54 protein-coding genes and 1 pseudogene (2 of these 55 only partly in view) are annotated in these 56,527 nt (G+C 60.0%); 20 read left to right on the plus strand and 35 right to left on the minus strand.

Annotated features, from left to right (window positions below):
* On the minus strand, positions 1–434 hold the 5' end (the start) of the coding sequence (locus tag ACHZCU_RS18590) for an LD-carboxypeptidase (protein ID WP_319520034.1). Its footprint begins 502 nt before the window's first position; only the first 434 of its 936 coding nucleotides appear in the window; its start codon is at positions 432–434; the stop codon falls past the left edge of the window.
* A 62-nt stretch (positions 435–496) separates the two neighbouring features.
* Positions 497–1,021 carry an invasion associated locus B family protein gene (locus tag ACHZCU_RS18595; protein WP_319520035.1) on the minus strand — a complete coding sequence of 175 codons (525 nt, stop codon included), beginning with the start codon at positions 1,019–1,021 and terminating at the stop codon, positions 497–499.
* A 268-nt stretch (positions 1,022–1,289) separates the two neighbouring features.
* On the opposite strand from ACHZCU_RS18595, the gene ACHZCU_RS18600 reads away from it, so the two are divergent.
* Genes ACHZCU_RS18600 through ACHZCU_RS18610 form a run of 3 tightly spaced genes read left to right on the plus strand, consistent with a single transcriptional unit; the run spans position 1,290 to position 4,486 of the window.
* Positions 1,290–2,555, plus strand: a complete 1,266-nt coding sequence (locus ACHZCU_RS18600; protein ID WP_319520036.1) for an efflux RND transporter periplasmic adaptor subunit — start codon at positions 1,290–1,292, stop codon at positions 2,553–2,555.
* Positions 2,556–2,559: 4 nt separating this feature from the next.
* Positions 2,560–3,288, plus strand: a complete 729-nt coding sequence (locus tag ACHZCU_RS18605; protein WP_106305335.1) for an ABC transporter ATP-binding protein — start codon at positions 2,560–2,562, stop codon at positions 3,286–3,288.
* The gene (locus ACHZCU_RS18610; RefSeq protein WP_319520037.1) at positions 3,278–4,486 is read left to right on the plus strand and encodes an ABC transporter permease; all 1,209 of its coding nucleotides are present in this window, start codon (positions 3,278–3,280) and stop codon (positions 4,484–4,486) included. Before ACHZCU_RS18605 ends, ACHZCU_RS18610 begins: the two co-directional genes overlap by 11 nt.
* A gap of 69 nt (positions 4,487–4,555) precedes the next feature.
* Here ACHZCU_RS18610 and ACHZCU_RS18615 read toward each other — a convergent pair whose 3' ends face one another.
* From ACHZCU_RS18615 to cysG, 5 genes are all read right to left on the minus strand, one after another.
* Complete coding sequence (locus tag ACHZCU_RS18615) at positions 4,556–5,368, minus strand: ferredoxin--NADP reductase (protein WP_106305341.1); 813 nt, start codon at positions 5,366–5,368, stop codon at positions 4,556–4,558.
* A 146-nt stretch (positions 5,369–5,514) separates the two neighbouring features.
* Positions 5,515–6,018, minus strand: coding sequence for a DUF934 domain-containing protein (locus tag ACHZCU_RS18620; RefSeq protein WP_319520038.1), 504 nt, complete (start codon positions 6,016–6,018; stop codon positions 5,515–5,517).
* 10 nt (positions 6,019–6,028) lie between these two features.
* The gene (locus ACHZCU_RS18625; protein ID WP_319520039.1) at positions 6,029–7,687 is read right to left on the minus strand and encodes a nitrite/sulfite reductase; all 1,659 of its coding nucleotides are present in this window, start codon (positions 7,685–7,687) and stop codon (positions 6,029–6,031) included.
* Positions 7,688–7,692: 5 nt separating this feature from the next.
* A complete protein-coding gene (locus tag ACHZCU_RS18630) occupies positions 7,693–8,022 on the minus strand; it encodes a DUF2849 domain-containing protein (RefSeq protein ID WP_319520040.1) in 330 nt (109 codons plus the stop codon).
* Positions 8,000–9,463: a siroheme synthase CysG gene (gene cysG / locus ACHZCU_RS18635; RefSeq protein WP_319520041.1), complete on the minus strand. Its 1,464-nt coding sequence runs from the start codon at positions 9,461–9,463 to the stop codon at positions 8,000–8,002. Before cysG ends, ACHZCU_RS18630 begins: the two co-directional genes overlap by 23 nt.
* Before the next feature lie 216 nt (positions 9,464–9,679).
* Between cysG and ACHZCU_RS18640 the strand changes: the two genes are divergently transcribed.
* The 4 genes from ACHZCU_RS18640 to ACHZCU_RS18655 all read left to right on the plus strand — a co-directional run bounded on the left by ACHZCU_RS18640 (position 9,680) and on the right by ACHZCU_RS18655 (position 12,018).
* Positions 9,680–10,267 (plus strand): nucleoside deaminase, encoded by a 588-nt coding sequence (locus ACHZCU_RS18640; RefSeq protein ID WP_319520042.1) that lies wholly within the window; start codon positions 9,680–9,682, stop codon positions 10,265–10,267.
* Between the two features lie 33 nt (positions 10,268–10,300).
* A complete protein-coding gene (gene mazG, locus ACHZCU_RS18645; RefSeq protein WP_319520043.1) occupies positions 10,301–11,134 on the plus strand; it encodes a nucleoside triphosphate pyrophosphohydrolase in 834 nt (277 codons plus the stop codon).
* Between the two features lie 112 nt (positions 11,135–11,246).
* Complete coding sequence (locus tag ACHZCU_RS18650) at positions 11,247–11,657, plus strand: MerR family transcriptional regulator (RefSeq protein ID WP_319520044.1); 411 nt, start codon at positions 11,247–11,249, stop codon at positions 11,655–11,657.
* Positions 11,617–12,018 (plus strand): carboxymuconolactone decarboxylase family protein, encoded by a 402-nt coding sequence (locus ACHZCU_RS18655; protein WP_319520045.1) that lies wholly within the window; start codon positions 11,617–11,619, stop codon positions 12,016–12,018. The genes ACHZCU_RS18650 and ACHZCU_RS18655 overlap by 41 nt, the downstream gene beginning before the upstream one ends.
* On the opposite strand, the gene hflX is transcribed toward ACHZCU_RS18655, so the two are convergent.
* From hflX to dusB, 8 genes are all read right to left on the minus strand, one after another.
* Positions 12,015–13,283 carry a GTPase HflX gene (gene hflX / locus ACHZCU_RS18660; protein WP_394706136.1) on the minus strand — a complete coding sequence of 423 codons (1,269 nt, stop codon included), beginning with the start codon at positions 13,281–13,283 and terminating at the stop codon, positions 12,015–12,017. The two genes, ACHZCU_RS18655 and hflX, sit on opposite strands and share 4 nt — an antisense overlap.
* An 80-nt stretch (positions 13,284–13,363) precedes the next feature.
* Positions 13,364–13,606, minus strand: a complete 243-nt coding sequence (gene hfq / locus ACHZCU_RS18665) for an RNA chaperone Hfq (protein WP_024706884.1) — start codon at positions 13,604–13,606, stop codon at positions 13,364–13,366.
* 175 nt (positions 13,607–13,781) lie between these two features.
* Complete coding sequence (gene trkA / locus ACHZCU_RS18670) at positions 13,782–15,158, minus strand: Trk system potassium transporter TrkA (protein ID WP_106305363.1); 1,377 nt, start codon at positions 15,156–15,158, stop codon at positions 13,782–13,784.
* A 64-nt stretch (positions 15,159–15,222) separates the two neighbouring features.
* Positions 15,223–16,587 carry a sigma-54 dependent transcriptional regulator gene (locus tag ACHZCU_RS18675; RefSeq protein ID WP_106305366.1) on the minus strand — a complete coding sequence of 455 codons (1,365 nt, stop codon included), beginning with the start codon at positions 16,585–16,587 and terminating at the stop codon, positions 15,223–15,225.
* Complete coding sequence (locus ACHZCU_RS18680; RefSeq protein ID WP_319520046.1) at positions 16,577–18,889, minus strand: PAS domain-containing sensor histidine kinase; 2,313 nt, start codon at positions 18,887–18,889, stop codon at positions 16,577–16,579. The genes ACHZCU_RS18675 and ACHZCU_RS18680 overlap by 11 nt, the downstream gene beginning before the upstream one ends.
* Before the next feature lie 167 nt (positions 18,890–19,056).
* Positions 19,057–20,511 (minus strand): nitrogen regulation protein NR(I), encoded by a 1,455-nt coding sequence (gene ntrC, locus ACHZCU_RS18685; RefSeq protein ID WP_106305371.1) that lies wholly within the window; start codon positions 20,509–20,511, stop codon positions 19,057–19,059.
* Positions 20,512–21,651, minus strand: coding sequence for a nitrogen regulation protein NR(II) (locus ACHZCU_RS18690; RefSeq protein ID WP_319520047.1), 1,140 nt, complete (start codon positions 21,649–21,651; stop codon positions 20,512–20,514).
* Positions 21,648–22,664, minus strand: a complete 1,017-nt coding sequence (gene dusB, locus ACHZCU_RS18695; RefSeq protein ID WP_319520048.1) for a tRNA dihydrouridine synthase DusB — start codon at positions 22,662–22,664, stop codon at positions 21,648–21,650. The genes ACHZCU_RS18690 and dusB overlap by 4 nt, the downstream gene beginning before the upstream one ends.
* Positions 22,665–22,810: 146 nt before the next feature.
* Between dusB and ACHZCU_RS18700 the strand changes: the two genes are divergently transcribed.
* Positions 22,811–24,022 (plus strand): bifunctional 2-C-methyl-D-erythritol 4-phosphate cytidylyltransferase/2-C-methyl-D-erythritol 2,4-cyclodiphosphate synthase, encoded by a 1,212-nt coding sequence (locus tag ACHZCU_RS18700; protein ID WP_319520049.1) that lies wholly within the window; start codon positions 22,811–22,813, stop codon positions 24,020–24,022.
* Entirely contained in the window at positions 24,019–24,513 is a 495-nt protein-coding gene (locus ACHZCU_RS18705; RefSeq protein ID WP_319520050.1) for a CinA family protein, read from the plus strand. Before ACHZCU_RS18700 ends, ACHZCU_RS18705 begins: the two co-directional genes overlap by 4 nt.
* 67 nt (positions 24,514–24,580) lie before the next feature.
* Here ACHZCU_RS18705 and ACHZCU_RS18710 read toward each other — a convergent pair whose 3' ends face one another.
* The 15 genes from ACHZCU_RS18710 to ACHZCU_RS18780 form a co-directional block, all read right to left on the minus strand.
* On the minus strand, positions 24,581–25,027 hold the full coding sequence (locus ACHZCU_RS18710) for a type II toxin-antitoxin system RatA family toxin (RefSeq protein ID WP_319520051.1): 447 nt from the start codon (positions 25,025–25,027) through the stop codon (positions 24,581–24,583).
* A gap of 9 nt (positions 25,028–25,036) precedes the next feature.
* Positions 25,037–25,600: an AAA family ATPase gene (locus ACHZCU_RS18715; protein ID WP_319520052.1), complete on the minus strand. Its 564-nt coding sequence runs from the start codon at positions 25,598–25,600 to the stop codon at positions 25,037–25,039.
* A 64-nt stretch (positions 25,601–25,664) separates the two neighbouring features.
* The gene (gene lipA, locus ACHZCU_RS18720) at positions 25,665–26,633 is read right to left on the minus strand and encodes a lipoyl synthase (RefSeq protein WP_319520053.1); all 969 of its coding nucleotides are present in this window, start codon (positions 26,631–26,633) and stop codon (positions 25,665–25,667) included.
* 62 nt (positions 26,634–26,695) lie between these two features.
* On the minus strand, positions 26,696–26,947 hold the full coding sequence (locus ACHZCU_RS18725) for a GlsB/YeaQ/YmgE family stress response membrane protein (RefSeq protein WP_106305396.1): 252 nt from the start codon (positions 26,945–26,947) through the stop codon (positions 26,696–26,698).
* A gap of 70 nt (positions 26,948–27,017) precedes the next feature.
* The gene (gene lpdA / locus ACHZCU_RS18730) at positions 27,018–28,463 is read right to left on the minus strand and encodes a dihydrolipoyl dehydrogenase (RefSeq protein WP_319520054.1); all 1,446 of its coding nucleotides are present in this window, start codon (positions 28,461–28,463) and stop codon (positions 27,018–27,020) included.
* Positions 28,464–28,537: 74 nt separating this feature from the next.
* A complete protein-coding gene (locus ACHZCU_RS18735; RefSeq protein ID WP_319520055.1) occupies positions 28,538–28,774 on the minus strand; it encodes a YdcH family protein in 237 nt (78 codons plus the stop codon).
* An 82-nt stretch (positions 28,775–28,856) separates the two neighbouring features.
* On the minus strand, positions 28,857–29,495 hold the full coding sequence (locus ACHZCU_RS18740; RefSeq protein WP_319520056.1) for an SGNH/GDSL hydrolase family protein: 639 nt from the start codon (positions 29,493–29,495) through the stop codon (positions 28,857–28,859).
* Positions 29,496–29,522: 27 nt separating this feature from the next.
* A complete protein-coding gene (locus tag ACHZCU_RS18745) occupies positions 29,523–30,884 on the minus strand; it encodes a pyruvate dehydrogenase complex dihydrolipoamide acetyltransferase (protein ID WP_319520057.1) in 1,362 nt (453 codons plus the stop codon).
* Between the two features lie 12 nt (positions 30,885–30,896).
* Positions 30,897–32,285 (minus strand): pyruvate dehydrogenase complex E1 component subunit beta, encoded by a 1,389-nt coding sequence (locus tag ACHZCU_RS18750; RefSeq protein WP_106305409.1) that lies wholly within the window; start codon positions 32,283–32,285, stop codon positions 30,897–30,899.
* Positions 32,286–32,302: 17 nt separating this feature from the next.
* Positions 32,303–33,325 carry a pyruvate dehydrogenase (acetyl-transferring) E1 component subunit alpha gene (gene pdhA / locus ACHZCU_RS18755; protein WP_106305412.1) on the minus strand — a complete coding sequence of 341 codons (1,023 nt, stop codon included), beginning with the start codon at positions 33,323–33,325 and terminating at the stop codon, positions 32,303–32,305.
* 147 nt (positions 33,326–33,472) lie between these two features.
* Positions 33,473–33,793 (minus strand): septum formation initiator family protein, encoded by a 321-nt coding sequence (locus ACHZCU_RS18760; RefSeq protein ID WP_106305415.1) that lies wholly within the window; start codon positions 33,791–33,793, stop codon positions 33,473–33,475.
* Between the two features lie 178 nt (positions 33,794–33,971).
* Positions 33,972–35,246: a phosphopyruvate hydratase gene (eno, locus tag ACHZCU_RS18765; RefSeq protein WP_319520058.1), complete on the minus strand. Its 1,275-nt coding sequence runs from the start codon at positions 35,244–35,246 to the stop codon at positions 33,972–33,974.
* 205 nt (positions 35,247–35,451) lie between these two features.
* Positions 35,452–36,291 (minus strand): 3-deoxy-8-phosphooctulonate synthase, encoded by an 840-nt coding sequence (gene kdsA / locus ACHZCU_RS18770; protein ID WP_319520059.1) that lies wholly within the window; start codon positions 36,289–36,291, stop codon positions 35,452–35,454.
* A gap of 1 nt (position 36,292) precedes the next feature.
* A complete protein-coding gene (locus tag ACHZCU_RS18775; RefSeq protein ID WP_319520060.1) occupies positions 36,293–37,183 on the minus strand; it encodes a VOC family protein in 891 nt (296 codons plus the stop codon).
* A 99-nt stretch (positions 37,184–37,282) separates the two neighbouring features.
* Positions 37,283–41,164 carry an autotransporter domain-containing protein gene (locus ACHZCU_RS18780; protein ID WP_319520061.1) on the minus strand — a complete coding sequence of 1,294 codons (3,882 nt, stop codon included), beginning with the start codon at positions 41,162–41,164 and terminating at the stop codon, positions 37,283–37,285.
* A gap of 295 nt (positions 41,165–41,459) precedes the next feature.
* On the opposite strand from ACHZCU_RS18780, the gene ACHZCU_RS18785 reads away from it, so the two are divergent.
* From ACHZCU_RS18785 to glp, 5 genes are read left to right on the plus strand one after another with little or no spacing between them, the layout of a single operon-like run.
* A complete protein-coding gene (locus ACHZCU_RS18785) occupies positions 41,460–43,355 on the plus strand; it encodes a SurA N-terminal domain-containing protein (protein WP_319520062.1) in 1,896 nt (631 codons plus the stop codon).
* A gap of 14 nt (positions 43,356–43,369) precedes the next feature.
* On the plus strand, positions 43,370–44,392 hold the full coding sequence (trpD, locus tag ACHZCU_RS18790; RefSeq protein WP_319520063.1) for an anthranilate phosphoribosyltransferase: 1,023 nt from the start codon (positions 43,370–43,372) through the stop codon (positions 44,390–44,392).
* Between the two features lie 10 nt (positions 44,393–44,402).
* Positions 44,403–45,218, plus strand: a complete 816-nt coding sequence (trpC, locus tag ACHZCU_RS18795; RefSeq protein WP_319520064.1) for an indole-3-glycerol phosphate synthase TrpC — start codon at positions 44,403–44,405, stop codon at positions 45,216–45,218.
* Positions 45,215–45,709 carry a cyclic pyranopterin monophosphate synthase MoaC gene (moaC, locus tag ACHZCU_RS18800; RefSeq protein WP_319520065.1) on the plus strand — a complete coding sequence of 165 codons (495 nt, stop codon included), beginning with the start codon at positions 45,215–45,217 and terminating at the stop codon, positions 45,707–45,709. Before trpC ends, moaC begins: the two co-directional genes overlap by 4 nt.
* A 6-nt stretch (positions 45,710–45,715) precedes the next feature.
* Entirely contained in the window at positions 45,716–46,939 is a 1,224-nt protein-coding gene (gene glp, locus ACHZCU_RS18805) for a gephyrin-like molybdotransferase Glp (protein WP_319520066.1), read from the plus strand.
* A gap of 54 nt (positions 46,940–46,993) precedes the next feature.
* Here the strand turns inward: glp and ACHZCU_RS18810 are convergent, their stop codons facing one another.
* On the minus strand, positions 46,994–47,314 hold the full coding sequence (locus ACHZCU_RS18810; RefSeq protein WP_319520067.1) for a DUF1476 domain-containing protein: 321 nt from the start codon (positions 47,312–47,314) through the stop codon (positions 46,994–46,996).
* Between the two features lie 293 nt (positions 47,315–47,607).
* Here ACHZCU_RS18810 and ACHZCU_RS18815 point away from each other — a divergent pair.
* The 4 genes and pseudogenes from ACHZCU_RS18815 to ACHZCU_RS18830 all read left to right on the plus strand — a co-directional run.
* Positions 47,608–48,226, plus strand: a pseudogene (locus ACHZCU_RS18815) (phosphoribosylaminoimidazolesuccinocarboxamide synthase); the annotation flags it as partial.
* Positions 48,227–48,385: 159 nt separating this feature from the next.
* Positions 48,386–48,634 (plus strand): phosphoribosylformylglycinamidine synthase subunit PurS, encoded by a 249-nt coding sequence (gene purS, locus ACHZCU_RS18820; protein ID WP_319520068.1) that lies wholly within the window; start codon positions 48,386–48,388, stop codon positions 48,632–48,634.
* A 22-nt stretch (positions 48,635–48,656) separates the two neighbouring features.
* Positions 48,657–49,331: a phosphoribosylformylglycinamidine synthase subunit PurQ gene (gene purQ, locus ACHZCU_RS18825; protein WP_319520069.1), complete on the plus strand. Its 675-nt coding sequence runs from the start codon at positions 48,657–48,659 to the stop codon at positions 49,329–49,331.
* A 221-nt stretch (positions 49,332–49,552) separates the two neighbouring features.
* On the plus strand, positions 49,553–50,059 hold the full coding sequence (locus ACHZCU_RS18830; protein ID WP_319520070.1) for an acyloxyacyl hydrolase: 507 nt from the start codon (positions 49,553–49,555) through the stop codon (positions 50,057–50,059).
* Positions 50,060–50,529: 470 nt separating this feature from the next.
* Here the strand turns inward: ACHZCU_RS18830 and clpA are convergent, their stop codons facing one another.
* The 3 genes from clpA to ACHZCU_RS18845 all read right to left on the minus strand — a co-directional run bounded on the left by clpA (position 50,530) and on the right by ACHZCU_RS18845 (position 54,773).
* Entirely contained in the window at positions 50,530–52,929 is a 2,400-nt protein-coding gene (gene clpA, locus ACHZCU_RS18835; protein WP_319520071.1) for an ATP-dependent Clp protease ATP-binding subunit ClpA, read from the minus strand.
* A 10-nt stretch (positions 52,930–52,939) separates the two neighbouring features.
* A complete protein-coding gene (gene clpS / locus ACHZCU_RS18840; RefSeq protein WP_024707881.1) occupies positions 52,940–53,293 on the minus strand; it encodes an ATP-dependent Clp protease adapter ClpS in 354 nt (117 codons plus the stop codon).
* A 433-nt stretch (positions 53,294–53,726) separates the two neighbouring features.
* The gene (locus ACHZCU_RS18845; RefSeq protein ID WP_319520072.1) at positions 53,727–54,773 is read right to left on the minus strand and encodes an extensin family protein; all 1,047 of its coding nucleotides are present in this window, start codon (positions 54,771–54,773) and stop codon (positions 53,727–53,729) included.
* 154 nt (positions 54,774–54,927) lie between these two features.
* Between ACHZCU_RS18845 and ACHZCU_RS18850 the strand changes: the two genes are divergently transcribed.
* Both ACHZCU_RS18850 and ACHZCU_RS18855 read left to right on the plus strand, forming a co-directional pair.
* Entirely contained in the window at positions 54,928–55,338 is a 411-nt protein-coding gene (locus tag ACHZCU_RS18850) for an acyl-CoA thioesterase (protein WP_106305461.1), read from the plus strand.
* Between the two features lie 2 nt (positions 55,339–55,340).
* Entirely contained in the window at positions 55,341–56,204 is an 864-nt protein-coding gene (locus ACHZCU_RS18855; protein ID WP_319520073.1) for an RDD family protein, read from the plus strand.
* A 60-nt stretch (positions 56,205–56,264) separates the two neighbouring features.
* Here ACHZCU_RS18855 and ACHZCU_RS18860 read toward each other — a convergent pair whose 3' ends face one another.
* Positions 56,265–56,527, minus strand: partial view of a DUF1501 domain-containing protein gene (locus ACHZCU_RS18860; protein ID WP_319520074.1) — the 3' end only. It continues 907 nt past the right edge of the window; the window shows 263 of its 1,170 coding nt (coding positions 908–1,170); its start codon lies off the right edge, out of view — the gene reads right to left on this strand; it ends in the stop codon at positions 56,265–56,267.

Below are 56,527 nucleotides of genomic sequence, written 5' to 3' on the forward strand. Positions count from 1 at the left end.
ACCGGGTTCCACGCAGCACCATGTATCCCTGGCACCGCACATTGTTGCCAGATCGAAAGGTGAAGGATGGTAATCTCACTGAAACCGATTAGAATCTTTGGGTCCGCACGCATGGCAGCGAAGTCGATGCCATCCGCGATCCGGTAGGCCCCCTTTCCGCCTCTGGTCGCTACGATGGCGCGGACATAAGGGTCTCGAATGGCATCATTCAGGTCCGAGAGACGGTCCTCATCCCGGCCAGCGAGATAACCTAGACGATCAAGAGCATGAGGCCCGACTTGAGGTTTAAGACCCAGCCGTTCAAGATATTTAACACAGATATCGACGTCGTCCTCGCTCGGGGTGCTCGCTGGCGAGACGAGACGGACGATGTCTCCAGCAACCAATCCTGCCACCTTCGGCTTCCGTGAAAAAACCATCCCGAGATCGTCCACATCAAAACTCTTTCAAGCACAGCGGTCGAACGATTTGTGCCGCTGGATAAATGCCCGGATCGTTACCGCAATGCATTCAAGCGGTTGAAGGCAGCGGTGAAGCCGTTGAGCGAAGCCTGTATGTCGACGCGATCGCTGCCGTCCACCGGCTTTGCCCTGACATGAAGAACACCGCCGTTTTTCAGGCGGTCCAGCATGGCTGCGTCAAACTGGATCGGCACCAGGCAGCCTTGCGGTAAACATGTCGAAAAGCCGAAGGTCGGCCCGTCGCTGTCCGTATCGATCGTCAGCGAGACGCCTTCGGCCAGCGCCAGCCCGAATGGCATGACCAGCACGCCTTGTGCCTGATCGGCAGCCGGAGCATTGAGCTCGACCGTCAGAACCCGCTGTCCGGAATCCTTGGCAACCTGATTGTGAACCATGGCGCAGCGGTCGTTCGTGCCGTCGGAAACACAGGTCACGCGCCAGTCCTGATAGGTCTCGTTCAGCGAACTTGCGCCATCCGGCAAGGCTGCAAATGTCTGACCGACAGGCGCGGCTCCAAACAGGACCGCCGCGATGACGGCTGTAAAACGACGATGCTTCACTGGAAACCTCCCAAAGATGTCTGCTGTATTGTTGCATTGGCATTCACGGGCGCACCGGAACATCAATAATTCACGTGTAAGCATAGCATGATTCGCCGACAGCGCCATTCGATGAAATCCACCTTTGGTTGTTGTCATGGGAAAATGCGACTGATTTTATCCCCGGCGAAATTGAAATTCATCCGGGCCGTGCTTGCATGCGCGCGGCTTCGTGGCCATAGTCGCGGCAAATCCCGAAACGAGCAGCCTCAGACAGGAGCTCCCATCAATGTCCTCTGATCTGGACAGAACCGGCCGACATGGCGGCGCGGGAGGTGATCATCGCCCTCACCCGCAAGTCCCTGATATTCATGCAATTCTCGGTGACGACAAGCCAAAGAGACGGTTCGGTATTCCCTGGGGCTGGATGATTGCCGTTATTGTGCTCGCCGGCGCCGGTTATACCGGTTACCGGTATCTGTCCTCAGGCGATATCCAGATCGTGTCGGCAAAGCCGAGCTACGTCACCGACGAGGTCAAGCGTGGCCCCATGACCGTGACGGTTGCCGCGACCGGCGCGATCGAGCCGACCGAGCGGGTTGATATTTCGAGCGAGCTTTCCGGCACGGTCAAATCCGTTCTGGTCGATTTCAATTCCGAGGTGAAAGCCGGTGAGGTTCTGCTCGCGCTGGAAACCGACGAACTGAAAGCCGACATACTGAGTGCCAAGGCCCGGCTTGCCGCGGCAGAAGCCGATGTTGCAGCCGCCAAGTCGGATCTCGAATCGGCCAAGGCCACGATGGAGCGCACCAGAACGCTGGCCGAGCGTGATGTGGCGCCGCGCCAGGAGCTTGAAGACGCCGAGTTCGCCCATGCCGCAGCGCAGGCCGAAGAGCAGAGCGCCGAAGCACGGCTTGCCGTTGCCCAGGCAGAGCTGGAACTTGCCCAGCTGCGCCTCAGCAAGGCAACGATCCGCTCTCCCATCGATGGCGTCGTGCTTTACCGCAATGTCGATGTCGGCCAGACGGTCGCGGCCTCGCTGGAAGCCCCTACCCTGTTCGTGATTGCCGGTAACCTGACCGAGATGGAACTCAGGGTGAATATCGACGAAGCCGATGTCGGACAGGTCGAACCGGGCCAGAAAGCGACATTCACGGTCGAGGCCTTTCCCGGAAGACGTTTTCCCGCGGAAATCAAGTCGATCCGCTATGCCTCCGAGGTCAACAGCGATGTCGTCACATACAAGGCCGTTCTGGTCGTGGACAATACCGATCGTCTGCTGCGCCAAGGCATGACCGCGACCGCCGACATTCTTGTCGATGAAAGCGAGGACGCCATTCTGGTGCCGAATGCGGCGCTGCGCTATACACCTGCAGGAGAGGCCGTGGCGCCGCTGGAGGACGACCAGCGCACCGTCTGGCTGCTCAGGAATGGCGAACCTGCGCCGGTTAAGATCACCGTCGGCGCCAGCGATGGTCGTTTTTCGGAGGTGCTGGAGGGCGATCTGCGCACCGGCGACAATGTCATCACCGGTTCCGGTATTCAGGCGAGGTAGGACAATGACGACTGCGCCGCTCATCGAGTTCAGAAATATCTACAAGACCTACGGCGCCGGCGAAGCCGAGATCGTCGCGCTGAACGGCGTCGACCTTTCCATACAGGCGGGCGAATTCGTCTCGATCATGGGGCCGTCGGGGTCGGGAAAATCGACCGCCATGAATATTCTCGGCTGGCTGGACCGGCCCACCAGCGGTCAGTTCTTCTTTCAGGGGGTGGACACAACCGAACTCAAGGCCGCCAAGCTGACGCTGCTGCGCCGGCATCTGCTGGCCTTCGTTTTCCAGCGTTATAACCTGCTGCCGCGGTCTTCGGCGCTCGAGAATGTCGAACTGCCGCTGATCTATCGCGGCATCGGCAGGCGGGAGCGGCGTGAACGGGCGGAACTCGCCCTCTCCCAGGTCGGGCTCGCCGACCGGCTTGACCAGCGCACCCAGGAACTGTCCGGCGGCCAGCAGCAACGCGTGGCGATTGCCCGCGCGCTGATCACCGAACCTGCCGTTCTGCTTGCCGATGAACCGACCGGCAGCCTCGATACCCGCACCAGCAACGAGACCATGGAACTGATCACCGGCCTCAATACCGAACTCGGCATCACCGTGGTCATGGTCACTCATGAGGAGAACGTGGCGCGTTATGCCAGCCGCCGTGTGCAGTTCATCGATGGCATGCTGGAACGCGGTTTCCGCCCCGGGCGCAGCGAAAGACAGGAGAACGGCAATGTTTCTTGAGATGCTCAAGCTCGCTCTCCGCGCTGTCCGTCGCAACCTGCTGCGCTCGTTTCTCACCGTTCTCGGTGTCGTCATCGGCGTTTCCGCCGTGATCGCCATGGTCACGATCGGCAACGGAACGGCCGAGCAAGTCCGCAGCGAAATTGCCCGTCTGGGCACCGATGTGCTGTTCGTCAGGCCCGGCCAGCGCGCGCCGGGCGCGCCGGCTGAAGCCGCCAAGGGCTTCAGCGAGCGCGATATCGCCGCGCTGCGCAACCAGGTTCCCGGTCTTCGCGCCGTGGCACCGCAGAATGTTTCGACCGTGACCGTCGTTGCCGAGGGCGAAAACCGCCGAACCACCGTGATCGGTACGAATGACGATTTCCTCGCGGCCCAGGACTGGACGATTGCCAACGGCCGTGATTTTTCAAGCGCTGCCGCCGGCGGCAGCGGCGATACGGCCTGCATTCTCGGCGAAACCGTCCGGCAGGAGCTTTTCGGAGAAAACGATCCGGTCGGCAAAAACGTGCGCGTCGGCAATGTGTCCTGTGCGGTGATTGGCACGCTCAGGGAAAAAGGCGAAAGCAGCATGGGGCGCGACCAGGACGATATCGTGCTGATGCCGATCAGCGCCTTTCAGCGCCGCGTCGGCGGCGACAGCTATATCGAAAGCATTCTGCTGGCCGCGCGTGACGGCGTATCGACCGGGCAGGTGGAAGCCGATGTCAATGCGCTGCTGCGCCAGCGCCGCAATATTCAGCCCGGTCGCGCCAGCGATTTCGAGGTCAACGACATGACCGAAATCGCCAATGCGGTCACCGGCACAAAAAGCCATCTGACCGGCATGCTGGCCGCCGTTGCGGCCGTCAGCCTGCTTGTCGGTGGCATCGGCATCATGAACATCATGCTGGTGTCGGTCACCGAACGCACCCGCGAAATCGGGCTCAGGCTCACCGTCGGCGCTCTGGAACGGCATGTGCTGCTGCAATTCATCGTCGAGGCCGTCGTGCTGTCATTGCTCGGTGGCCTTGCCGGTGTGATCATCGGCCTCGGCGTTGCCTATGCGGCCGTACAGTATCTGGCGGTGCCTTTCGTCGTCGCTCCCACGATGATCTTGGGCGCCTTCGCCTTTTCAGCGCTGATCGGCATCATCTTTGGCTATTTCCCGGCCCGCCGTGCCGCCCGGATGAACCCGATCGAAGCTTTGCGCTACGAATAGAAACAGCGGAAGCCGGGGTTTTCCGGTTTCCGCTGCAAATCTCATCTTGAAGTCAAAAGCAGGCTTTGTTCAGCCGACGAATGCGCGCTCGATCACGAAATCAGACGGCTTGTTGTTGGCGCCCTCGTCCATGCCGGCGGCTTCCAGAAGCGCCTTGGTGTCTTTCAGCATTTCGGCCGAGCCGCAGATCATGCCGCGATCGGTTTCCGGGTTGAGCGGCGGCAGACCGAGGTCTTCAAACAGCTTGCCGCTGGCAATCAGATCGGTAATCCGGCCGGTGTGCTCGTAAGCCTCGCGCGTGACCGAGGCGTAATGGGTCAGCTTGTCGCCGACCAGTTCGCTCAACAGTTCGTCGCTGCGGATCTCCTTGACGAGATCCAGACCGTACTGAAGTTCGGCGACCTCGCGGCAGGTATGGGTGAGGATCACCTCGTCGAATTTCTCGTAGGTTTCCGGTTCGCGGATCAGGCTGGCGAACGGCGCGATACCGGTTCCGGTCGAAAACATGTAAAGCCGCTTGGCCGGCGTCAGCGCGTCAAGCACCAGCGTGCCGGTCGGCTTCTTGCGCATCAGGATAATATCGCCGACCTCGATCTTCTGGAGATGCTGTGTCAGCGGGCCATCGGGCACCTTGATCGAGAAGAATTCCAGTTCCTCCGCCCAGGACGGGCTTGCAATCGAATAGGCGCGATAGACCGGTTTGCCGCCGACCATCAGGCCGATCATGGCGAATTCGCCGGAGCGGAAACGAAAGCCGTCCGGCCGTGTCATCGTAAAACTGAACAGGTGGTCGGTATAGTGTTTTACGCTCAGAACTTTCTCACCGTAGACTCCGGCGGGCAGTGTGGCGGCAAATTCCTCGGTCTTGGCTTGCACATTCATGTTGACGTCTCGTCCTGTCTGCTGAACGCCGGGATGGAACCGGCACAATCATAAAATCCACCTATTCGTGAAGTTCTAAGCGCTCAAATAATACTCCGCGCAAAATAATGCAAAGGCGCTTGCCTCAAAAAACTTGTCACGATGCATCATATTTTTGCGACGCGGCGCCATGTGTAGCCGCCGGAAGCGGTCGATGGCCGGGTCGCGGGCTGGTAGTGGCGGTTGACGGATGGAAGCCGCCCGGCTTTCAAACGCCGGATCGTCGTCTCGTTTTCCACGGTGAAACTGTCGAACCCGCAGCGCAGCATATAGACCAGCGGATCGATCAGCACATCGCCAACGGCCCGTATCTCGCCTTCATAGCCAAGCCGCTCGCGCAGCACCGTGGCTTGCGAAAACGCCCGTCCGTCATTGAAGGCCGGAAAGGTCAGCGCAATGATCTCGATACGGTCGAGCAGGGGTGCGAGTGCGACCGGATCGTCGAAGGGACCGAGGACGACTCCTGCCCCTTCATTGCCGGCCAGCCCGTTTTCCACGACCTCCGCAAAGGGAACAAGCGCGCGTTCGCCCTCACCCGCCTTGCGGTCCTCGGTTTCGATCACCCAGGGATCGTTTTCAACAAAACCTGTTTCTTTCCAGATGGCACTCATCGTCTGTTCCTCACGCGGCCTTGGCTTTTTCAGGGTAAAGCGCATCCTTGAAGGGTTGCATGCCAAGCCTGCGATACGCATCAATAAATGTTTCCGACTTGCTGCTTCTCAGGCTGAGATAGGTGTCGACGATGGTCTCGACTGCATCGGCAACCTTGTCCGGTTCGAAACCGCGGCCGATGATCTGCCCGATCGACGTATTCTCATCGCCCGATCCGCCAAGCGTGATCTGGTAAAGCTCCGCGCCCTTCTTTTCCACGCCCAGAAGCCCGATATGGCCGACATGGTGGTGGCCGCAGGCATTGATGCAGCCGGAAATCTTGATCTTCAGATCACCGATTTCCGCCTGACGCTCGGGATTGTCGAAACGCTCGGAAATCTGCTGGGCAACGGGGATCGACCGCGCATTGGCAAGCGCGCAGTAATCCAGCCCCGGACAGGCAATCATATCGGTGATCAGACCGGCATTGCCGGTTTCCAGCCCGGCCTCTTTCAGGGCCGCGTAAACGGCCGGCAGATCGGCGCGCGCCACATGCGGCAGGATCAGGTTCTGCTCGTGGCTGACGCGGATTTCATCGAAACCGTAGCGCTCGGCGATATCGGCAACCGCTTCCATCTGGCTGTCGGTGGCATCGCCCGGAATGCCGCCGATCGGCTTCAGCGAGATCGTGACCATGGCATAGTCGTTGCGCTTGTGCGCCGCGGTGTTGCGGGTCAGCCAGTTGATATAGCCGGCGTCTGCGGTGTCGGCCCGGTCACGCTCGCGCTCCGGCAGGTCCGGCAGGGCGAAATAGGAGCGGATTGCCGCAACATCGGCCTCCGGCAGAGCGAGTTCGCCATCCTGTTTCAGCGCTTCGAATTCGCGCTCGATATCGGCCTTCAATTCGTCGAGACCGGTTTCGTGAACGAGGATCTTGATCCGCGCCTTGTACTTGTTGTCGCGGCGGCCATTCAGGTTGTAAACGCGCAGGATCGCGGTCGTATAGGCCAGAAGGTCCTCTTCCGGCAGGAAATCGCGCACCTTCTTGCCGATCATCGGCGTGCGCCCCTGTCCGCCGCCGATAAAGACGGTAAAGCCGAGTTCGCCGGCCTCGTTCTTCTTCAGGTGAAGGCCGATATCGTGCACCTGGATCGCCGCCCGGTCGCGCTCGGCGCCAGTCACGGCAATCTTGAACTTGCGCGGCAGGAAGGAAAATTCAGGGTGCAGCGACGACCATTGCCGCAGGATTTCGGCATAGGGGCGCGGGTCGGCCACCTCGTCGGCGGCAGCGCCTGAAAAATGGTCGGCCGTTACATTGCGGATGCAATTGCCCGATGTCTGGATCGCGTGCATCTCGACGCTGGCCAGATCCTCCAGAATGGCGGGGATGTCCGCAAGCTTCGGCCAGTTGTACTGGATGTTCTGGCGTGTGGTGAAATGACCATATCCGCGGTCGTATTTGCGCGCGATATGGGCGAGCATCCGCATCTGCGCCGCATTCATCGTGCCGTAGGGCACGGCAACGCGCAGCATATAGGCGTGAAGCTGGAGATAGACGCCGTTCATCAGCCGCAGCGGCTTGAACTGGTCCTCGGTGATTTCGCCCGAAAGCCTGCGCTCCACCTGATCGGCGAACTGCGCAGTCCTCTGCCTTACGAAATCATGGTCGAATTCGTCGTAGCGATACATCGGTCTCAGGCCTCCACGCGTTCGGGGCTGGCAAAGGAATAGCCGGCGGCATAGGGAATTGTCGGGCCTTCGGCGCGGATGCGCTCACGCAGGCGAACAGGCCATATCCGGCCGTCCGGTCGCTCCTCGACATCGATGATATCGACATCGACGATCATGTTGGCGGAGAAGTCGCGCTTCCCGATTTCGTCGAGGCTGTCGATTGCCGCATCGTGGCGGGCGACCAGTGCGTGCTGCAGGTCTTCCGTCCAGCGGCCGTTCGCGTCGAGCCAGACAGCAATACCATCGGTCAGGCGATTGGCGGTCAGAACCTTAGCTGAGGTTTTCGCGGACATGAGCAGCTCCTGTCTTCGGGGTGAAGGCGGTGTTGTTGTTGAGCGCAAGCGCGCTCGACTGTTCGAGGCTGGCGCCGGCAACGGCATCGCCGATGATGACCATGACCGGTCCGGTCAGGTCTTCGCGCGCCTCCAGATCGGCCAGTTCGGAAAGGACGCCGTGAAACAGCCGCCGGTTCTTGCGGCTGGCATTTTCAACGACGGCGATGGTGGTATCGGCGGGCACCCCCGCCTCCTGCAACCGGGCGCCAAGCTTGGCGGCTACGGAACGGCCCATATAGACGGCAATGGTGGCACCCCGGACCGCAAGCGCGGCCCAGTCCGGCAAGGTTTCACCATTAAGGTCGTGGCCGGTCGTAAAAACCAGCGTGGATGCAACGCCGCGCAAGGTCATCGGCAGGCCGAAATCGGCGGCAGCGGCGGAGGCCGACGTGATGCCGGGAACAACCTCATAGGAAACGCCCGCCGCGCGCAGCGCCGCCATTTCCTCGCCGGCGCGGCCGAAGATCAGCGGATCGCCGGATTTCAGCCGCACGACGCGCTTACCTTCCCTGGCAAGAGAGACCAGCAGGTCATTGATTTCGTTCTGGGACTTTGAGTGGCAATTCTTGCGCTTGCCAACGGCGATGCGTTCGGCATCCCGACGGCCCATATCGACAACAGCCTGCGGCACCAGCGCATCATGGGCAATCACATCGGCTTCCATCAGCAACCGATGGGCGCGGATGGTCAGCAGGTCTTCAGCCCCCGGCCCGGCGCCCACGAGCGCAACATGGCCCGCAACGGACGAACCGTCGGCGATGATTTCATCAGCAAGACATTCGGCTTCAAGCAGCCTGCCCTTGTCGACGGCATTGGCAACGGAGCCGTTGAAGAACCGCGACCAGAAGGCCCTGCGGGCGGCGCCGCGCGGGATATTCACATCCACCTTGTCACGCAGGCGGTTGGCAAGGCGGGCGAGCGGTCCCAGCGAGCGCGGCAGAATGGTATCGATCTGTGCGCGGATCATCTGCGCCAGAACGGGTCCTGCGCCTTCCGTGCCGATGGCAACGGCGACCGGCGGACGGGCAACCAGTGCCGGCGTATAGAAATCGCAGTCTTCCTTCTGGTCGACGGCGTTGACGGGGATGGACAGCGCCCGCGCCGTTTCGGAAATCAGGTGGTCCTGCTCGGCTTCGCCGGTTGCGGCAAAGGCCAGAACCGAACCGTCCAGCTGCGCAGCCTCGAAACCGGCCTTGACCAGTACGTAGCCGTTTTCCGCCAGATAAGCCGCATAATCTTCAGCGGGATCATCCGCATAGGCTGTAATGGCGGCACTGGTTTTCACCATCAGTCGCGTCTTGGCAAAGGCCTCTTCGCCATTGCCGAATATCGCAACCTTGCGGTTTTCGACCCGGAAAAAAGCCGGGAATGTTGTCAGCAGTTCGTCTTTCGCGACCATTGCGGGCAGTCCTTTCACGATTGCCCGAATAATCGCTTCGTTTGTCCGGCGATTGAAGAAACGAAAATGCGTCGCCTGTATGCGGGGAAACATTTCATTCCTCAATTTTTCACCAATGGCAGTAAATTTGACCGGAACCGCATTCGCCGGCATTTGCGCTGATGGATGAATATGCCAATACTGCGATCAAAATTGGAAAAAACGGGAACCTGCTTCGTGCAAGACAGCAAACTGACGGACCGACTGCTTTCGGTCATTGAAAACGACATTCTGCCGCTTACCGAACGCGGCGTAGACAGCGGTAACAAGGTTTTTGGCGCGGCAATTCTGCGCAAATCCGATTTGTCGCTGGTGATCGCCGGCACCAATGACGAAACCACCAATCCGCTCTGGCATGGTGAGGTGAAGACGCTGAATCAGTTTTACGAACTGCCCTCCCCGCCGCCGACAAGCGAGCTTCTGTTCCTGTCGACGCATGAACCCTGCACCATGTGCATGTCGGCGATCACCTGGGCCGGGTTCGATAACTACTACTATTTCTTCAGCCATGAAGATTCCCGCGACAGTTTCGGCATTCCGCATGACCTGAAGATCATGAAGGAACTCTACGGGCTGGAACCCGGCGGCTATCGCCGCAGCAATGCGTTCTTCACCGCGCATTCCATTGTTCAGATGGCAGAGGACACCACGGGCCCCACGCAAACGCAGTTGATGAAGCGCATCGACGCGATCAGGCACCGCTATGCCCTTGCGTCGGACATCTACCAGTCGCATAAGAATACAACCGGCATTCCGCTCGGCTGAGAAATCTTGTTCACATATACGGAGCCTGCCACCGTGGAACCGTCACGCGATATCGCTCGCCTTATCGAAATCATGGCCGCCTTGCGGGATCCCCAGACCGGTTGCCCATGGGACATCAAGCAGGATTTCGCGTCGATCAAGCCCTATACGATCGAAGAAGCCTATGAAGTGGCCGACGCGATCGAGCGCAACGATTTTGACGATCTGTGCGATGAACTGGGGGACCTGCTGCTGCAGGTCGTGTTTCACGCCCGCATGGCGGAGGAACAGGGCCTGTTCAGCTTCGGCGACGTGGTTCATGCGATCACGGCCAAGATGGTTCGCCGTCACCCGCATGTCTTTGCCCGCAACGCGGCCGATACGCCCGAGGCGGTCAAGATCCAGTGGGACGAGATCAAGCGGCAGGAAAAGGCAGAGCGCGCCGAACGACGGGCGAAAGCCGGGATCACCGAGGATTTCAAGGCCGGTCATCTCGGCGGCGTCCAGCGTTCGTTCCCGGCGCTGACGGAAGCGCTCAAGCTTCAGGAACATGCCGCCCGCGTAGGTTTCGACTGGTCCGAACCCGAGCCCATTCTCGACAAGTTCGAAGAAGAGATCGGCGAACTGCGGCAGGCGCTTCAGTCAGGCGACACGGCTGCGATTGCCGATGAACTCGGTGATCTCATCTTCGCCGCCGTCAATCTCGGCCGCCATACAAAGACCGATCCCGAGCAGGCCCTGCGCGGAACAAATACAAAATTCAGACGCCGGTTCAATCACATAGAGAAATCTCTTGAACAATCCGGTGAAACGCTGGATGCCGCGACCCTGGAACGCATGGAAGCGCTCTGGCAGGACGCCAAGGCGATCGAGCGAAAACTGGGATAGCCGTTGAGGCCGCCCACCGTCGTTTTTTTCGTCTTTTGCGTTTTCGCTGTTGACCTCGAGTGCACTCGAACACCTAACTTCGCCAGCGTCGTGACCAAAACACAGGACTGTCATGAAAATCGGTGAACTGGCGAAGCGTTCCGGATTGTCGGTCTATACGATCCGCTACTATGAAAAGATCGGCCTGCTTCCCGAAGCCGACAGAGACCGGTCGGGCCATCGTGACTACGATCCGTCGACGCTGATCTGGATTGAATTTCTCGGTCGTCTGAAGATAACGGGAATGCCGATCAGTCAGATGCTGCAATATGCAGCACTCAGACAACAGGGAGCAGCGACGGAAGACCAGCGCCGCCGCCTGCTCGAAGCGCATCGCGCCACAGTGCGTGCCCATGTGCTCGAACTTCAGTCCTGTCTTGCGGTTCTCGACACCAAGATAGCCGGTTACGCCGGCGGTGACGAACAGCAGGACAAGACAACCAATGAACAACCATCAATCCACTCTCGAACAGACCCGGCTTGAGCGGGGAAAGCATGCGCTTGCCGAAATCGACGGCGAGGCCGGGGAAAAGGTTATCGAAGCGCTGGCGGATATTGCGCCGGATTTCTCACGCTATCTTCTGGAGTTCGCCTTTGGCGACATCTACAGCCGCCCCGGCCTTGGTCTGCGTGAACGCGAGATCGCAACCATCGCCGCATTAACGGCGCTCGGCAATGCAAGGCCACAGCTTGAGGTGCATATCGAGGCGGCCCTGAATGTCGGTGTGAGCAGGGATGAAATTGTCGAAACACTCATGCAGATGGCGGTCTATGCAGGATTTCCCGCCGCCCTCAACGGGCTCTTTGCCGCCAAAGAGGTGTTTGCCGACAGATCGCTGCTCTAACCTGCCAGCATGCTTTCCAGCCGCTGCGCTTCCGGACCGGGCACGCGGATGTCGAGACTGACGGAGCCGTCCTCAAGGTCGCGCCGTTCATCGACAAGCGCGTGCTCGTAGATCCACGGCAGGATGTGCAACTGGGCCGGCGACAGCGTGATGGTGGTTTCGGTCAGGATACCGGCAAGCCGGGCTGCGATCTGGTCCACCAGCGCATCGACGCCCTCGCCGGTGACGGCGGAAACGCCCATGACCGATGCGTTGGCAGCCGCCCGGGCCATCAGCGCGTCATGCTCCTCGGTATCCAGCAGGTCGAGCTTGTTCCAGACTTCGATGATCTTCTCGTTCTGCGCCTTTTCGTCGATGCCGAGGTCGCCGAGAATGCGCAGAACATCGTCCGACTGGGCATCGCGCGCCGGATCGGACATGTCGCGGACATGCAGGATCAGATCGGCTTCCAGCACCTCTTCCAGCGTTGCGCGGAAGGCTGCGACCAGATGGGTCGGCAGGTCGGAAATGAAACCAACCGTGTCGGAGAGGATAACCGTGCGGCCATGCGGCAGCTTCATCCGCCGAAGCGTCGGGTCCAGCGTGGCAAACAGCATGTCCTCGGCCAGCACCCCTGCCCCGGTAATCCGGTTGAACAGCGTCGATTTACCGGCATTGGTATAGCCGACGAGCGCGACAATCGGATGCGGCACCTTCTTGCGCTTCGAGCGGTGCAGCTGGCGGGTGCGCACGACCTGTTCCAGCTCGCGTTCCAGCTTGGTGATCCGCTCGCGCAGAAGCCTTCGGTCGGCCTCGATCTGGGTTTCACCGGGGCCGCCCATGAAACCGCCGCCGCCGCGCTGACGCTCAAGGTGGGTCCAGCTTCTGACAAGACGCCCGCGCTGATAGTTCAGATGCGCCAGTTCGACCTGCAACCGGCCTTCCTTGGTGGAGGCGCGCTCGCCGAAGATCTCGAGGATCAGACCGGTGCGGTCGATCACCTTGGCAACCCAGGCCTTTTCGAGATTGCGCTGCTGGACAGGCGACAGCGGGTGATCGACGATCACCAGGCCGATATCGCTGTTGTCGAGCAATTCGTCGATTTCCTGGATCTTGCCCGTGCCGATCAGTGTGGCCGGACGCGGCTCGTTGACCGCGACAATCTCGGAGGCGACGACATCCAGACCGATCGCGCCGGCAAGGCCGACCGCTTCCTGCAGACGGCTTTCGGGCGCGCGCGAAGAGGTTTCGCCATCACTGCCCCGCTGGGCCTTGATGACGGGCACAATAACGAGCGCCCGTGATGAATCGCGGTTCTCATATTCGCTTTCAGGAAAAAACGTATCGGGAATGGAAAATCACCGAATCAGGAAGCGTTGTCGTCGTTTTCAAACATCTGAACCGGCTGGCCGGGCATGATCGTCGAGATCGCATGCTTGTAAACCAGCTGGGAATGTCCGTCCCGACGCAGCAAAACGCAGAAATTGTCAAAAGATGTGACAACGCCCGTGAGCTTGACTCCATTGATCAGAAAAATCGTGAGAGAAATCTTCTGCTTACGGACAGTATTGAGGAAAAGGTCCTGCAAATTCTGAGAACGTTCCGCCATGGCGCCGCTTCTTTCTTTCTCTTGCCGGCCGAAAACCGGTGCCCACCTCATTGTAGTTGCCTTCGAAGAACGAGGGACAACCAGTCAATGACAGGTCGTAGCAAATTGGTAGCGCTTTCGCAACGACGAAAACCGATTGCCTGCAGCACGGCCGGTTGCAGGCTGATTTCGCATGTCAGAAATACTGAATTGAAACACGGAAAAGCTGCTCCACATGGCGCACGGCCGATGCCGCCGCAAACAGAATGACCCTGTCATGCGGCTTGATCTTGAGGTCACCGGTCGGGCGCAATGTCGTGTCACCGCGATAGACCGCGCCGATGCGAATTCCCTCCGGAAGGTCGAGGTCCCTGAACGGCGTTCCCACCAGGGGCGATGTCGTCAGCGCTTCCGCCTCGATCACTTCGGCCGCCCCCTTCTGCACCGCGTAGACCGAACGGATACGGCCCTTGCGGACATGCTGGAGCACGCGCGAAATCGTGACGGCGCGCGGATTGATATAGGCATCGATCCCGAGCGATTTGGTCACATCATGAAAGGACGGATTGTTCAAAAGCGCCAGATTGGACTTGCAGCCAAGCTGTTTGGCGATCACGGAGGCCAGAATATTGGTCTGGTCATTGTTCGTGAGCGCGACCATCAGATGCGCGTCGGGCACGTCCGCCTGGATCATGATGTTCTGGTCCAGCGCCGAGCCCTGAAGCACGATGCCATGATGAAGGGCATCGGAGACGGCAATCGCCTTTTCACGATCGAACTCGATCATCTTCAGTCGGGTTTTCGGCTGCAGTTCCTCGATCGATTTCGCGACGAAAAAGCCGATATTGCCGCCGCCGGCAATCACGATCCGCCGGGCTTCCTGCTCTTCATGCCCGAACAGCGCCAGCGTGCGGCGGATATGCTCCTGTTCGCAGACGACATAGACCAGATCGCCGGCGACGACCTGATCCGTCGAATGGGGAATGATCACTTCCTCGTTCCGGTAGATGCCGGTCACCGTCGCGTTGAGATCGGGAAACAGCTGGCTCAGCTGCATCAGCGGCGTGTTGAGAACCGGGCAGTCGTCATTGCACTCGACGGCCAGCATCGCGATCTTTTCGTCGGCAAAGCGGACGATATCGGTCGCGCCCGGAAAGGAAATGCGCCGGAGGACCATCTTGCCGACTTCGACTTCCGGCGAGATCGTCACATCGATCGGCATATGATCGCGCGAAAACAGATCGGAGTAGTGCGAATGCAGGTAGCTCTGGGAGCGTATGCGAGCGATCTTGGTCGGCACGTTGAACAGCGAATGGGCGACCTGACAGGCCACCATGTTGATTTCGTCGTGCAGCGTGACGGCAATGATCATGTCCGCCTGATCGGCGCCCGCCTTGGCCAGCACATCCGGATGGGCGCCGTGGCCGACATAGCCGCGCACATCGAGCAGTTCGGTAATGGCCGTGATCAGCGAGGCCGAAGTGTCGATAACGGAAACGTCGTTATATTCCTGGGAAAGACGCTCGGCGATGCCGAAGCCGACCTGGCCCGCACCGCAAATAATGATTTTCATCAGAACCCCTCTGGGGTTTTAAGATTCTGGTGGTTCAGCTGGCCGCAATCTGCCCGGTTTTGCATCAAATGCCAAGGGACTTCAGTTTGCGATGCAACGCCGAGCGCTCCATTCCGACGAATTCCGCCGTGCGCGAGATATTACCGCCGAAACGGTTGATCTGCGCCATCAGGTAATCGCGCTCGAAACGTTCACGCGCCTCGCGCAGCGGCAGCGTCATGATATGGGCGTCGCCCGAGGTCTGGATCTGCGGCAGCACATCGGAAAGATCGGCCGGCAGCAAATCTGCACCGATCGGCTGACCGGCATCCTCTTCCCGCGACAGGATCAGCAGCCGTTCCAGATTGTTGCGCAACTGGCGGATATTGCCCGGCCAGTCATGCGCCTGGAGAATGGCCATGGCATCATCGCCGATCTGCCGCTGGCGGATCCCCGCCTGCTCACAGAGCTGGCGCATGATGAAATCGGCCAGGAACGGAATATCCTCACGCCGCTCGGCAAGGCCGGGAATGACAACCGGCACGACCGCCAGACGGTGAAACAGGTCCTGCCGGAACAGGCCTTCTTCGATGCGCGATTTCAGATCGAGCGCCGTCGACGACAATATCCTGACATCAACGCTCACCCGCCGGCTGCCGCCGACACGTTCAAACTGCTGGTCGACCAGCACGCGCAGGATTTTTTTCTGGGTTTCCGGCGGCATTTCGCCGATCTCATCCAGATAGAGCGTGCCGCGATGCGCGCGTTCCAGCGCCCCGGTCTTGCGGGTCCGTCCGCCGCCCGCCTCGACGCCGAACAGCTCGGTCTCCATGTTTTCCGGCGTGATGGCTGCTGCATTCAGCGCCACGAACGGCGCCTGCGCCCGCAGGCTTTTCTTGTGCATCAGCCGCGCAACCACCTCCTTGCCGGAGCCGGAGCCGCCGAAAATCATCACGCGGCTGTTGGTCGGACCGACTTTCTCGACGGTCTGGCGCAACTGCGAAACCAGAAGCGACGAACCGACGAGTTCATCCGGGTCGCCGCTCTTGCGCTTCAACTCCTGGACTTCCGATTTCAGCCGCGAATTTTCCAGCGCTCGCTCGGCGATCAGCACCAGACGGTCTGCCTTGAACGGTTTCTCGATAAAATCGAACGCACCGCGCTTGATCGATGACACGGCGGTTTCGATATTGCCGTGGCCGGAGATCATCACCACCGGAATATCCGGGTAACGCTGCTTGATCTCTTCCAGAAGCGCCAGGCCGTCAAGCCGGCTGCCCTGCATCCAGATATCAAGAAAAATCAGACGCGGCACGCGGTCGTTGATCGCAGCCAGCGCGCTGTCGCTGTCATGTGCGACGCGGGTTTCATGCCCTTCATCGGAAAGAATGCCCGAGACGATATCACGAATATCCGCCTCATCATCGACGACGAGAATATCAGAGGCCATCTTGTTCTTCCTTGTCTGTTTCCTCGCGCGTGCGTTCACTGTCATGAACATGCGGCAGTTCAACGCGGATCATCGCTCCCCGTCCCCCGGCAAAATCCTGGGGAGCGTCATGCAATTCCAGCTTGCCGCCATGTTCCTCGATGATCTTGCGAACGATCGCGAGGCCAAGCCCGGTGCCTTTTTCGCGCATCGTAATATACGGTTCAAGGATCATGTGCCGATTTTCGACGGGCAGGCCCTTTCCATTGTCGATAAAGTCGATGACGTAACGGTCCCTCTGTTTGTCGAAACCGGCGCGCACGAGGATTTTTCGCTCTCCGTCTATTTCACTTTCCGGAACGTTTTCAATTGCCTCTACGGCATTCTTGATAATATTCCCGAAGGCTTGCCCGAGCATCCGGTCATCAAAGAAACCTTCAAGCGGTTCATCGCCCAGTTCACGCAGGAAGGTGATGTCGGTGCGCCCCATCTCCAGCAGGAACACCGCGTCGGACAGAATCTGACGCAGGTCACCGGCGGATTTCGACGGTTTGGGCATGCGCGCAAAAGATGAAAACTCATCAACCATCCGCCCGATATCGCCGACCTGACGGACGATTGTATCGGTACACTGGTCGAAGACCTTGCGGTCTTCCTCATTATCGATCTTGCGGCCGAAGCGCCGCTTGATGCGTTCGGCGGAAAGCTGGATCGGCGTCAGCGGGTTCTTGATCTCGTGAGCAATCCGGCGCGCGACATCGGCCCACGCCGTCGAGCGCTGGGCGATGATCAAATCGGTGATGTCATCAAGGGTGATGACATAGGAATTCGAAGCGTTGCGGGAATCCTCACGGGTCACCTGTACGGAGAGCGTGCGTTCCTTGCCGAGGCGGAAAAGATTGATCTGACGGCGGAAATTCTGACGGCGGCGACGCATGGCCGCTGTCATCACCATGTCGATCTCGGGGGAAAGATCGGCAAGCTTGCGGCCGATCAGCTCTTCGCTCCTGGCGGCAAGGAGCTGTTCGGCGGAAATATTGACGATGGTGATCGTGCGGCTTTCGTCGACACCGATCACGGCTGCGGTAACACCGGACAGCACAGCCTCGATGAAGCGCCGCCGGTCATCGACCTCGTCCTTGGCCAGCAGGATTTCACGCTGCTGAACGCGGATTTCCGAGATCATCTTGTTGAAGGTGCTGGAAAGCCTGCCGACATCGCCATCGATGGTGCGAACGGGAACAACAACCTTCATGTCGCCCGAGGCCACCTGGTCGGCAGCGCCAATCAGCAGCCGGATCGGCAGAACGATACGGTCTGCAACCGCAATACCGGTCCAGATCGCGGCCAGCAGCACGATCAGCGCGAAGCCGAGATAGAGCACCGCAAAGGCCACCTGAATTGAAAAACGCCCCTCCTCCATCGCCGAATATTCGGAGACATTATCCTCGATCATCCGCATCGCGCCCATGACATTGGGATCAACGGCACGGACGGTATAGAGCAGGCTGTTCGGAATGGCCTCGAGCGCGATGATTGCGCCCACAAGATTGGTATCACCCGGCGGAATCAGCGTTGGCGTGCCGGCCGCTGCCTTTTCAAGCGCATCATCGGGAATGTCGGGCAGCACGGTTTCGTCGCCGAGATCGGCCTGAACGACGACGCTGCCGTCGTCCTGCATCAGGAAGGCGCCGAGCATGCCGCGTCCGCGCGCCTGGCGGGTCATGAGGTCGGCAAAGCCGGTGCGGTCCAGAAAATAGAGCGAGCGGTTGCGCTCCAGGTCGTTGCCCATGGAGAGCGTCTGGCCCTGCAGATAGCTGGCATTCTCCATCATGTAGGCCTGAGCGACATTCAGCGAGGACTGCACGATCGACTGGGTTCTGAGCGCAAACCAGCGATCGAGGCCGGCATTGAGCGTCAGTGTGGCAAAGATCGCCACCACGATCGCCGGCGTCACCGCCACAATCGAGAAAAGCGCAACGATCCTGATATGCAGTTGGGCGGCCGCACGGCCGCGCCTGCGGGCCTTCAGCAGGGTGAGAACCTCCCGGCCGATCAAGAAGATCATCGCAAGAACGAAGAGCGAGTTGGCAGCCACAAGCCCGGCGACGACATGGCCGGTCGGCTTTATCGGCGTCAGCCCCAGAAGAATGAAAAGCGACAGGAAGGCGGTCAGCAACGCACCGACGACGAGAAACATGCCCGGCGATTTCAAGATGGCCCGTGCGCTGCCGCGCCCATAGGCTGAATCGCCGCTGGTCGCGCCATCATCCTCGACCTGCGCGTGAAAACTGCTTTGTGTCTCGCTGCCGTCTGCTGTCATGCCACCGTTCTCAAACGCCCTCCCGCCCTCATCGGCGAGAACGCTCAAGGACACGCGCGGTAAAGGTGAGCGCATTCACCGCGATTCCATCCTATGGTGAGGATATGCAACAGATTGTGGCACAAATGCAACGGAAAGCTGCCAGTCCCCTGTCAATCCGGGCAAAATCAGGACGCCGAGCGCGAGCTGCGATAGACCGAAACACCCAGCTCACGGATTTTCTTGCGCAACGTGTTGCGGTTGAGGCCGAGCAGGTCCGCCGCCCGGATCTGGTTGCCGCGCGTGGCCGTGAGTGCCGCCAGAATTAGCGGGTATTCGACCTCGTTCAAAACCCGCTCGTAAAGGCCGGAGGGCGGAAGGCTCTCGCCGAAACTGGCGAAATAGGTGCGCATGTTTTCCTCGACGGCCTGGGCGATGGTCGGCATGCCGCTGCGCACCTGTGCCCCCTCGGCAGGCGCTTCCGGCTGATCGGCCTGCAGCTCCTGCTCGACGATCTCACGGGTGATGACGTCCTGCGGATAGAGCGCCATCAGCCGGCGCACCAGGTTTTCCAGCTCGCGCACATTGCCGGGCCACGGATAGGTCTTCATGGCGTCGATGGCGGCCTGTTCGAACCGTTTGCCGCCAAGCCCCTCGACTTCGCCTTCATTGATGAAATGACGGACAAGGTCACCGATATCCTCGGCACGCTCGCGCAGCGGCGGCAGCCTGAGCGGCACAACGTTGAGGCGGTAATAGAGGTCTTCGCGGAACTGGCCCTGATGGATCGACTGTTTGAGGTCCTTGTTGGTGGCGGCGACGATGCGCACATCTGTACGGATCGGCGTGCGTCCGCCCACCGTGGTGTACTCACCCTGCTGGAGAACGCGCAAAAGCCGCGTCTGGGCATCCATCGGCATGTCGCCGATTTCATCCAGAAACAGCGTGCCGCCTTCGGCCTGTTCGAAACGGCCGGAAGAGCGGGTCTGCGCGCCGGTGAACGCGCCTTTTTCGTGGCCGAACAATTCCGATTCGATCAGATCACGCGGGATCGCCGCCATGTTGATGGCAACGAACGGACCGTTGCGGCGCTTGCCGTAATCGTGCAGCGCACGCGCCACCAGCTCCTTGCCGGTGCCCGATTCACCCGTGATCATCAGCGTCAGGTCGGTCTGCATCAAACGCGCCAGAACCCGGTAGATTTCCTGCATGGCAGCCGACCGGCCGACGAGCGGCATACCGTCCTGCATGTCGTCGCCAAGCGGCGCCGGCTTGCGTTTCGGTTCGGACAGCGCCCGGCCGACAATGGCGATCAGCTCGGTCAGATCGAACGGTTTGGGCAGGTAATCATAAGCGCCCTTTTCCGATGCCCGAACCGCCGTCATGAAGGTGTTCTGCGCGCTCATCACGATCACCGGCAGTTCGGGCCGTGATTTCTTGATGCGCGGCAGCAGGTCGAACGCATTTTCGTCCGGCATGACCACGTCGGTCAGCACCAGATCGCCCTCGCCCGAGGACACCCAGCGCCACAAGGTTGCGGCATTCGAGGTGATCCGGACATCGTAACCGGCACGGCTCAGCGCCTGGTTCAGCACCGTACGGATGGCTGCGTCATCATCTGCGACAAGTATCGTGGCTGTCATCTATTCAATTTCCATTTTCGGGTTGGCCTGCTCCTGCAGGACATCCTTGGAGACGGGCATCAGGATCCGGAATGTCGTGCGACCTTTCATGTTCTCGCATTCGATGATCCCGCCATGCGCGCCGATGATCTTCGCAACCAGGGCAAGCCCCAGTCCCGTACCGTTCGGTTTGGTGGTGATGAAAGGATCGAACAAATGCGGCATAAGATCGGGCGGAACGCCCGGTCCGTTATCCTGAACGCAAAATTCCAGCGGCAGCGAGATCTTTTCGCGGGTTCCCGCCACCGACATACGGATGCCGGGCCGGTAGGCCGATGTCAGGATGATCTCGCCATCCGGCTTGTCGGCAACCGCTTCCGTTGCATTCTTGACCAGGTTGAGGAACACCTGAACCATCTGGTCGCGATTGGCAAAAACCTGCGGCAGGGACGGGTCATATTCCTCGATGATCTTGATATCGCGCGCAAAGCCCGCTTTCGCCACCGCCTTCACGTGGTCGAGCACCGAATGGATGTTGAGCGGCACGCGGTCGATCGTCCGTTCGTCGGAAAACACTTCCATGCGGTCAACCAGCGAGACGATCCGGTCGGATTCGTCGCAGATCAGACGGGTCAGCGCCCTGTCATCGTCACTGGCATTGGTTTCAAGCAACTGGGCCGCACCGCGAATGCCGGAAAGCGGGTTCTTGATTTCATGCGCCAGCATGGAGGCAAGCCCCGTGACCGAGCGCGCCGCCGCGCGATGCACAAGCTGGCGATCGATCTTGTCGGCCATGGAACGCACCTGGAAAACCAGGACCACGGAGCCCTCCTCTCCCACCGGCGCGACATAGATATCCACCAGCTTGTCCTGGCCAAGACGCGGCGAGGACAGATCGACACGGTATTCATTGACTGGCGCGCGGCGTTCACGCACCTGCTCGATCTGAGCCAGCAAGGGGCTGTCGAAGGGGATGAAATCGGTCAGCGCCTTGCGCGCCAGATGCGCCGCACTTGCACCGAAAAACACCTCGGCTTCCCAGTTCGTATAGGAAATCCGTCCGTCTTTCTCGATCAGCACGACGGGATTCTGAATCGCGTTCAGAACTTCGAGAGCGACCATTTCGGCAGCCTTGCGCATACCGCCATCGGTGGTGGTCATGCGGCTTTCCTTTCCTCGCTCGCGTGCGTCAGCAGGGCATCCAGCCGGGCGATAACGCGATCCGGATTCGTTTCGGTCATGATCTGGGTTCTTTCAGCGGCATCGATACCGGGCACAAGCCGGCCGATATACCATCCAAGATGTTTGCGGGCGTGGCGTACGCCGACCTCGGTTCCGTAAAATGACAGCATTTTGCGATAATGTTCCAGTGCAATCCCGGCCTTGACGGCCTGCGGCAGGTCCGGCGCGCCGGCCAGAAAACCGGCGTGCCATGGCCGTCCCTGGCAGCCGCGGCCCGTCATCACCGCCGTGATGCCATTGCGCGACAGCAGGTTGTCGACATCGTCGCGGGTTTCGATATCGCCATTGGCAATGAAGGGGATGCTGACGACGTCGGCGACAGCAGCCACGGCATCCCAGTCGGCACTGCCTTTGTAAAACTGCATGCGGGTCCGGCCATGAACCGTTATGGCCTGAACACCGGCATCTTGCGCGCGGGCGGCAAGCTCGCAGGCATTCATGCTTTCATGATCCCAGCCAAGCCGCATCTTGACCGTGACCGGCACATTAACGGCGGCAACGGTGGCCTCGATAATGGCAAGCGCCCGCTCCGGCTCGCGCATCAGCGCCGAACCGGTATAGCCGCCGACAACCTTTTTGGCCGGGCAACCCATATTGATATCGACGATATCGGCGCCATTGGCCTCGGCGATACGGGCAGCCTCCGCCATGAAGGCGGGGTCGCGGCCGGCAAGCTGCACCACGTGGGGCTTGAGCCCCGCGCCCTTCAGGCGTACCCAGCTTTCGGCGGTATTGAATGTCAGCTCGCGGCTTGCGATCATCTCGGTCACGACAAGGCCCGCGCCATGGCGGAATGCGAGTTCCCTGAACGGCAGATCGGTAACGCCGGACATCGGTGCCAGAATGACGCGATTGCGAACCCGGACGTTGCCAATCTCAAAGGAATCCGATGGATTATTGCGAAGCAAATGGCTATCTTTCATGCAGCACATCATTTTGCCCTATTTTTAGACAAGCCGTGGCCGTTTGCCAAGCGATTTCGCTAATACTTCACAAAAATTAGGCATATGCTGGAAAATTGGCGCAATCCGGGTAAGTTCGCGCCAACTGGAATCAACAGACAGGTACATATCTGATCATGGCAGCAGGCAAAAGCTTCAATCCCGGTGTTGTCGTGGTTGCCGCAGGCCGTGGGGAAAGGGCCGGCGTTCCCGAAGAAGGCCCGAAGCAATACCGCCCTATCGGCGGCATGCCCGTGATTTCCCACACCCTGTCGGGCTTTGTCGAATGGGCCGGCGCAAGCGCGGGCATCGTCGTGGTCATTCACCCCGATGACGAGGCGCTTTTCCGTGACGCTCTGTCGCATGTGCGGCAGGCCGATGGCATTCAGTTCGTATATGGCGGCGACACCCGCCAGCAATCTGTCCTGAACGGGCTTGAGGCACTTCAGCGGGCCAATCCCAGCCATGTGCTGATCCACGACGCTGTGCGGCCCTTTTTCGATGCACCGCTGATCGAGCGGATCTGCGCGGCGTTGAAGGCCGGCGACGATGCCGTTTTGCCGGCGATTGCCGTGGCCGATACGCTGAAGCAGGCCGATGCGCATCACATGGTGGCCGGAACCGTACCGCGGGCCGGGCTTTTCGCCGCGCAGACCCCGCAGGCCTTCGATTTTGCCGTCATCTTCGACGCGCACCGCCGGGCAGCCGCCGAACAGCGCTTCGATTTTACCGATGACGCCGGCATCGCCGAATGGGCCGGTCTTGGCGTACGGCTGGTCGACGGACTTGCCGACAATGTGAAACTGACCTTCCGGAGAGACCTTGCCATGGCAGACGAAAAGCTTTCCCAGAACCTGATTGCCGATATCCGCACCGGAAACGGCTATGACGTGCACAAGCTGGTGCCCGGCGACGGGGTGACGCTTTGTGGCGTGCGCATCCCCCATGACATGACGCTTTCCGGCCACTCCGATGCCGATGTCGCCTTCCACGCCCTGACGGACGCCCTGCTCGCCACCTGCGGCGAAGGCGATATTGGCGATCATTTTCCGCCGTCCGATCCGCAATGGAAGGGAGCGGCATCCAACATCTTTCTGGCACATGCGGCGAAGATCGTACGCGGCCATGGCGGCGTCATCCTCAATGCCGATGTCAGCCTGATCGCGGAGGCGCCGAAGATCGGCCCGCATCGCAATGAAATGCGGCAGAAAATCGCAGATTGCCTCGGCATCGATCTGACGCGGTGCTCGGTCAAGGCCACGACAAACGAAACCATCGGCTTCGTCGGCCGTGGCGAGGGGATCGCCGCGATTGCCACGGCGAGCGTCAGTTACGGAAACATGCGATGATCAACGCGGATATCGAAGAACGGGCCCGGCTTCTCATCGACCATTGCATCAGCGCCGGCAAGACCATTGCCACGGCCGAAAGCTGCACCGGCGGAATGATTGTCAGTGCGCTGACCGATATCGCCGGCTCCTCGGCGGTCGTCGACCGGGGCTATATCACCTATTCCAACCAGGCGAAGATGGACATGCTCGGGGTCAGCGCCGAAACGCTGGCAACGGTCGGTGCGGTCTCGCGCGAAACAGCGCTGCAGATGTCGGCCGGTGCACTCTGGCGATCGGGCGCCGACCTGGCCGTCGCCGTGACCGGCATCGCCGGTCCTTCCGGCGGAACTGCGGAAAAGCCTGTCGGCCTCGTCCACCTTGCAGCGCGTGACCGCAAGGGACGCCTCCACCACATCGAAAGCCGCTATGGCGATATCGGCCGCGACGGTATCCGCATTGCCACGGTGCAGACCGCGCTGGGCATGCTCGAAGGCCTGATTCAGTCGTAATACCCTCGCCGTAGCGATGGCTACGATTTTCGCCTAGCCGCTTTCAAAATCGTTCCGGTCCTTAGGACTAGGTATAAATCCTGTCGGCGCGCGATTCGAAGGCTTCGGAAAACTTGCGGAAGGCCCGGTCGAACATCGAGCCCATCATCGCGCCGAGAATGCGGTTCTTGAATTCGTAGTTGATGTAGAACTGAACGGCGCAGGCGCTTTCGCCCTCCGGCTGGAAATGCCAGCAATTATCCAGAAACCGGAACGGGCCGTCGATATAGCTGACATCGATGCGGCGCTCCTCGTTGTTCAGGAGCACCTGCGTGGTAAAGGTCTCGCGAATACCCTTGTAGCCGACCGTCATATCGGCGATCAGCAGGGTCTTGCCGTCCTTTTCCCGCGACGAGCGGATCGACAGAGCCTCGCAAAGCGGCAGAAACTCGGGATAACGTTCAACGTCGGCAACGAGGTCGAACATCCGGTCGGCTGAATGGTGGACATGTCGTGTTGTCTTGAACTCTGGCATGGTTTTCAGCTAATGGTCCCGAGCGGAAAGCGCAAGCAATTCGTTGTTTTCGGCATATGATTTCAACACGCAGACCGGAATATCGCCACCGTGAAGATCGAGCATTCGCTCGACACGCGGCGCGAACTTCTGTTCGAAAGTCCACACGTAACGGATGAAGTCCCAATTCAGTCGTTCGGGACAACCCTCTGCCATATCGGGTCGGCTCCGCCCCGCATAACGGAACCGCCTTTTGACAATGCCACGCACAGAGGTCCAACGCGGCGGCCTGGTCCAGATCACCAGTTCGGCGCGCGCGAGCCGCGCCTGCATTGTGCGCGGGCTCGTTCCGTCCATGATCCAGCTTGGCCGCTTCACCGCCTCCGCCACAAGTCCTTCCATTTCGGATTTCCCACGCACCTGCCAGCCCGGTAACCAGAAAAATTCCCGATCCATGGAAATATAGGGCAAGCCATGGCGATCTGCGAGCTGCCGTGAGAGCGTCGACTTGCCGCTGCCCGAACAACCGATCACCATGATCCGCCGTGCCGATTTCAGCCGCGCCGCAGCGTCGGCAATCTCTATCGTGTTCATGAAAAATCCCCCGACCTCGAAGGACGGGGGACATACACCCGGAAAGGGTCTCCGGGCAAGTCTTCTATTCGGCAGCCGCCTGTGCCAGCTTCTTCGCGCGGTTTGCCCGAAGCTCTGCGAAATCCTCGCCGGCATGGTGCGACGAGCGGGTCAGCGGGCTGGCCGAAACCTTGAGGAAGCCCTTGGTGTAGGCCACCGTTTCATAGGACTTGAACTCTTCCGGCGTGACGAACTTGACCACGCGGTGGTGCTTGCGGCTCGGCTGCAGATACTGGCCGATGGTCAGGAAGTCGACATCGGCCGTCCTGAGGTCGTCCATCAGCTGCAGCACTTCGTTCCGCTCTTCACCGAGACCGACCATGATACCGGACTTGGTGAACATGTTCGGGTCCAGTTCCTTGACCCGCTGAAGCAGGCGGATGGAGTGGAAATAACGCGCACCGGGGCGCACCGTCAGATAATTGGACGGCACGGTTTCCAGATTGTGGTTGAAGACATCGGGGCGTGCGGCCACAACGCGCTCTAGCGCGCCGGGTTTGCGCAGGAAGTCCGGCGTCAGCACCTCGATCGTGGTCGAGGGCGATGCCGCACGGATGGCGCGGATGACCTTTTCGAAATGCTCCGCACCGCCATCGGCGAGATCGTCTCGGTCCACCGAGGTGATCACCACATGTTGCAGGCCCATCTGGCTGACGGCCTTGCCGATATTTTCCGGCTCGCTCTGGTCGAGCGCGCCGGGCTTGCCGGTCGAAACATTGCAGAAGGCACAGGCACGGGTGCAGATTTCACCCATGATCATGAACGAGGCGTGCTTTTTCTCCCAGCACTCCCCGACATTGGGACAGCCCGCTTCCTCGCAGACCGTCACCAGCCTGTTTTCCTTCACGATCCCGCGGGTTTCCTGATAGCCCTTGGAGGTCGGCGCCTTTACCCGGATCCAGTCCGGCTTGCGCATGATTTCCGTATCGGGCTTGTGAGCCTTTTCCGGATGGCGCACCCGCTTGGGGGCTGTGGTATCAAGAAGCGTAACCATGTTTCACCCTTGTTGGCGGCCGAGCCCGAAGGGGCCCGGCCAACTTTTCCTGCAAACTTCTGTCAGCGCTTTATCAGGCGTCCGACCCAGATCAGGATCACGGCGCCGATAAAACCGGCGATCAGGTAGCCAAGCCAGCCACCAAGGGCAATGCCGAACACGCCCAGAATGGCGTTGGCGACAATGGCCCCGACAATGCCGAGGATGATGTTCATGAGGATGCCCATATCGGACTTCATGAACTTCTCGGCAAGCCACCCGGCAACACCGCCGATGACGATGGCGGCAATCCAGCCTACACCCTGCTCTTCCATAAATGCGTCTCCCTTCCTCTCTCGGTTTTGGAGCAGGCCAATGAAAGCCTGCCCCGCCACCATAGAGGAATCACGCGTTCAGTGCACGCCCGTAAGCGTCGAGCACACTTTCCTTCATCATTTCCGACAGCGTCGGATGCGGGAAGATGGTGTGCATCAGTTCTTCCTCGGTCGTCTCCAGGTTCATGGCGACGACAAAGCCCTCGATCAGCTCGGTCACTTCCGCACCGACCATATGGGCCCCCAGAAGCTCGCCGGTCTTCTTGTCGAACACCGTCTTGACCATGCCCTGATCCTCGCCGAGCGCCACGGCCTTGCCATTGGCAACGAAGCTGTAGCGGCCGACGCGCACGTCATAACCGGCTTCCTTGGCCTTGGCCTCAGTGAGACCGACGGAGGCGACCTGCGGGTTACAATAGGTGCAGCCGGGAACCTTGCGCTTGTCGAGCGGATGGACGTTCTTTTCGCCTGCGAGCTTTTCAACGCAGATGACGGCTTCATGCTCGGCCTTGTGGGCCAGCATCGGCGGACCGGCGACATCGCCGATGGCATAGACGCCCTCGACATTGGTCTTGCAGTAATCATCGATGACAATACAGCCGCGATCTGTCTTGATGCCGAGCTTCTCAAGGCCGATATTCTCGATATTGCCCTGAACGCCGACAGCCGAGATCATCCGGTCTGCGGTGATCTTCTCGACCTTGCCGTCCTTGGTCTCGACATGCGCAGTGATGTTGTCGCTGCCCTTCTCGACCTTGGCCACCTTGGCTTCCAGCATGATCTTGATGCCGCGCTTTTCAAGCCGCTTCTGGGCGAATTTGCCGATCTCGGCATCCTCGACCGGCATCACCTGCTTCATCACCTCGACCACCGTCACCTCGACACCGAGCGAACGGTAGAAGGAGGCGAATTCGATGCCGATGGCGCCGGAGCCCATGACCAGCAGCGATTTCGGCAGCTTGGCCGGTTTCAGTGCGTCGAAATAGGTCCAGATCAGCTTGCCGTCCGGCTCGATGCCCGGAAGCGCGCGCGGACGGGCGCCAGTGGCGACAATGATGTGCTTGGCCGTGTAGGTGCCGGAACCGAGCGTGTTCTTCGGCTTTGGCGCCTGCGGCTCGACGATCGTCTTCTTCACGTCGGAGACGGTGACTTCGCCCGGCTTGGAAAGCGTCGCCTCGCCCCAGATCACATCGACCTTGTTCTTCTTCATCAAGAAGCCGACGCCGGCATTCATGCGCTCGGCAATGCCGCGCGAACGCTTGACGATGGCTTCCAGATCGGCCTTGACCGAACCCTCGACTGTCAGGCCGTATTCCTCGGCGTGATTGCTGAAATCGAGGATTTCGGCGGAGCGCAGCAGTGCCTTGGTGGGAATGCAGCCCCAGTTGGAGCAGATGCCGGCCAGATGCTCGCGCTCGACAACGGCGGTCTTCAAACCAAGCTGGGCGGCGCGGATGGCAGCGATATAACCGCCGGGACCGGCGCCGATGACGATAACATCATAGTTCTGGGACACGGGGCACATCTCCTTTGCGAAGGCGCCGGACGGCATGAGCCTGTCCGGCCTCTTTTCGGGGAATGCCGCCGCATTCAGCGTGTCAGCATTCCATAGATTTCATCTTTCAGAACCATCCGGCGCTTGCGCAGGTCTTCCATATGCGCGTCGTCGGTTGGTTCGACCCTTGTTTCCGCGCGATGAACCGCGCGGTTTATGTCGTGATACTCGTCGAGGAGTTTGCCAAACCGTGCATCCTCGGCTTTCAGAGCATGCATCTTCTCGACAAGATCGGGGAATTCATCGGCCAGTTCGTGCGGTGTATTCGACATTGGATATTTCCTCCTTTGACTGAAGTTCATATCCAACGCTAACCTCTGGCAGATCGTCCTCCTTGATTTCCGTCAACTGCGATCAAAGCCCGAGCATCATCCGGACCATCGGTTCGACACCGCGGCCGATTGCCCGCGTATTGTCCGCGTCCAGATGCACGCCGTCGATTGGGCTTGCCGTTGCAACGGATGCGGCATCATAGAAACCGCAACCCTGATCGTCGGCGATCTCGCTGTAATAGGTCGAGAGCATCTGCGACTGTTCGACAATGCCCTTCAGGAAACCCATGCCGGTATCATTCGCCGTGGGCACCGCATGCGGCGGCGAGACCACGAGAATGTCCGGCGCATCGTCACCGAATGAATAAGGATGCGAACGCACGATTTCGATCAGCCGCTTCAGACCGCTGCGCGAGGCAAATGCCCCGCCACCGGTCCACGGCTTGAGGTCGTTGGTGCCCAGCATGATGATGACCAGATCGAGCGGCGTATGGCTGGCAAGCAGCGTCGGCAGAATGCGCGCGCCGTTGCGGTCGGCTGCCGCCGTGTGGTCATCATAGGCCGTGGTGCGGCCGCCGAGGGCTTCGGAGAGAACGTCGACGCCCTCCCCCAAAGCCTTTTGCAGCACCATCGGCCAGCGATCCTTATGGGCATGACGGCCGTTTCCGGCCGGATCATGTCCGAATGTCAGGGAATCACCGTAACAAAGAACTGTTTTCATTGCGTATCATCCCCGCCCAGGACCGCCTCAGACCAGCATCGACATCGGATTTTCGATGTAGCCCTTGAAGGACGACAGCACCTGGGCCGCCAGAGCACCGTCGACGCAGCGGTGATCGGTCGAAAGCGTGACCGACATGACCGTGGCAATGGTGATCTCGTCATTCTTGACGACCGCGCGCTTCTCGCCGGCGCCAACCGCCAGAATGGAGGCGTGCGGCGGGTTGACGACGGCGGCAAAGTCCTTGACGCCCATCATGCCCATATTGGAGACCGCTGTGGTGCCGCCCTGATATTCCTCGGGCTTCAGCTTCTTTTCCTTGGCGCGCTTGCCCATATCCTTCATCTCGTTGGAGATGACGGACAGCGGCTTTTCCTCGGCCTTGCGGATGATCGGTGTGATCAGACCGCCCGGAATGGAAACGGCAACGCCGACATCGACATGCTTGTGAACAACCATGTTGCTGTCGGTCCAGGAAACATTGGCCGTCGGCACATCGCGCAGCGACAGCGCCATGGCCTTGATCACCATGTCGTTGACCGAGAGCTTGTAGACCGGCTTGTCATCCCTGACCGGGGCCGACTTGTTGAGCTGGCTGCGAAGCGCCAGAAGCGCATCCAGTTCGCAGTCCACCGTCACATAGAAATGCGGAATGGTCTGCTTGCTCTCCTGCAGGCGCTTGGCAATCGTCTTGCGCATGCCGTCATGCGGCACGAGTTCGTAGGAGCCTTCCTCGAACAGCTTGAGGATTGCATCTTCCGACTGTGCCTGCGGGATCGGCGCTGCGGCCGGAGCACCGGCGGCGGCTTCCGCCTTCGGTGCGGCCTTGCCGACACCTTCGCTGACGGCCTTTTCGATATCGCGCTTGACGATACGGCCATGCGGCCCCGACCCGGAAAGAGCTGCCAGATCGAGGCCCTCTTCCTTTGCCAGACGGCGGGCCAGCGGCGAGGCAAAGATGCGCTCGCCGTCAGCCTTCGGCGCAGCCGGCGCCTTGGGTTCGGGAACAGGCGTGTCGGCCGATGGCGTCGGCGCCTTAGCGGTTTCCTCGGCCTTGGGCTCTTCAGCCTTGGGCGCTTCACTGGCGGCAGGCGCCGGTGCGGCGTCGCCGCCTTCGGCCGCCTTGGCGGCTTCGGCAGCGTCTTCGCCTTCTTCGGCAAGAACCGCGATCAGCGAATTCACCTTCACGCCCTGAGAGCCTTCCGGCACAACCAGCTTGGCAACCGTCCCCTCATCCACGGCCTCGACTTCCATCGTGGCCTTGTCGGTTTCGATCTCGGCGATCACATCACCGGAGGAAACACTGTCGCCTTCCTTCACCAGCCACTTGGAAAGGTTGCCCTCTTCCATGGTCGGCGAAAGTGCCGGCATCGTAATCTTGATGGGCATCAATCGGCTCCCTTACTTGTAGCAGACGGCTTTGACCGCATCGATGACTTCACCGACATTCGGCAGCGCCAGCTTTTCGAGGTTGGCGGCATACGGCATCGGAACGTCCTTGCCGGCAATCGTCATGATCGGTGCATCGAGATAATCGAAAGCCTGCTGCATGACGCGCGTGGCGATTTCGGTTCCGACGGAGGACTGCGGGAAACCTTCCTCGACGGTGACCAGACGACCGGTCTTCTTCACCGATTCAATGATGGTCGGCAGGTCCATCGGGCGGATGGTGCGCAAGTCGATGACTTCCGCGTCAATGCCTTCTTCCGCCAGCTTTTCCGCCGCCTCGATGGCGTAGGACATGCCCATGCCGAAGGAAACGATGGTGGCATCGCTGCCGGGCTTGTGGATACGGGCCTTGCCGATCGGCAGAACGAAATCGTCAAGCTTCGGCACATCGAACTTGTGACCGTAGAGGATTTCGTTTTCCAGGAAGATAACCGGGTTCGGATCGCGGATCGCGGCCTTGAGAAGGCCCTTCGCGTCGGCCGCCGTGTACGGCATAATCACCTTGAGGCCCGGAATGTGGCTGTACCAGGAGGCGTAGCACTGCGAATGCTGCGCTGCAACGCGGGCAGCTGCGCCGTTCGGACCGCGGAAAACGATCGACGATTCCATCTGTCCGCCGGACATGTAATGGGTCTTGGCCGCCGAATTGATGATCTGGTCCATCGCCTGCATGGCGAAGTTGAAGGTCATGAATTCGACAATCGGCTTGAGACCGGCCAGTGCCGCACCGATGCCAACACCGGCAAAGCCGTGTTCGGTAATCGGCGTGTCGACAACGCGCCGGGGACCGAATTCCTGAAGCATGCCCTGGGTCACCTTGTAGGCGCCCTGATATTCGGCCACTTCCTCGCCCATGACGAACACGTCTTCATCGGCGCGCATTTCCTCGGCCATGGCATCACGCAGCGCTTCACGCACCTGCATGGACACCATTTCCGTGCCTTCCGGAATATCCGGATCGGATGCGGGCTCGACAGCTTTCGGCTGGGCCGGAATGGCTTCCGGCGGGGCCTGCGGCTTTTCTTCCTGAGCGACTTCGGGCGCCTTGGTTTCTTCCGGCGGCTTGGTGGCCGAAGCGTCGATATCGTCCACGCTTTCGCCTTCTTCGAGAAGAACGGCGATCGGCGCGTTGACCTTTACGCCCTGCGCACCTTCCTCAACGAGGATCTTGCCGATCGTGCCTTCGTCGACGGCTTCGATTTCCATCGTCGCCTTGTCGGTTTCGATTTCGGCCAGAATGTCACCGGCGGCGACGCTGTCGCCTTCCTTTTTGAGCCATTTGGTCAGGTTGCCCTCTTCCATCGTCGGAGAGAGAGCCGGCATGAGAATATTGGTAGGCATCTTTATCCCTCCCCGTCTTAGCGCAGGATATCGGTGTAGAGCTCGGAGACATCGGGCTCCGGATCGGTCTGGGCGAAATCGGCTGCATCGGAGATGACGGCGCGGACATCCTTGTCAATCGCCTTCAGCTCGTCTTCGGTGGCCCACTTCTTCTCGATCATACGCTGCTTCACCTGCTCGATCGGGTCGTGTTCGGAGCGCATCTTCTGCACTTCATCCTTGGTCCGGTATTTCGCCGGGTCGGACATCGAGTGACCGCGATAACGGTAGGTCATCATTTCGAGGATGATCGGTCCCTTGCCGGAACGGGCATGCGCTTCGGCTTCTTCGGCCGCAGCCTTCACCGCGCGTACATCCATGCCATCGACCTGCTTGCCGGGGATGCTGAAGGATGCACCGCGCTTGGAGAAGTCGGTCTCTGCCGACGAACGGCTGACGGACGTGCCCATCGCATAGCGGTTGTTTTCGACAACATAGACGACCGGCAGCTTCCACAGCTGGGCCATGTTGAAGCTTTCATAGACCTGGCCCTGGTTGGCCGCGCCGTCACCGTAATAGACAACAGCGACCTTGCCGTTGTCGCGGTACTGGTTGGCGAAGGCCAGACCGGTTCCAAGCGGAACCTGTGCACCGACGATGCCATGACCGCCGTAAAAGGCCTTCTCCTTGGAGAACATGTGCATCGAGCCGCCCTTGCCCTTGGAATAGCCGGAGCGGCGGCCGGTCAGCTCGGCCATGACGCCGCGGGCTTCCATGCCGGTGGCGAGCATATGACCATGGTCGCGATAGCTGGTGATGATCTGGTCACCGTCCTGCAACGCCATCTGCGTGCCGACGACAACGGCCTCCTGGCCGATGTACAAGTGACAGAAGCCGCCGATAAAGCCCATGCCATAAAGCTGGCCGGCCTTTTCCTCGAAACGGCGAATCATGAGCATCTCACGATAGGCGTGCATTTCCTGATCGCGGTCGAATTCCGCAATCTTGGCGCTTTCTTCTTTTTTTGACGATTTCCGTGAACCGGATGTTTGAGCCGCCATTCAAGACCTCCTTTTGAAGGAAAGACGTGGAGTTGGCGGTCACAATAAGGCGTTTTGTGCGGCACGGCAATGCTAGATTTACCGCAAAAATGACTTATCTATCTATTTGATAAACAATAATAATAGTCTAATTAACCTGAATTCGATTTATTTGAGATTTCGGTCAAAAATCACGATTTCATCCGGCTTGAGAAGGTTGAGTGCGTAACGCGCCTCCTCATCGAGCGCATCCTTCATCAGCGAGCCGTCGGACAGCATACGGACGCGATCTTCCATGGCCTGCCGTTCGGCCGTGAGCTTCTCAAGCTTGCGTTCACTGATCTCTTTGTGCGCTTCGAATCGCTTGGCGGCCATCATCCCGTAATCACCGTGGATCGAGTGATAGCCGAAATAGCTCATGAAACACGCCGCAATCGCGGGAACGACGAGGCGGCCGTAAAGCCGTGGTTTATGATGGCGAGTCCACATGGAGCTGTCCGGAATGATACGCAGTACACTGAACCGGACCTTAGCGGCGTAACCTTAACCAAGACTAAATCCGCATGCGGTTTCGACACTGAAATCGCCTATCGGATCAAAACAGAAATGCCCGCGGCACCAGGCCGCGGGCATCGCAAATCATGGCAATCAATCAGCCTTCGGACGATCAGCCCTTGAGGATCGACTTACCGGCAAAAACGGCCTGTGCGCCCAGCTCTTCCTCAATCCGGATGAGCTGGTTGTACTTGGCCAGACGGTCGGAGCGCGACAGCGAACCGGTCTTGATCTGACCGCAATTGGTGGCAACGGCGAGGTCGGCGATCGTGGCGTCTTCGGTCTCGCCGGAGCGATGCGACATGACGTTGGTGTAGCCGGCCTTGTGGGCGGTTTCGACAGCGTCGAGCGTTTCTGTCAGCGAGCCGATCTGGTTGACCTTGACGAGCAGCGAGTTGGCCACGCCCATCTTGATGCCGTCCTTCAGGCGCTTGGTGTTGGTCACGAACAGGTCGTCGCCAACGAGCTGGCACTTGCCGCCGAGAACCGACGTCAGCTCCTTCCAGCCGTCCCAGTCGTCTTCGGCCAGGCCGTCTTCGATGGAGAAGATCGGATATTTGCCGATCAGGTCTTCAAGGTAGGAGACCATCTCGCTGGAGGAAAGCGTCTTGCCTTCGCCTTCCATGACGTATTTGCCGTCCTTGTAGAACTCGGTCGAAGCGGCATCCATGGCCAGCATGATGTCGTCGCCCGGCTTGTAGCCGGCCTTTTCGATCGACTTCATGACAAAGTCGAGTGCGGAAATCGTGCTGGGCAGTGCCGGTGCAAACCCGCCTTCGTCACCGATCGCGGTGTTGTAGCCGCCGGCCGAAAGCTCTTTCTTCAGCGTGTGGAAGATTTCCGAACCCATGCGGACCGCGTCGCGCAGCGTGTCGGCGCCGACGGGCATGATCATGAATTCCTGGAAGTCGATCGGGTTGTCGGCATGCTCGCCGCCATTGATGATGTTCATCATCGGAACCGGCAGCTGATGTGCGAAGGTGCCGCCGACATAGCGGTAAAGCGGAAGGCCGGTTGCCGTTGCGGCGGCCTTGGCGGACGCGAGCGAAACGCCGAGAATGGCGTTGGCGCCGAGGCGGCCCTTGTTGTGGGTGCCGTCGAGCTCGATCATGGTCTGGTCGATTTCCATCTGGTTTTCGACGTCCATGCCGACAACGGCTTCGAGGATTTCGGTGTTGACCGCGTTCACGGCCTTCTCGACGCCCTTGCCGAGATAGCGTTCACCGCCGTCGCGCAGCTCAACCGCCTCATGGGCGCCGGTCGAAGCGCCCGAGGGCACGGCTGCACGGCCGATGGTGCCGTCTTCCAGATACACATCGACCTCGACCGTGGGGTTGCCACGGCTGTCGAGGATTTCACGGGCGAGAATGTCGGTGATTGTCGTCATGTCTGTCTACCTGTCGGACCTTGCTGTTCGAATTTGTAACGGACGCGCCTAAGCGCTGGAATTTTCCTGAATACGCACGGTGTCTTGGGAAACCGGCACATTGCAGCAAAACGGCATAAAGCACTTCACTCGTCGGGACTATGACGAATGAAAAATTTTCGGGGCAGTATCGTTAAAAACGTAACCGAAATCCCCTGTCTGGAACTTATCTTTCCTTCGCGATTGCGTCAAAAGCGAGAAGTTTGTCAAGAAGCCGCGGCATATCATCAAGCCGAACCATGTTCGGGCCATCGGACGGCGCATTGTCGGGGTCCTGATGGGTTTCGATGAAAACGCCGGCAACGCCAACGGCAACGGCCGCCCGCGCCAGCGTCTCTACGAATTCGCGCTGGCCGCCGGTGGAACCGCCCTGCCCGCCCGGCTGCTGCACCGAATGGGTGGCATCGAAAATCACCGGCGCGCCGGTTTCGGCCATGATCGGCAGCGCGCGCATGTCGGAGACCAGCGTGTTGTAGCCAAAGGTAACGCCGCGCTCGCACAGAAGCACATTGTCGTTTCCGCTGTCGACGATCTTGGCGAGAACGTTTTTCATGTCCCAAGGCGCCAGAAACTGCCCCTTCTTGACGTTGATGACGCGGCCGGTCTTCGCAGCGGCGATCAAAAGATCCGTCTGGCGGCACAGAAAGGCCGGGATCTGCAGCACATCGACAACCGTCGCCACCTCGGCGCACTGGGCTTCGGTGTGGATATCGGTGAGTACGGGAAACCCGAATTCCTTCTTCAGGTCGGCGAACACTTCCAGCGATTTTTCAATTCCCATGCCGCGCTCGGCCTTCAGCGAGGTGCGGTTGGCCTTGTCGAAAGAGGATTTGTAGACAAGACCGATCCCGGCCGCCTTGCAGATTTCGACAAGCTTCCCGGCCATCATGAAGGCGTGGTCGCGGCTTTCCATCTGGCAGGGCCCGGCGATCAGCGACAGTTTTGCGCTGTTGGAAAAGGCGACGTTTGCCGCACCCTCGCCCGCCGAAACGGTCCGATTGTTCATGTCATGCTTCCTTGAAAATGAATGTCACGCCCTGCCCGGAGGCCGGCGGCACGCGGATCATATCGTCCGCGGTGTCGTGGATGATGTCGTTTTGGCGCAGAATATCGCCCGTATTGGCAAGGTCCACCGTTTCGAACACGATGCCGCGTCCGACAAGCCCGCGGCCCGTGGCAACCGGCGCAATGCCGTAACGGGAGGAAAGAGCCTCATGGGTGAAGATCGAAAGACCGGCGCCGGCGCCTTCGACGGTGACGCCATGGGGATGAATATCGATGTCGTGACAATTGCTGAGCTGCTGCAAAAGCGCTTCGAACTCCATCGGATTGTCTTCACCGATCAGCACGGTCGCAATGCCCGTGACACCGTTCTGATGCGCCAGCAAATCATCCGGCGGGCTGAGCGCGGCAAGTCGTTCACAGGTGAAAAAGAACAGGTCCGGCGCGCGCAAGTCCGCCGCAAAGGCCAGCCGGAAGCCCGCTTCGGCCTCGCTGCCGTCATCGCGCTGGAATTTACGCGTAAAGCTGAAGAGATCGCCCGCCGCGATACCGGCATCGGAGAAAGACGCGTGATCGGCCTCGGCATTTTCGCTTTTGAAGACGACGGCCGACAGCCCGTCCTCGCCGACGCGAAACCGGAAGGCACGATCCCTGGAGACAAATTCCGCGCCCTGGCGCACATGATTCTCGTATATCTGAAGGTCCGCGATCCCCAGCGGCTCGAGATATGTCGCATCAGTGAAATACACACAGGCGTTTTCCGTGCCGAAGGGATGACGGGCATCGGGGGCAACACTGAAACCGAGCGCACTCAGACGAAGCCGCGCCGTCGCAAGATCAACGACCGGCAGCACAAGATGATCAAGCGGACGCTGGATACGGTGCGAAAGAGACATGACGCTCCTCCTTTATCGGCGTCCTTGATGGCATGAAAGGCGGCAATCTTCAAGCGGCGTCTTGCCGCCGCCCGAAGACTTTGTCCAGCCCGCTTCCACCTACCAGATGTAGCGCAGTTTTGCCGAGGCGATCAGCGCCGAATATTCCGCGCCCCATTCGCCATAGGCGCCAAGAGACAGATCGGCCTGAGGCGTCAACTGGATCCGCGCACCGATATTGGCGGCAACGGCGCTGCCGGTCGGGGCATTGCTGGAGATCGAGAAGCCGTAGCCGGGAAGCGAGAGGAAGTGTGCGTTTGCGTCGCCTCCGCCGCCGTAGCGGTAGAGATAGGACAGGCGCGAATTGAAGGAAAGCCGGCCGACCCGGTCGCCTCCCGCCGTATCGAACCCGACACCGGCCTCGACGGTTCCGCGGAACAGGCTGGCATCGGAATAGGCAAGCGCCGAACTGCCGACACCGCTGGCGACCTCTTCCTTGTAGCCCGGAGCGCTGGTGTAAACCGCACTTGCCGCGGCGAAGGGAATGAAGGCTATGCCGTTATTGACGATGCGGCCGCCGGCCTCGATGCGACCGCCGAACGTGGTGGCCGAATAGCTGCCGCGCAGCTGATCGGTAGCATTGCCGAGGCTGACCGTTCTGCGCGTATCAATATCGTCGATGCCGACACCGACCGTGGCGACGCCGTAAAGCCCTTCCTTGGTCTGCCCGGCCGCCGTGATGGCGGCGTGCAGGGAATGATCATCGGCCCTGCCGTCCTGTTCGCTCTGATCGTAGCTGATGTCGCCACCGCCAAAGACGAAGCCGATCGATGTGGCATCATCGATCTGGGCGATATAGCCGCCTTCCACCGTATTGCCCTCGATGTCGGCGCCGGAATTGCCGGCGGCCGCGTCACCGTCAACACTGGCGGTCTCATTGTTATATTCGAGCCAGACGCTGTTGGCCGGCGTGAAGGGCGAATAGGGTGCGAATGGCGCAAAGGGCGCGGCGCGTCCGGCGCTTGCCCAGTCCCATTGCGGCTGCCGGCTGCGCGGGGTGCCGAGGTTCCAATAGGCCAGCGCGGCGGTTTCCTCTGCGGCAGGGAGGCTGTCTTCATCGTCGGGCGTCTTCTCGATCGGACGCCAACCGGCAAGAAAGCGGCTCGGATTGGATGAACGGCGCAGGAAATTCTGCATGCCGAGATTGGCCGTCATAGAGGCGTTGACGCCCAGTTCGCCGCCAAGCGTGGTCATCGCCGCTTCATAGGCGCCGCCCGACTGCAACATGCCCGCAGACAGCGTTCCGGTCAGTGCAGCGCCGTCATCGAAAGCCTTGACCAGCTGCGCGTTGACGCGCGCGCCGAGCGCAGAGAAGTTGAAATCGCCGCCAACATAGGCCAGCGACATGTTCAGGCTGTCGGCATCCTGCGTAATGGTGCCGCGGAATTGAGACGGCAGCGTTTCGTCAATCGAGGACTCCCAGCTACCGGTGATCTCACCGGCCTCAAGAAGGACGTATTGCTTCTTCAACTCTCCGCCATCGGCGAAATCGAGACCGATCCGGGTATCGTCAAAGGCAACCGTGCCCGTGACTGTTGCCGTTTCCTGAGCTGTCTGGATGACCGAAACATAGGTGGCGTCGCTCTCGAATGTCAGATCGCCGTCAACGGTGATTGCGCCCTCATCGTCGCCGTCAAGGAAAGTGCCGCCGGTGCGCACCGTTGTCGAGCCGATCGTGCCTGCGCCGCCAAAGGCAGCACCCGCCTTCACATCGGCCGTGGAACCGCGCAGTGCGCCGTCAACCAGAAGCGTTCCGTCCTCAGCCTCAAACGTTCCGGTAAAGTCGTCACCGTCGGCCGTCAGCCGCAGCGTGCCGGAACCGCGCTGCGCCACCGCCCCGGCACCTGAAAGCGTGCCCTTGAACGCAATCTCGTCCGAGCGGTCAAAGCCCAGAACGCCATCGCTGTCGATTTCGACATTGCCATTCAGCGTGCCGGTTGTGCCGCCATTGCCGACCTGGATTTCGGCGTCGGCGGCAATGTGCGTATCGCCTTCATTGGTATTGTCCGCGGTCAGGATTGTTGTACCGGCCAGCGCGTCAATATCAACCGTACCGCTGATTGCCCGGGTGAATTCATAATCCGTCGCCGTGTGATTGAAGACAATCAGCCCCTGGCCATCGCCGAACGACACGTCGTCCACGTCGAGCACACCCGGTGCCCGGGCGCCGTCATCGGGCACGCCGCCAATCACCAGCACACCCAGAGAACCCGAATTCGCAGCAAAATCGACCGTGTCCGCCGTCAGCGTGCCGCCGTCGCCGACCACCAGAAGACCCGCGCCGTTTTGGCCGACTGTCAGGTCGCCGTTGATATCCCAATTACTGTCGGTGCCATAAATCTGGACATCGCCGCTGGAACCAGCGGCAGAGCCGACAACGCTTTGGCTACTGGCGACGACGCCACCGTCGGAAAGCAAAAGCGAACCGGTTCCCGCCGCACCGACGGTTATCCCGCCATTCACCGTCCAGGATGAGCCGGCGCCACCGACGCCGACAACACCCACGCCTGTACCGGCTGTTCCGATCTCAGCCGTCCGGCTCGTGAGGGTTCCTCCGCCGAGAACTTCCAGCAGCCCTTCGCCACCGGAGCCGATCTCCATGCTCGATGTGTTGGTCCACGTCGCATCATTGTCGATTCCGACGATACCGATGCTGCCCGCATCCCGGCCGATGATACCGCCATTGGAATTCAGCGAACCGCCATTGTCGAGATAGAGCAGGCCTTCGCCGGCCGCGCCGACCGTCATCCCGTTGGTGAGAGACATGTTGCTGTCGGCATCCGTAATCAGGATGCCACCCTCGCCGTCGGCATTGGAACCGAGGACGGCCTGATCGGCCGTGACGGAACCACCATCGGAAACAGTCAAAACACCGTCGCCGTCCTGCCCGACCCTGAGCGCGGCGCTAAGCTGTAGTTTCGAGCCCGCGCCATCAACAGTGAGGCTGCCCTCACCGTTGGCAACATTGCCGATATAGGCGTTGCTACCGGTCATCGTCGCGCCTTCGAGAACGGAAAGCGTGCCCGAACCACCCGTACCGCCACCGTCTACATTCCCGCCGATGGAAATATCGTTGTAGACGTTCCAGAGCGAGTCGCTGCCCGATATGGTCGCCTCATTGTCGAGCGATGACACATTTTCACCAATGGTCAGCGAACCGCTGATCACATGTGCGCCACTCTGGGCGATCACCGTCCCGGTGCCGCTGCTGCCGATGGTCGTTGCGCCGTAGCCGTTCCATTCAGTGCCGGCGCCGGAAAGCAGGACAACGCCCTCGCCGCCGGAATTGCGTCCAAGAATTGTCTGATCCGATACGATCCGCGCACCGCTTGTAAGCTCGAGACGACCGCTGCCGCTGTTTCCGATGGAAAGTCCGTTTTCCCCGGTGCCGTAGGTTACCATTTCCGTGCCAGCGCCGGTGAGCCGCATCAGTCCCGTACTGCCGGCAGCATTGCCGAGAATCACGGAAGCCGTCTGCCCCGTTGCGCCGTCTGCCATATCAAGCTGTCCGGTGCCGGCATCGCCCACGATGATGGAATTATCCATCTGAATCTTGCCGCCGCTGCTCAGCGTCAGCAATCCATTGCCGCTTGCCGTTTCACCGATTCTGGTCCGCTCACCATTGATGGTGGCATCCGATGTTACCCGTCCCGACGCTGTATCGCCGATAATGAAGGTACTGATATATTCTGTTCCACGATCACTCGGCAGTATCGGCGCATTGGTCAGCGTGTTGATCGTGACATTGTCACCGGTTTTCGGCGTGTTCGTTGTCGGGTTGCCGTTTTCCAGCCAGTTATTGGCCGTATACCAGTCCGTCGATTCGGCCCCGGTCCATTCGAAGTCGGCAGCAAAACCGGGCGCCCCCCAGAGCAGGACCAGAGCGGAAGAACCCAGAAAAACGGTGCGAACCGCATTTTGCCGCACTTTTGAAACACGCATTACCCTACCCTGCTCCAGCACAAATTAATCGTCAATTTGGTAAACGGCTCCGCTTGCCGGCGATCGGAAAAACGGGCCCCGTCCGTTACTTTTCCCACTATGCACCGGGGTAAATTAAGAACTCCTTGAGAACGGACGATTTGCGGTCATGCTTAATATTTATGGTTAGCGAACGGTTAATGCGGGTGTGCGCGATGTTTTGCACGAACCCCAAGCTATGCCTTCATTTCCATTGCATCTTCGTCTAAGAAGCGTCACAAACCCCGATGGATCGGAAAACAGGGACCGCTCAAGAATGCTCGAGACAATGCGCAAAGGCGCCCAGACATGGGTCGCAAAAATCCTGATGATCCTGTTGATCATCTCGTTCGGCGTCTGGGGCGCTTCGAGCGCGCTGCTTTCCGGGAACTCGGACGTCGTTGTACAGGTCGGCGACAAGACCGTATCGACGAATGAATATCGCCTCGCCTACCAGCGTCAGCTCGACAGTGTGAGCAACCAGTTCGGCCGGCGGCTGAGCGGCGAGGAAGCCCGGATGCTCGGCGTTGACCAGCAGGTCTATGCCCGGCTCGTGGCCGGCGCGGCCCTCGACCAGCTTGCCGACAACATGAACCTCGGCCTTTCCGAAGACCGGCTTGCCAAGCTGATCGCCGAGGACCCGGCCTTTCAAAACAGTGACGGACGGTTCGACCGCCAGCGCTTCAGCGCGCTTTTGCGCAATGTCGGCATGAACGAGGATGATTATGTGGCAGAGCGCAGCAAGCTTGCGGTGCGCGCGCAGATCGTCGATGGCCTTGCCGATGGCTTTGCCGCTCCGGAGACCCTGGTCGACGCGATCCGCGAATATCGCGGCCAGAGCCGCGTGATCGATTATGTCGTGCTCAACAACGCTTTCATCGACCCGGTCAAATCGCCGGGCGACGAGGTGCTGGAGCCTTGGTTCGAGCAGCGCCAGGCAGCCTACCGCGCCCCCGAATACCGCGCGATTTCCTATGTCGCCCTGCGCCCGTCCGATATCGCCGATCCCGCAGCAGTTTCCGACGATGCGGTGCGTGCGGATTACGAAGCCCGCATCAACACCTACACCACCCCGGAACAACGGCAGATCCAGCAGCTGACCTTCACCGATCAGGCTGCCGCCGAACAGGCAGCACAAGCCCTTGCCGACGGCACCAAGACCTTCGATCAGCTTGTCACCGAGCTGGGCCGGACCACCGGCGACGTGACGCTCGGCGTCTACGAAAAGGGCCAGTTCCCCGATCAGTCCATCGATGAAGCCGCCTTCGCCATCCCCGAAGAAGGCGGCACCAGCGGCGTTGTCCAGGGCAATTTCGGACCGGTTATCCTGCGGGTCGCCGAAATTACCCCGGAAAGCACGACGCCGTTCGATGACGTCAAGGATCAGATTCGCACCGAACTTGCCGAACAACAGGCGGCCGACGATATCCTCAATGTCGAAAACCAGTACGAGGACCAGCGTGCCGGCGGGGCCAGCATGGCCGAAGCCGCTGAAAGCCTCGGCCTGCAGGCTGTCACCATCGATGCAGTCGATGCCAACGGCCGCGATACCGACGGCAATCCGATCGAGGACATTCCGCTTGGCACCGAACTCGTCTCGGCCGCCTTCGACAGCGATACCGGCATTGAAAACCTGCCGCTCAATCTCAATGACGGCGGTCTGATCTGGTATGAGGTCGAGTCGATCACGCCGTCGCGCGACCGCACGTTTGACGAGGTCCGCAGCCAGGTCGAGGCCGACTGGGCGGCAGAACAGCAGCGCGATGCGCTGGCTGCCAAAGCCGACGAACTGAAACAGCGCATTGAAAACGGCGAAAGCCTTCAGCAGGTTGCTGATGACCTTGCCATCGATGTCGAGCGCAGCCCCTCGATCACGAGGACGTCGCAGGTTGCCGAGCTGGGACCGGAAGTCATCGCAGCAGCCTTCAGCGGCCCGCTTGGCACGGTAGCGACAGCACCGCGCGACAGCGGCACACAGCAGGTGGTTCTCACGGTGGCCACCGTCGTCAACCCGACCGACACGCTCGAGACCAGCGGCGACAATCAGGTCATCACGGCCATTGCGTCGTCTGCCGGAGACGATATCCTCGACGAAATGATCAACAAGCTGCAGAGCGAATACGGCGTCTCGATCAACCAGACGCTCGCCCAGCAGGCCATCAACCTGCAGTAAGCGAGAGCGAAACCATGTCCGAACTCAAACCGTTCATCGCCCGGGTCGCCGACCGCCAGTCGCTGACAGCAGCGGAATCGCGGCAGGCCTTCGAAATCCTGATGTCGGGCGAGGCAACGCCCGCGCAGATCGGCGGCTTCCTGATGGCGCTGAGGGTCAAGGGGGAGACGGTTGATGAGATCGTCGGCGCAGTCGAGACGATGCGCGCCAAGATGCTGACGGTTTCCGCCCCTGCCGGCGCGATCGATATCGTGGGAACCGGCGGCGATGGCACCGGCACATACAATATCTCGACCCTTGCGGCGATCGTTACGGCCGGCGCCGGCGTCACGGTTGCAAAACACGGCAACCGTGCGCTCAGCTCACGGTCGGGCACGGCCGACAGCCTGTCGGAACTCGGCGTCGAACTCGATACCGGACCGGAAGTGATCGAGGCCTGCCTGCAGGAAGCCGGCATCGGTTTCATGTTCGCCCAGAAACATCATGCGGCCATGCGCCATGTCGGCCCGTCGCGGGTCGAACTCGGCACCAGGACGATCTTCAATATTCTCGGACCGCTTTCAAATCCGGCGGGCGTCAAAAGCCAGTTGCTCGGTGTGTTTTCGCCGCAATGGCTGGTGCCGCTGGCAGAGGTTCTGCGCGATCTCGGTTCGCAGTCGGTATGGGTCGTTCACGGTCAGGGGCTAGACGAGATCACCACGACCGGCGAAACCCAGGTGGTCGAACTGGCTGACGGCAAGATCCGCGAATTCACGCTGTCCCCGAAGGATTTCGGTGTCGATCAGGTCGAACTCGAGGCCCTGCGCGGCGGTGACGGCAAGGTCAATGCTGCAGCCCTGCGTCAGGTGCTTTCGGGCGCGCGCAATGCCTATCGCGACGTATCGCTCTGCAACGCCGCCGCCGCCTTGATGATCGCCGGCAAGGGGGAAACACTTGCCGACGCGATGACAATCGCTGCACAATCGCTTGACAGCGGCAACGCAGCGCTGGCGCTCGAAAGGCTCGTTGCCGTTTCCAATCAGAAAAGCGGAAGCTGAGAAACCGGCCATGACCGACATCCTGAAAAAGATCGAAACCTACAAGCGCCAGGAAATCGCCGCGGCGAAGTCGAGCGTGTCGCTCGAAGAGCTGAAGGCCCGGGCGCGCGATCAGGAAAAGCCGCGCGGCTTTCTCGCGGCACTGCGCCGCAAACAAGATGAAGGCCGGTTCGGCCTGATCGCGGAGATCAAGAAGGCCAGCCCTTCCAAAGGACTGATACGTCCAGATTTCGATCCGCCGGCCTTTGCCAGGGCCTATGAGGAGGGTGGTGCGGCCTGCCTTTCGGTGCTGACCGATACGCCGAGCTTTCAGGGCGCACCGGACTATCTTGCCGCCGCACGCAATGCCTGCGCACTGCCCGCCCTGCGCAAGGATTTCATGTTCGAGCCCTATCAGATCCACGAAGCACGCGCCTGGGGCGCCGACTGCATCCTGATCATCATGGCAAGCCTTTCCGATGACGAGGCTCGCCTTCTGGAAGACACCGCTTTCGAACTCGGCATGGACGCACTGCTGGAAGTGCACAATGAAGAGGAATGCGAACGCGCGCTGAAACTGTCATCGAAGATGCTCGGCATCAATAACCGCAATCTCAGAACTTTCGACGTTTCACTTGAAACCAGCGAACGTCTCGCAAGCATGGTGCCGGATGACCGGCTGATTGTCGGTGAAAGCGGCATTTTCGTTCATGACGACTGCCTGCGGCTGCAAAAAAGCGGCATTTCGACCTTCCTCGTTGGCGAAAGCCTGATGCGCAAGGACGATATTGCCGGCGCCACCCGCGCGCTTTTGACCGGGGCAAGCGCGGAAGAACCGGCACAATGAGCGACCGGCCGGCAAAGCTCACCCATATTGCAGCCGATGGTGCGGCCCATATGGTCGATGTTGGCGGCAAGGACGAGACGCTGCGCACCGCGACAGCGGAGGGCTACGTCCGCATGAAATCCGAAACGCTGGCGCTGATCGAAAGCGGCAATGCGAAGAAGGGCGACGTGGTCGCCACCGCCCGGCTTGCCGGCATCATGGGCGCCAAGCAGACAGCCAGCCTCATCCCGCTCTGCCATCCCCTGATGCTCACCAAAATCGCAGTCGAGATCACCCCTGACGCCACCCTGCCCGGACTGCGCGTTACGGCAACCACGCGTCTGACCGGAAAAACCGGTGTGGAAATGGAAGCACTCACGGCCGTTTCTGTCGCCTGCCTGACGATCTACGACATGGCGAAGGCCGCCGACCGTGAAATGGAAATCGGCGCAATCCGTCTCGTGGAAAAATCCGGCGGCGTGAGCGGCGATTTCAGGCGATCAGCGGAGTAGACCGCCATGGCAAACACCCTTCTGCCGGTCGAAGACGCGCTTGCAATCCTGCTCGCGAATGCCCATCCGGTCTCCGGAACCGAAATGCTGGCCCTGCCTGATGCCGATGGCCGCATTCTGGCCGAAGACATTCTCGCCCGTATAACCCAGCCGCCCTTCAGCGCATCCGCAATGGATGGCTATGCCGTGCGCGCCGAAGATGTGGAAACGGCCAGCGCCACGCTCTCCGTCATCGGCACGGTTGCCGCCGGGCAAACGCCGGAGCAGGACGTTACCCCCGGAACGGCGATACGCATTTTCACCGGCGCGCCCGTGCCACCCGGCGCCGACTGCGTGGTGATACAGGAAAATACTGAAAAACGGGGCGAGCACAGCATCCTGATAACCGAAGCTGCGGCGAAGGGTGCGCATATCCGTCCCGCCGGACAGGATTTTCGCGACGGCCAGTCGCTTCTGGCAAGCGGCCGGTTGCTTGATGCGCGCAGCCTGTCGCTGGCCGCTGCCGCCGGCCACGGCGCGCTTCCGGTCTACCGACAGCCAAGGATTGCCGTGCTTGCAACAGGCGATGAACTTGTGCCGCCGGGACAAAAGCCGGGCCCGGGCCAGATCTCGGCATCGTCCGGGGTTGCGCTGCATTCGCTTGCTCGCACGAACGGCGCACAAACGCTTGACCTCGGCATTGCCCGCGACGATGCGGCAGATCTACGGGCAGCCGTCGACCGCGCGCGTGACTGGAAAGCGGATGTGCTGATGACCATAGGTGGCGCCTCCGTCGGCGACCGCGATCTGGTCGGGCCGACATTGCAGTCCATCGGCATGTCGCTCGATTTCTGGAAGATCGCGATGCGGCCGGGAAAACCGCTGATGGTTGGCAATCTCGGTGACATGAAGGTGCTGGGCCTGCCGGGCAATCCGGTATCCGCTTTTGTCTGCACACTGGTCTTTGCCGAACCGCTAATCCGAAAGCTTGCGAATTTGACGCCGCGCAACCGTCTGCGTCAGGCCGTTGCCGCCGGCCCGATCGGGCCGAACGGCCCCCGCCGCCACTATATGCGCGGCCGTTTTACCGACCGTGCCAACGGGCTGGTGGAGCCCTGCGAAAGCCAGGATTCGTCATTGATCGCAACGCTTGCCGATGCCGACTGCCTGATTGTTCGCCCTCCGGGTGACGAAGCAATCAAGGCCGGAAATCCGCTGTGCGTGATGATGCTTATCCACGACGCAGACTAATCCCCTCGCCAGGTGCAGGCCGACAGAATTGTACCCACTTGTGTTGAAAGCGATCTAGCCGTGCTCGCTCTGCTGGCCAGCCGCCTGCAGAAATGCGTGCATTTTCATCTGCACGGTCTCTTCGTCGATATCGACACCGGCTTCGGCAAAGTCGCGCATCAGTTTTTTCAGCACATCGCCATGACCGGCATGGGTGAAATCGGCGGCGATGACCTCACTGGCATAGACTTCCAGATCCTCGCGCCCCAGAAGCCCGGCGGCCCAGGCGGCCAGCATGCGGTTTCGCCGCGCGATCACACGGAAACGCGCGGCCTCCTGCTGTACAAAGGCGGCCTCGAAGGCACGCTCACGATCGTTGAAAACCGAACCTGCCATATCCACCTCCATCATCTTTGCCCGGCTGTGAGGCCCGGCAGCCGAATGTCTCCGTTTTAAAGATGGCGGCAAAAATGACATTTGAAAAGAAGCAGGATTAAATATTTTGAATAATATCGTTTAAAAACAGAGAGGAATCGGGGATTGTTTATTCAAACGCAACGTAAAAACGCAATTGCCTTGAAAAACGCCCGGTTTTGATTGAGAAAGCCGCACGACTTCGCTATTCCAGCGGAAGAGATAAAAATATCGCGCGCCCGACAAACCGGACGCGCCAACTTCGCGAGCTGAAAATGAATCGTCGCCGCCGGGTTTACGAAGGCAAGGGCAAAATCCTCTATGAAGGCCCCGAGCCCGGAACGCTGATCCAGTTCTTCAAGGACGATGCCGGGACAGAACCCGGCATTGCCGGTGAAGTCATTGATGGCAAGGGCGTCCTCAACAACCGCATTTCCGAATATGTCTTCAGCCACCTGAACGCGATCGGCATTCCCACGCATTTCATCCGCCGCCTCAACATGCGCGAACAGCTCGTGCGCGAGGTGGAAATGATCCCGCTTGCCGTGACTGTGCGCAATATTGCCGCCGGTTCATTGTCGCGCAGGCTCGGCATCGAGGAAGGCGTCCCCCTTCCCCGTTCGATCGTCGAATTCTCGCTGAAATCCGACGAGCTGGACAATCCGCTGGTAACCGAGGAGCATATTACCGCCTTCGGCTGGGCATCGCCGCCCGAACTGGACGACATGACCACGCTGGCCATCCGTATCAATGATTTCCTCTCCGGTCTTTTTGTCGGAGCAGGCATGCAGCTTGTCGATTTTCGGATTGAGTGCGGCCGCTTTTTTGAAGGCGATATGATGCGCATCATTCTGGCCGGGGAGATTTCGCCGGATTCCTGTCGCGTTCTTGACCTTCGCACCCACCAGCGTCTGGACCGCGAGACAGACGCCAGCGGAACCGTCATCAGCGCCCATTCGGAGATTGCGCGCCGGCTGGGCATCATGAATGAGAACGAACCGGCACGCGCTGCCGGCCCGGTACTTGTCAAATAGCAGATTGGGGATTGAACCAGTGATCAATGCACGTGTCATCGTTACCTTGAAAAACGGCGTTCTCGATCCGCAGGGAAAGGCCATTGAAGGCGCCCTGCACGGTCTGGGCTTTGACGGGGTTTCCGCCGCACGCCAGGGCAAGGTTTTCGATCTTGCGATCGATACCGACGACCGCGCCAAGGCAGAGGCCGATGTCGCGGCCATGTGCGAAAAGCTTCTGGCCAACATGGTGATCGAAAACTACGCGATCGAACTGAGCCAGGCCTGAGGGCAGGAAGAGAGCGCATTTCATGAAAACCGCACTGATCCAGCTTCCCGGCCTCAACCGCGACCGCGACATGTTCGCCGCCATCGGCACGATTTCCGGTCATGCCCCGATCACCGTCTGGCAGACCGAGACGGAGCTGCCCGATGTCGACCTGATCGTCATCCCGGGCGGCTTTTCCTATGGCGATTATCTGCGTTGCGGCGCTATTGCGGCGCGCATGCCGGTCATGCAGGCCGTTGCCGAAAAGGCCCGTGCGGGCGTGCGGGTCATCGGTGTGTGCAATGGCTTCCAGATCCTGCTCGAGGCAGGCCTGTTGCCGGGCGCGCTGATGCGCAATGCCTCGCTCAAATTCGTCTGCCGCGAAGTTCGCCTTCAGGTTGCCAACAACCGTACGGCCTTCACCTCCGCCTATGCGGAAAATGAAGTGATCCGTTGCCCGGTGGCCCATCACGACGGCAATTATTTCGCCGAAGCCGACGAACTTGCCAGGCTGGAAGACAACGGCCAGGTGGTGTTCCGCTATGCCGAAGGCACCAACCCCAACGGGTCGATCAACGATATTGCCGGTGTGGTCAGCACGCAGGGCAATGTTCTGGGCATGATGCCGCACCCCGAAAACCTGATCGAACCGGCCCATGGCGGCACGGATGGCCGACGGTTGTTCGAATCCGCGCTCGGCATCCTTGCCACAGCCTAGGCATTTTTCGAGGTTTGTGCCGCCTTCCTTAATGAGCTTTCGCTTGACCTTGACCGCGGAATCGGCAGAAATGCAGACATGATCCGGTGCGTCTCGATGGACCGTCCGGGGGTCGTTTACCATTGGGAAGACGCATGACTGTGAAATTGTCTCTAAAACATACAGCCGTATTGGCATTTCTGGCTGTCGGTACCGGTAGCGCTTTTTCGGCCGATGCCGATATGACCCTGGCACCCGCTCCGGTTGTCAAAGACAGCATTTTCGATGAGGCCCGTTTCGAAGTTGCGGCGTCGCTTGGCGCCAGTTCCGATTTCGAAAAGGGCGTTTTTCTGATTCCCAGCCTGTTCTTCGACCCGCTGCACAGCAAGGGCCGTGAGGGCTTCGACAAGTTCCTCCATCCCCGCTTCTTCCTGAGCGCGAGCATTTCAACGGCGGACGAATCGTCGCAGCTGATGGCAGGCGCCAGCTGGAAATTCCCGGTCGCCGGCCCGACCTTTGTCGACATCGGCTTCGGCGGCGCGCTGACGAATGCGAGCAAGGATGAATTCGGCGGCCGCGGCCCCGGCGTCGGCTCCCACCTCCTGTTCCACGAATACATCGCCTTCGGCGTCAATCTCGAAAACAACTGGAACGTCACGGCCACTGTGCGGCACTCGTCCAACGCCAATCTTGCCAGCCCCAACAGCGGCCTGACCTATGGCGGCCTCGGCATCGGCAAGAGCTTCTGATCGGCCTGCGCGTTTCACCCGTCTCCCGACTGATGCAATTTTTTGCGTCAGGCTGAAGCTGTATGTTCGGCTGTTTCTTCAACGACTGTCACTTCCGGTGCGGTCTACAAGCTCGTCACCCTAGCATTGGTGCCGACGGCCAAACCTAGGCGTCCGGAAAAGGGTGATCATCACAAAAAAAGCACCGGGCAACGCCCGGCCTTCAGTTTACTAACAAACCTATCCTTTTTACGGACGTCATCCTCGGGCTTGACCCGAGGATCTAACCACCGCTCAGCGCAAGCGGCGTTGATGTTCCGTAATAGATTGCTTTAAATTGATTTTTTCCGATACGCTTGTCGCGTTCATGCGTGCTTAGACCCTCGGGTCAAGCCCGAGGGTGACGAAGGAGAGCGGGGCGAGCTTTGTCAACAGTCTGAACGCCGGGCAAAGCCCGGCGTTTTTGCGTTCTGGTCTGAATGGCCCGCCGATCAGGTATCGGCGGAGGATTTTTTGGATTTGGAGCCACCCTTCTTGGCGGGCTTGTCCTTCGGTGCATCCTTTTTCAGCTCCGACGGTTTGACCGGTGTCGAATCCGGGATTGCATCCAGAAGCAGCTCTTCCTTGCCATCCTTGTCGGTCTTCACATCGACACGCACGACGCCGCCCTTCTTGAGTTTGCCGAACAGGATTTCGTTCGCCAGCGGCTTCTTGATGTGCTCCTGGATGACGCGCGAGAGCGGACGGGCGCCCATCTTCTCGTCATAGCCACGCTCGGCCAGCCACTCGACCGCCTTCTCCTCCAGATCGAACGTGACATTGCGTTCCGAAAGCTGGCTTTCGAGCTGCATGACGAATTTCTGGACAACCTGATGGATGACCTCGGTCGGCAGAGGTGCAAACTGGATGATCGCATCGAGACGGTTGCGGAATTCCGGCGTGAAGATGCGGTTGAGCGCCTCTTCATCATCACCGGTACGCCGCGAAGACCCGAAGCCGATTGCCGATTTCGACATTTCGGCAGCGCCCGCATTGGTCGTCATGATCAGGATGACGTTGCGGAAATCGATCTTCTTGCCGTTGTGATCGGTCAGCGAGCCATGGTCCATCACCTGCAACAGAATGTTGTAGATATCCGGATGCGCCTTTTCGATTTCGTCCAGCAGCACCACGCAATGGGGATGCTGATCGACGCCATCGGTCAGAAGGCCGCCCTGATCGAAACCGACATAGCCGGGCGGTGCGCCCAGAAGCCGGGAGACCGTGTGACGCTCCATATATTCCGACATGTCGAAGCGCAGCAGTTCGACGCCGAGCGAGGAGGCAAGCTGCTTCGACACCTCGGTCTTGCCGACGCCCGTGGGGCCGGAGAAGATGTAGGAGCCGATCGGCTTGTTGGGCTCGCGCAGCCCCGCACGGGCCAGCTTGATCGCCGTCGCAAGGGCATCGATCGCCTTGTCCTGACCGTAGACCACCGAGCGCAGTTCCTGCTCGAGATTGGCAAGCACCTGCTCGTCATCCTTGGAAACCGATTTCGGCGGAATACGGGCCATGGTGGCAACCGTCGCCTCGATCTCCTTTTCGGTGATCATCTTGCGGCGGCGCGACGCCGGAACCAGCATTTGCGCTGCACCGCTTTCGTCGATCACATCGATCGCCTTGTCCGGCAGCTTGCGGTCGGAGATATAGCGCGCCGACAGCTCCACCGCCGCCTTGATGGCGTCGTTGGTGTAGCGCAGGTTGTGATATTCCTCGAAATAGGGTTTCAGCCCCTTCATGATCTCGATGGCATCGTCCACGGAGGGCTCGTTGACATCGATCTTCTGGAACCGGCGCACCAGGGCCCGGTCCTTTTCGAAGAACTGGCGGTATTCCTTGTAGGTGGTCGACCCGATGCAGCGGATCGCGCCCGAAGACAGCGCCGGTTTCAGCAGGTTCGAGGCATCCATGGCACCACCGGAGGTGGCGCCCGCGCCGATCACGGTATGGATCTCGTCGATGAAGAGCACAGCGCCCTCATATTCCTCGAGCTCCTTGACCACCTGTTTCAGGCGTTCCTCGAAATCGCCGCGGTAGCGGGTGCCGGCCAGCAGCGTGCCCATGTCGAGCGAGAAGATCGTCGCATCGACCAGTGCTTCGGGCACCTTGCCGTCGACGATCCGCTTGGCGAGGCCTTCGGCAATCGCCGTCTTGCCGACGCCGGGATCGCCCACGTAAAGCGGGTTGTTCTTGGAACGGCGGCACAGAACCTGAATGGTCCGGTTGACCTCGGAATCGCGACCGATCAGCGGGTCGATCTTGCCGCTCAGCGCCTTTTCATTGAGGTTGACGCAGTAGGCCTTCAGGGCGTCGGGCTGCTTGCGCCCGCCGTCTTCGGTCTGCTGTGCTCCGCTTTCGGAATCCTCGTTTTCGGCATTTGCACCGCGCGGCGGACGCATTTCCGAACTTCCGGGCCGCTTGCCGATGCCGTGCGAGATATAGTTGACGGCATCGTAGCGGGTCATCTCCTGCTGCTGCAGGAAATAGGCCGCATGGCTTTCGCGCTCGGCAAAGATGGCGACAAGCACATTGGCGCCCGTCACTTCTTCACGACCGGAAGACTGGACATGGATCACCGCACGCTGGATCACGCGCTGAAAGCCGGATGTCGGCTTGGAATCCTCGTCATAGCCGGTGACCAGATTGGCCAGTTCGGTATCGACATATTCGGTTACGGTCTTGCGCAGGGCATCAAGGTCGACGCTGCAGGCACCCATGACAGCGGCAGCATCACCATCATCGATCAGCGCCAGGAGCAGATGCTCCAGCGTTGCATATTCGTGGTGCCGGTCATTTGCATAGGTCAGAGCCTGATGCAGCGCCTTTTCAAGACTGGGAGAGAATGTTGGCACGATCAGATCCTCACTTCTTTTCCATGACACATTGCAATGGGTGTTGGTGCTGACGCGCAAAATCCATGACCTGGCTGACCTTGGTCTCAGCCACCTCATAGGTGAAAACCCCGCACTCGCCGACGCCGTTATTGTGGACGTTGAGCATGATGCGGGTCGCCGCCTCGCGATCCTTCTGGAAGAAACGCTCCAGAATATGGATTACAAACTCCATTGGTGTGTAGTCATCATTCAACAGGAGAACCCGGTATAGGCTGGGTTTCTTCGTCTTGGGCTTGGTGCGCGCGATCACCGCCGTTCCGCGGTTCGGATTGCCCCCGTTCTTGGAAGGGTCGTTCTGCATCCGGATCGACATCGCGATCATTCTTTCTAACTCCGTCTGTCCTTCAGATTTCAGCCGCGTACACCAGGCTATCGTTGACGCTCATATCTGTATGTACCGAGTCCGTTTCAAGCTCCCTGAGACTGATCCGATCTTAATGCCGTTCTTCCGGGCTTGTCATTAAGAAAAATATCGCGCTTTCGGCGGAACCGCACCGCACCGTCCATCCCGCTCATCCAGAGGCCGCTGCACCGGCTCCCCGACACCAATTCCAAAGCGAACATTTACGAACAAAAATCTCGTCTCAACCCGCGCCCCAATGCTGCGATGGCAACACGAAACGTTTCGCGTGGCCACACGTATCGTTTCGTGTTGCCAATGGCATTGGCACCCTGCGGGCACGACAGACACAAAACGGCAGCGACGGAAAAGCCGCTACCGCTTTATTCTCTGCCCGAGATTTATGGGGAGACACTCAGTTGCAGTAACTCTTGCCGGATGAGCGCTGCTTCAAATCAAAGTGAAAATGATCACCGTGCTTGGGATAGCCGGGGCCAAGCACCGTATTGAAATAATCACATCCGCTGGCGCGAACGGATTTCAAAAGCCCCTTCTCCCGGAAAGCAAACAGGCCCTTGCGGGAAATATCGATTTTCTTGCCGGTATTGAGCGTAAAGCCGCCGACATCGATGGCATTGCCCTTCGAATGCTCGGACATGGTCCGCGAATTGGTGCCGTTGTTCACACGCCGGCAGGAATATCCGCCCATGGTCTGGATCGACTTGAGGCCTGTCAGATAGCGCACGCGTGCGGCAGGCGCCACATCGTTCTGAACCCATTGGGCGAAGGCGAGCGCGGTATCGCAGTTTACAGTGACATTCGGCGAAACAGCGATATCACCAGGCAGTCTCCGCAATTTGACCGGATACTCGATCCCGCACTGGCTGCCATTGGCAATCGCCTCGACCTCAGTGAAGGTCACGCCCATCCGGTTCAGTTCGCTGCGGCACTGCCGCTCTGCAAGCGGCATCAGGCCGGGTATCCGGTTCTGCTTCGGCGCAGACATGCCCCCCTGCCCCGTTGCACCGGGCTGAACATGGGGCAGCAAGGAAGCCGTCTTGATCGGGTCGATGCCCGGATCCGGCGTATCGGCCACTTGCCGTTCGGCGGTCCGGGCTTCCTGCGCCGCAATGGCGGTGACGTCCTTGCTGTCTTCCGCGCTGCTAAAGCCTAGATAGCTGTCAATCGGCACGCCTGCAGACGTTTCCGTTTCGGCAATCAGCTGCTCGATGGTCGGCGGCGGCGGTTCGTCTGCGGCAAGCCGGGACGCATCCGGCTGCGGTGTCTTTGATGAATCTGCAGCCGGTTGTGTTCTGGCCACTTCGCTGCGGGTGACGACCTGCGAATTCTTGTCGCTGGTATCGACCGAAAACGAGGTCATCAGGCCACCGATCGAGCAGCCGGCCAGTGCCAGGGAAATTGCCGTACAGGAAACCGCGTGCCGCAGATAAGAAAATGACACCATACCGTCCATCGCGCCAAGGTTGAAACCTGGCGGCGAGTAAAACAGACATATGTAAACAAATGCTTTGCCTCGGGCACGATCTGGAAATCATGCCCTTGCGCCGTTTAGAAGCCGGGATAATCTGAAACTCTGTCGCAGAAGGAAAGAATCGATGAGCGAGATACCCAGCGGAGAATTGACCCTCAGAACGGTGGCCATGCCTGCCAATGCCAATCCGGCCGGCGACATTTTCGGCGGATGGGTGATGTCGCAGATGGACCTGGCCGCCTTCGTCGCAGCTTCCGAACATGCGGGAATGCGCACGGTAACCGCTGCCGTTCATTCGATGACATTCGAAAAGCCGGTGAAGATCGGCGATACGCTGTGTGTTTATACCGCGTTTTCCCGCATTGGCCGCACCTCGATGACGATCGATGTCCAGGCCTGGGTTCACCGCCACGACCGGCCGCGACGCGAAAAGGTCACCGAGGCGGAGTTCATCATGGTGGCCATGGATGAAAACGGAAAACCATCGCCCGTCCCCGCGACGCGTTCATCCACCGCCAGCGAAGCGGCTGGTTGATCATGAGCGACCAGACTGCCGTTCCCCAGCGTCCACCGCGCCTGTTCCTGCGCCGGCTTGCCGCACTCATCATCGATTTTCTGGCCTACGGCATTCTCGCCACCTTTGTGGTCGGCGCTCTGACAATGGTGGTCCCACAACTCAAGGACGGTGTTGCCAGTTCGTTTTTCTATACGCGGACCTGCACGCCGGCAGATCGCGATGCCATGCCGGTCTTCGCGGCGATCGAACGGGACTGGCCGAAATCCGATGCCAACGATACTACAGTTAGCGCCCGCCTGTGCACCATCGACAGCTTTTTCCTGCCGCAAAAGCGTCTGGCGGTGGTGTCTGAAAGTCGTGAAGGCGAAGAAGACGGCGCAACCTTCACCCGTTCCGTTTCAATCCAGCTCGACGAAAATGACGATCCTGTCTTCCCCTCGCCGTTTATCGAGAGAAGCGTATCCTCGCTCCAGCTCATCGCCTTTCCACTGGCTCTGGCACTGGCTACGATCTTTCTCGGCTGGACGCCCGGCAAGCGGCTCATGTCGCTCCATGTCACGCCCGATGCACTGGCCAAGGTTCCACCGCCGCTTCCTCCCGGCAAGACAGTCCTGCGTGAATACCTCAAATTCTGGCCGCTGATCGCCAATAACCTGATCCAGTTTGCCATTGCCCTGGGGACCCCGAAAGCATCTTCCGTTGCCGAAGCAGTCGCGTGGCTCGAAACCGCAGGCACCGATCAGCGCGCCATCGTCGATATCCTGGTGCTCAATGCGGCGACCCTGCTGGTGCTGTTCGTCTGGTGGGTCTGGCCGTTTGCGCTGTGGCGCGGCCGCATGCTCTATGACGGCTTCGTGCGCGCCTATGTCGTGCTCAGGAACTGAGGCCATTGCGTTGAATGGCTCCGATCCGGTTTTCCGTTTTCTGAAAAGCGTGTTTACGTTTCAGGCCCGCACAAACACGGATGACGGCGAGAAATCGAGCCCCGGGAAGACACTGTTTGTCAGGGCTGCAGCGCCCAGTCCGAACTGCCGGTAAAGCAGGGCGGCCGCCACTTCGCGGATATCGCCGGTCGGCATCAGGTCGCGGTTTTCGTAGAGATCACCATCGCCGATGCCGGGCCAGTTGCCCATGACCCTGCCGCCGGGGAAAGCACCTCCGGCGATGACGGCGCAGCCGCCGGTGCCGTGGTCGGTTCCGCCTGTGC

This window comes from uncultured Martelella sp., assembly GCF_963677965.2.
In the GTDB taxonomy this organism is placed as follows: Bacteria; Pseudomonadota; Alphaproteobacteria; order Rhizobiales; family Rhizobiaceae; genus Martelella; species Martelella mangrovi.

Excerpts from the sequence above, each read along its gene's own strand:
- ACHZCU_RS18600 (WP_319520036.1), top strand. The coding sequence starts at position 1,290 with ATGTCCTCTGATCTGGACAGAACCGGCCGACATGGCGGCGCGGGAGGT.
- ACHZCU_RS18605 (WP_106305335.1), top strand. The coding sequence starts at position 2,560 with ATGACGACTGCGCCGCTCATCGAGTTCAGAAATATCTACAAGACCTAC.
- ACHZCU_RS18610 (WP_319520037.1), top strand. The coding sequence starts at position 3,278 with ATGTTTCTTGAGATGCTCAAGCTCGCTCTCCGCGCTGTCCGTCGCAAC.
- ACHZCU_RS18615 (WP_106305341.1), bottom strand. The coding sequence starts at position 5,368 with ATGAATGTGCAAGCCAAGACCGAGGAATTTGCCGCCACACTGCCCGCC.
- ACHZCU_RS18620 (WP_319520038.1), bottom strand. The coding sequence starts at position 6,018 with ATGAGTGCCATCTGGAAAGAAACAGGTTTTGTTGAAAACGATCCCTGG.
- ACHZCU_RS18625 (WP_319520039.1), bottom strand. The coding sequence starts at position 7,687 with ATGTATCGCTACGACGAATTCGACCATGATTTCGTAAGGCAGAGGACT.
- ACHZCU_RS18630 (WP_319520040.1), bottom strand. The coding sequence starts at position 8,022 with ATGTCCGCGAAAACCTCAGCTAAGGTTCTGACCGCCAATCGCCTGACC.
- cysG (WP_319520041.1), bottom strand. The coding sequence starts at position 9,463 with ATGGTCGCGAAAGACGAACTGCTGACAACATTCCCGGCTTTTTTCCGG.
- ACHZCU_RS18650 (WP_319520044.1), top strand. The coding sequence starts at position 11,247 with ATGAAAATCGGTGAACTGGCGAAGCGTTCCGGATTGTCGGTCTATACG.
- ACHZCU_RS18655 (WP_319520045.1), top strand. The coding sequence starts at position 11,617 with ATGAACAACCATCAATCCACTCTCGAACAGACCCGGCTTGAGCGGGGA.
- hfq (WP_024706884.1), bottom strand. The coding sequence starts at position 13,606 with ATGGCGGAACGTTCTCAGAATTTGCAGGACCTTTTCCTCAATACTGTC.
- trkA (WP_106305363.1), bottom strand. The coding sequence starts at position 15,158 with ATGAAAATCATTATTTGCGGTGCGGGCCAGGTCGGCTTCGGCATCGCC.
- ACHZCU_RS18675 (WP_106305366.1), bottom strand. The coding sequence starts at position 16,587 with ATGGCCTCTGATATTCTCGTCGTCGATGATGAGGCGGATATTCGTGAT.
- ACHZCU_RS18680 (WP_319520046.1), bottom strand. The coding sequence starts at position 18,889 with ATGACAGCAGACGGCAGCGAGACACAAAGCAGTTTTCACGCGCAGGTC.
- ntrC (WP_106305371.1), bottom strand. The coding sequence starts at position 20,511 with ATGACAGCCACGATACTTGTCGCAGATGATGACGCAGCCATCCGTACG.
- ACHZCU_RS18690 (WP_319520047.1), bottom strand. The coding sequence starts at position 21,651 with ATGACCACCACCGATGGCGGTATGCGCAAGGCTGCCGAAATGGTCGCT.
- dusB (WP_319520048.1), bottom strand. The coding sequence starts at position 22,664 with ATGTGCTGCATGAAAGATAGCCATTTGCTTCGCAATAATCCATCGGAT.
- ACHZCU_RS18700 (WP_319520049.1), top strand. The coding sequence starts at position 22,811 with ATGGCAGCAGGCAAAAGCTTCAATCCCGGTGTTGTCGTGGTTGCCGCA.
- ACHZCU_RS18705 (WP_319520050.1), top strand. The coding sequence starts at position 24,019 with ATGATCAACGCGGATATCGAAGAACGGGCCCGGCTTCTCATCGACCAT.
- ACHZCU_RS18710 (WP_319520051.1), bottom strand. The coding sequence starts at position 25,027 with ATGCCAGAGTTCAAGACAACACGACATGTCCACCATTCAGCCGACCGG.
- ACHZCU_RS18715 (WP_319520052.1), bottom strand. The coding sequence starts at position 25,600 with ATGAACACGATAGAGATTGCCGACGCTGCGGCGCGGCTGAAATCGGCA.
- lipA (WP_319520053.1), bottom strand. The coding sequence starts at position 26,633 with ATGGTTACGCTTCTTGATACCACAGCCCCCAAGCGGGTGCGCCATCCG.
- ACHZCU_RS18725 (WP_106305396.1), bottom strand. The coding sequence starts at position 26,947 with ATGGAAGAGCAGGGTGTAGGCTGGATTGCCGCCATCGTCATCGGCGGT.
- ACHZCU_RS18735 (WP_319520055.1), bottom strand. The coding sequence starts at position 28,774 with ATGTCGAATACACCGCACGAACTGGCCGATGAATTCCCCGATCTTGTC.
- ACHZCU_RS18740 (WP_319520056.1), bottom strand. The coding sequence starts at position 29,495 with ATGAAAACAGTTCTTTGTTACGGTGATTCCCTGACATTCGGACATGAT.
- ACHZCU_RS18745 (WP_319520057.1), bottom strand. The coding sequence starts at position 30,884 with ATGCCCATCAAGATTACGATGCCGGCACTTTCGCCGACCATGGAAGAG.
- ACHZCU_RS18750 (WP_106305409.1), bottom strand. The coding sequence starts at position 32,285 with ATGCCTACCAATATTCTCATGCCGGCTCTCTCTCCGACGATGGAAGAG.
- pdhA (WP_106305412.1), bottom strand. The coding sequence starts at position 33,325 with ATGGCGGCTCAAACATCCGGTTCACGGAAATCGTCAAAAAAAGAAGAA.
- ACHZCU_RS18760 (WP_106305415.1), bottom strand. The coding sequence starts at position 33,793 with ATGTGGACTCGCCATCATAAACCACGGCTTTACGGCCGCCTCGTCGTT.
- eno (WP_319520058.1), bottom strand. The coding sequence starts at position 35,246 with ATGACGACAATCACCGACATTCTCGCCCGTGAAATCCTCGACAGCCGT.
- kdsA (WP_319520059.1), bottom strand. The coding sequence starts at position 36,291 with ATGAACAATCGGACCGTTTCGGCGGGCGAGGGTGCGGCAAACGTCGCC.
- ACHZCU_RS18775 (WP_319520060.1), bottom strand. The coding sequence starts at position 37,183 with ATGTCTCTTTCGCACCGTATCCAGCGTCCGCTTGATCATCTTGTGCTG.
- ACHZCU_RS18780 (WP_319520061.1), bottom strand. The coding sequence starts at position 41,164 with ATGCGTGTTTCAAAAGTGCGGCAAAATGCGGTTCGCACCGTTTTTCTG.
- ACHZCU_RS18785 (WP_319520062.1), top strand. The coding sequence starts at position 41,460 with ATGCTCGAGACAATGCGCAAAGGCGCCCAGACATGGGTCGCAAAAATC.
- trpD (WP_319520063.1), top strand. The coding sequence starts at position 43,370 with ATGTCCGAACTCAAACCGTTCATCGCCCGGGTCGCCGACCGCCAGTCG.
- trpC (WP_319520064.1), top strand. The coding sequence starts at position 44,403 with ATGACCGACATCCTGAAAAAGATCGAAACCTACAAGCGCCAGGAAATC.
- moaC (WP_319520065.1), top strand. The coding sequence starts at position 45,215 with ATGAGCGACCGGCCGGCAAAGCTCACCCATATTGCAGCCGATGGTGCG.
- glp (WP_319520066.1), top strand. The coding sequence starts at position 45,716 with ATGGCAAACACCCTTCTGCCGGTCGAAGACGCGCTTGCAATCCTGCTC.
- ACHZCU_RS18810 (WP_319520067.1), bottom strand. The coding sequence starts at position 47,314 with ATGGCAGGTTCGGTTTTCAACGATCGTGAGCGTGCCTTCGAGGCCGCC.
- purQ (WP_319520069.1), top strand. The coding sequence starts at position 48,657 with ATGAAAACCGCACTGATCCAGCTTCCCGGCCTCAACCGCGACCGCGAC.
- ACHZCU_RS18830 (WP_319520070.1), top strand. The coding sequence starts at position 49,553 with ATGACCCTGGCACCCGCTCCGGTTGTCAAAGACAGCATTTTCGATGAG.
- clpS (WP_024707881.1), bottom strand. The coding sequence starts at position 53,293 with ATGATCGCGATGTCGATCCGGATGCAGAACGACCCTTCCAAGAACGGG.
- ACHZCU_RS18850 (WP_106305461.1), top strand. The coding sequence starts at position 54,928 with ATGAGCGAGATACCCAGCGGAGAATTGACCCTCAGAACGGTGGCCATG.
- ACHZCU_RS18855 (WP_319520073.1), top strand. The coding sequence starts at position 55,341 with ATGAGCGACCAGACTGCCGTTCCCCAGCGTCCACCGCGCCTGTTCCTG.